Source organism: Planotetraspora sp. GP83 (assembly GCF_041262585.1).
GTDB lineage: Bacteria > Actinomycetota > Actinomycetes > Streptosporangiales > Streptosporangiaceae > JAOEGB01.
The window spans coordinates 173,015-229,086 of record NZ_JBGCBZ010000002.1; the positions used below are offsets into that span (position 1 = coordinate 173,015).

A 56,072-nucleotide genomic window follows, 5' to 3' on the forward strand; every position below is an offset into this window, starting at 1 on the left:
GCAGATCAAGGCCGGCATCGACTGGCACAGCTTCAGCGAGCTGGTGCTGTGGCCGTACGGCTACACCGGCGCCGACACCGCCACCGGGATGACCCAGGACGACCACGACGCCCTCGCCGCGCTGGGCCGCAACCTCGCCTCCACCAACGGATACACGCCACAGCAGATCAGCGATCTCTACATCGCGGACGGCGGGATCAACGACTGGCTGTGGGGCCAGTACAAGATCGCCAGCTACACGTTCGAGATGTACCCGGCGGGCGGCTCGCCCGGCTTCTACCCGCCCGACGAGCAGATCGGCCCGCAGACCGCGCGCAACCGGGAGGCCGTGCTCAGATTCCTGGAGTACTCCGACTGCATCTACCGCATCATCGGCAAGCAGGCGCAATACTGCGGCTCGGCCTCACCCACTCCGACGCCCACCCCCACGCCCACGCCCACGCCGACCGTCACCCCGACGCCAAACCCCACGCCGAGTCCCACGAACCCTCCCGGGGCCACCGCCTGGGCGCCCAACATCGCCTACGCGACCGGCACGGTGGTGACCTACGACGGGGTGACCTACCGCTGCCTGCAGGCGCACACGTCACTGACCGGCTGGGAGCCACCGAACGTGCCCGCCCTCTGGGCCCGCATCTGACGATCACGTCCTGATCCGGGCCCGCGCTGGACGTACGGCTGCCGCCTGCCGGGCGCGGCGGCAGCCGTACACACAGCCGTACAAGGGCGGCCTGAACCTTCGCTCGTGTAATGCCGACGCCGGGGATCGCGAGCCCGTGCCTTAATGCCCGATATGGCAAGGAATTGGGTCTTGACGGCCTTGTCGCGTGACCTTACCTTCACGATCGTTACAGCCGTCAAACATAAGCACTCATCGTTCAACAAATCAGAACAGTTTGAGTGTCAGAACACGACGGCAAGCGCACGTCGAAAGAAAGGCCCGTATGCGCCCCCCATCGCGCGCCCCTCGCCGCACACCTCCCCGCCGCAAAACCCTCCTCTTCTCGCTCTTCTCCCTCCTGGCCACGCTGTTCGTGTCCGGCGTGACCGCTGAGCCGAGCGTCGCCGCGCCGACCACCTTCGTTCATCCCGGCGTGCTCGTCAGCAGGTCGCAGCTCGACTTCATGCGTACCAAGGCCCTGGCCGGGACGCAGCCGTGGAAGGACGCCTACGACCAGATGCGTACGAGCAAGTACGCGTCCCTGACGTGGACCGCCAAGCCACGGCCGGTCGTGGAATGCGGTTCGTATTCCAACCCCAACTACGGCTGCACCGACGAGCGCGATGACGCGATCGCGGCCTACACGGACTCGCTGATGTGGTACATCACGCGCGACAGCCGGTACGCCCAGAAGGCGATCAGCATCATGAACGCCTGGTCGGCCACGATCACCGACCACACCAACAGCAACGCGCCGCTGCAGACCGCCTGGGCCGGCTCGGTGTGGCCAAGGGCCGCGGAGATCATCCGTTACACGTACACCGGCTGGTCCTCCACCGGGATCAGCAGCTTCGGGACCATGCTCCGCAACGTCTACCTGCCCGAGGTCGTCAACGGCTCCAAGACCACCAACGGTAACTGGGAGCTGACGATGATGGAGGCCACGCTTGGCATCGCGGTCTTCCTGCAGGACCGCACGACCTATGACAAGGCCGTGACCACGTGGCGGGGCCGGGTGCCGGCCTACGTCTACCTCTCGTCCGACGGCGCCTACCCCAAGCCCCCGCCCGGCAGCGGCATCGACACCCCCGCGGAGATCATCAACTACTGGCAGGGACAGGACACGTTCGTCGACGGGATCACGCAGGAGACCTGCCGCGACTTCACCCACACCGGATACGGCATCGACGCCATCGCGCACTTCGCCGAGACCACCCGCATCCAGGGCCAGGACCTCTACCCGGAGATCCAGGATCGGCTCCGGTTCGCGCTCGGGGTCCAGTCCAAGTATGAGCTCGGCGCGGCCGTGCCGTCCTGGCTGTGCAACGGGACCCTCGACCTGGGTCTCGGGCCGGTGACCGAGGTCGGCTTCAACGCCCTGCACAACCGCCTGGGCATCGGCATGACCAACACCCAGACGCTGACCCTGCAGCAGCGCCCGGCCGGCACGGACGGCCTCTTCATCGCCTGGGAGACGCTGACCCACGGCGACAACCCCGCCTGATCCTTCCTCCACCAGCCGCGCGTCCCTCAGCCCGTTACGGCGGGCTGAGGGACCGCCAGATCGGGCCGGGAAGCCGCCGGGCGGCCTCGTCGAGGTCGATGCCCGGGGCGCCGGCGATCCACCGGCGGGTCACCTCCGCCACCGGCCCGATCAGGAGCATCTCGATGAGCGGCATGGGAAGGTCGGCGACGGCTCCGGCGTCGATGTGCGGCCGGAGCCAGGCCACCAGCTTCTCGACCTGCGGGGCCTTCGCCGCCGCCACCGCCCCCGCGTCCAGATAGCCCATGTACGGCGAGCCATGGATGAACCGCGCTTTAGCGGGATTGGTCCGTACGAAATCGAGGTAGGCCCGGACGGTGGCCTCGACTCCGGCCCGCGCGGTCCTCTTCTTCTTTACAGCGGCGATGAGAGCGTCGAGCAGATAGGCCATGCATTCCGAATAGAGGGCGTCGGCCAGGCCGTCGAAGCTGCCGAAATGGTGATAGAGGCTGCCCACGCTCACCCCGCTCCGCGCGGTCACGGCGCGCATGGTGAACCCCTCCGGGCCGTCGTCGGTGTAGACGTCGAGGGCCGCGACCAGCAGTCGCCGGACCGTCTCCTCGCTCCGCTGCTGCCGGCCGGCCATCACGCCGTCTGGGCGAGCACGGCCGCCTGCTTCCATAGCTGCTGCGCCAGCACGGCGTCCCGCGCGACCGGTGCGAGCGGCGTCTCCTCGTCGATCTCGAAGTATCGGCCGGTGACGCCGCGTGATTGGGCAGAGGTGTCGACGGCCAGCCGCACCACCGGCCGGGCGCCGTTCTCCGGGGTGTCCCAGAACCGCTTGACGCCCTTCAGCGCGAGCCCGATGAGGCCGCCCCGATCGCCGAGGCCGGTGCGGATCACGCCCGGGTGAACTGCGTTGATCGTCACTCCGGCATCCTCCCACCGCTTCGCGAACAGCGGCGTCATCATGAGGTTGCACAGCTTGGTGTCCGCGTATGTCCGGATGGGATGGAAATCGAGCCCCACAGCCGTGCGGTCGATGTCGGCCCTGCCCTTGACGTACAGCCCGGCGCTCACCTGCACCACCCGGGTCCCCGATTCGAGCATCCGGGGTTCCAGCAGGTGGTTGAGGAGGAACGGCGCGAGGTGGTTGACGGCGAAGGCCAGCTCCACGCCGTCGGAGTTGACCTCGAACCGGCTCGGCCAGATGCCCGCGTTGTGCACCAGCACGTCGATGCGCGGGCAGGCGGCCAGCAGGGCCTCGGCCGCCGCGCGGACCGACCGCGTCCCCGACAGGTCGCCCGTCACGACCACGGCCTCGCCCGGGATCGACGCCCTCGCGGCCTCGCCGCGCGCGCGGTCCCGGGCCAGGAGGACCACCCGGTAACCCTGACCGGCGAGACTCGCCGCCACCGCGTATCCGATGCCGCGCGCGCCGCCGGTGACCACAGCCGTTGGTGTCATTCCGCGAGCATATTTAGAGCAACTCTCTAGAGCAAATCTCTATTTTCCTGAATGCTCACAGCCGGCGGAGCGCGGGCAGCAGCTCCTTCTCCGACCAGTCGAAGAACCTCCGCTGGTGCTCGCTCCCGATCTGCACCAGCGCGACATGGGTGAACCCGGCATCGGTGTACTGGCGGACCGCCTCGACGACGGCCTCCACGTCTGGGCCGCACGGCACCTTCTTCGCCACGTCCTCAGGGCGCACGGTCTGCGTCGCGGCGGCGAAGTTGACGGGGGCGGGCAGCTCCGCCATGACCTTCCAGCCGGGCAGCGACCAGCGCCACAGCCGGTGGGCCCGCTCCCCGGCCGCGTCACGGTCGGGGTCGTAGGAGATGGCGAGCTGGCCGTACACCGGCTTGCCCTGTCCCCCGGAGGCGGCGAACTTCTCGACCAGTTCCCGCTCCGGGTCCGTGGCCACCAGCGCGTCGCCGTACTCGGCGGCGATGTCCAGGGACTGGTCGCCGGATGCCGCGACCGCGAGGGGCACCGGCCGGTCCGGCAGGTCGAACAGCTTGGCCGAGTCGATGTCGAAGAACTCGCCGCGGTAGCTCCGGTAGCCGCCGTCGAACAGCTCCCTGATGATGTCGATGGCCTCGCGGAACATCTCGTGCCGCGTGTTGACCGGCGGCCAGCCGTGGCCGACCACGTGCTCGTTGAGGTTCTCCCCCGCCCCGAGCCCGAGCGTGAAGCGGCCCTCGGAGAGGACGCCCATCGTGGCCGCCTTCTGCGCCACCACCGCGGGGTGATACCGCATGATCGGGCAGGTCACGTAGGTCATCAGCGGCAGGCGCTCCGTCGCGTGCGCCGCCGCCCCGAGGACCGACCAGGCGTACGGCGAGTGCCCCATCTCCTCCAGCCACGGGAAGTAGTGGTCGGAGATGACCGCGTAGTCGAAACCGACGCGCTCCGCGGTGACGACGTCGTCGACGAGCTGTCTGGCGGGTGTCTGCTCGGACATCATGGTGAATCCGATTTCTGCCATGCCCCGGCCCCTACCCACCGCTCCCGGAATCTCGCCCTCGCCCGGGTCAGGAGTGCCACTCCCGATCGCATCGGAACTCGCCATCGGCTCGCCGGCGCACGCGCTGTCAGTCTCGCTGACGCTCGCGGAAGATGCCCACCAGACCCGCAGCGCCAGGATCGCGCTCACGACCAGCAGGTTGTAGCCGATGAGCTGGTAGAGCCCCACGGCGGCGGTGACGCGGGGGCCGTTCTGCGCGCCCAGCAGCAGCACGGCCATGATGCCGGCGGTCGCCGCGAGCACCGTGAGCAGCACCTGGTGGAGCAGGCCCGTCACATGCCTCCGGTCGCGGGCATCCGCGAACAGCCGCACGTTCACGCTCAACCGGCCGTTCTCGGCCGCTCCCACGATGCGCTCCACCCGGCGAGGCAGCCGCCGCAGCATGGGCAGCAGGCTGACGACCTCCTTCGTGACGGCGGCCCGGATGTGGTCCTGGTCGCCCTGCCACACGAAGTGGCGGCCCGCGAAGGCCCTGGCCTCCTCGACGATGTCGAAGCCGGGCGCCAGACGGGTGAGCGTGCCCTCGATCGTCGCGAGCGCCCGGAACACCGCGGCCACCTCGGGCGGCACCGAAAGGCCATGGGCGAAGACGACGCGGAACAGGTCGCCGAACATCTGCACGTCCGGGGTCGCCCCGGCGACGAGGTGTCTGGCCATGAAACGACCGATCGCCCTTTCGAGCTCCCGCTCGTCGATCTCGTCGGGCCGCGGCACGATCTCCAGAAGCGCGTCGCTCGCCCCGAGCGGGTCCGCCTGGTCCAGCGCCGCCAGCAGGCGCTGCAGCGAGGCTCGGACCGAGGCGTCCAGCCGTCCGACCGACCCGAAGTCCAGCAGCGCGAGGCCCCCGTCGGCCAGCAGCATGATGTTCCCCGGGTGGGGGTCGGCGTGGAAGACCCCGTGCAGCATGATCTGTTCGAGCAGCGTGTGCAGCAGCGTGCGGGCGAGTTCCTCACGGTCGAGGCCCTCCCCGCCGGCCTCCGCCAGCCGCGCCTCCACCATGCCGAACGGCGTGCCGTGGAGGCGCTCCATCACCAGCACCCTGCGGCTGCCGAGCTCGGGGTACGGCGTGGGCATGCGGACGCGGCCCTCGCTTCCACCCGGCCCGTTCCTTCCACCCCTCGCAGGGGAACTCGCCGCGACTGCCGCCATATTGGCGGTCTCGATCCGGAAGTCGAGCTCCTCCCGCAGCGCCTCGGCGAACCCCCTGGCCAGGTCGCCCACGCCGGCCCCGCGGGCCCACCGCGTGCGCCGCTCCGCCGTACGGGCGAGCCGGGCCACGATGTCGAGATCGCGTTCGACCACGGCGGCGACTCCGGGCCGCTGGACCTTGACCACGACCTCCTCGCCGGACACCAGCCGCGCGAGGTGCACCTGGGCGATCGAGGCCGCCGCGAGGGGCTCGCGCTCGAAGACCGCGAACGCCTGCTCCACCGGCATGCCGAGCTCGCCGGCCAGCACCTGCTCGATCTCGTCCCAGGGCGCCGGCGCGACCTTGTCCTGGAGCAGGCGCAACTCCTCGACGAACTCCGCGGGCAGCAGGTCGCTCCGGGTCGACAGGATCTGGCCCAGCTTGACGAACGTGACGCCGCCCTCGTCCAGGGCCTCCCGCAGCGACCGGGCCAGTCTCCGCCTGCTCGACGCGGCGCCCAGGTCGGGATCGCGCCCCCGCAGGTACGGACCGAGTCCGTGGCGGACGAGGATGCGGGTGATCTGAAAGTAGCGGCGCGACCGCAGGAGCCGGCTCCGGAGCCCCCTGACGATCTCGATGGGCCCCGGTATCGACCCTGTGGGCGCCAGCGCCTCGGCGATCACCAGGAAAACCATCGAGGCCAGCAGGGCGCAGGCCATCGCGAGGATGAGAAACCAGAGCGGCGTGATGCTCGGATCGTCGCGAGACACCGAGCCCGCGAGGGCTTGCGCGATCGGCCCGGCGATGAGGAGCGCGAAGCCGCCTCCGAGCAGCGTACGGACGATTCCGAAGCGCAGGCCGAGCAGCCGCCGGGCGGCCACGGCGAAGCCGGCCACCCATCCGGCGACCCAGATCAGGAAGATGATCCACACGAGTAAGTCCACTATCGCCCCCATCCCAAGGCCCTGGTTTGTCCTGTGACCGCGCCCGCCGCCACCGGAAGGATCGGTGTAACCGTTTAATTCGACTTGACCAGTTACAGGGTTCTCGGATACGTTTGTAACTGACAAAAGCATGAGCATCAGTTACCAAACGGACCTTCCTGGAGAACCCGCGATGTACTACGACTACTCGATGGCCACCGAGCGCGCATCCGAGCTGCTCCGCGAGGCGGACAGCGCCCGCGTGGCGCACCGGCTCGCGTCCGCCCGCCGCTGGAGGCGCCTCGCCTCCTGGGCACAGGAGCAGGCGCAGCGCGCGACTCACCAGCTCGGCTGACCCGATCGGCCGCGCCGCCGGTCTACGGTGGTGGGTGAGGCCCGTCGGCACCCCGGGCTGACCTGGGAGGAGAGCGCCACACCGATGACCAGTGGGACCGAGCGGCAGCGCATGTCCACGGCCCCTCGCACCGGCCGCGGGGTGGTCAAGCCGACCCCCGCCGAGCTGATGGAGGACACGGGCACCGGCCTCGACTACGGCACGCGGCCGGACCGGATCCCCGGCTACCTCACTCCCGCCGATCGCTTCTTCATCCGGAGCCACGCGCCGACTCCCCTCCTGGACGCGGCGACCTGGTCGCTTCGCGTCGAGGGAAACGGCGTTTGCCGGCCCGTCACCTACACCTACGACGACCTGTGGCACCGCTTCACCCACGTCTCCGTGGTCCGCACGCTGGAGTGCGCGGGAAACCGGCGTGCGCTGTTCGGCGCGGAGCACGGGCACCGGTTCGAGGGCACTCCCTGGGGGCGCGGCGCCATCGGGACCGCCGAATGGACGGGTGTGCGGCTGCGAGACCTGCTCGAACCGGCGGGAATCACACATGTGGCGCGCGACGTGATGCCGGAGTCGCTCGACGCGGTGTGCGCCCGCCGTCCGATGCCGCTGGCCAAGGCGCTGGCCGACGACACCGTGCTCGCCCTCACCATGAACGGCGACGTGCTGCCGCCGGACCATGGGTTCCCTGCCCGGGTCGTGGTCTCCGGCTGGCTCGGCGCGGCCAGCATCAAGTGGGTCGGCCGGATCGAGGTGTCCGAGGAGGCCCTGCGCGTCCCCTGGAACACCGAGGACTACGTGCTCACCGGACCGGAGTCGGCCGAGGGCGTGCCCATCACCAGCGTGCCGGTGGCGAGCCTGGTTGAGCTGCCGTGGCCCGCGCGGCTGAGGCCGGGCCCGCAGGTCATCCGGGGACGGGCGTTCGCGGGCGAGCACCGGGTGGTCACGGTTGACTACCGCCTCGACGACGGCCCCTGGCGGCCCGCGCTCCTGACTTCGCCGGAGACACCGGGCGCGTGGGCGCGCTGGCAGTTCCGCTGGGATGCCGAGCCCGGAAAGCACGTCCTCCAGGTGCGGGCCACCGACGACAAGGGCCACATCCAGCCCGGCGCCACCACGTGGAACGACCTGGGCTACTGCTACAACTCGATCCTGTCCCACCCCGTGGTCGTCGGCTGACTCGCACCGCCTTCTCACCGCCGGGTGTAGAGCGTGACGAAGATCCTTCCGAACCTCCGCTGCGTCGTCCGGCGGAAGCGGCTGTCCTTGATCAGCGCCTGGCAGCGTACGTCCGTGGGGCAGTATTTCTTGGGCACCGCCGACACCATCCACACCCGCTGGAATTCGCCGGCCACCATGCGGAACTGCGACCGGGACCGTGGCTTCGCGCGGCCCGGCGCGTACGTCAGGTCATCGAGCACGCGGTACGGCGAGCCGTACACACCGACGAAGAGCCGATAGCGGAACGGGACGAAGAGGACCGCGTCCCCGGGTCTGATCTCCGCCGACAGCGTGGAGGAGAGCGTGCGGAGGTCGTCGGGGCGGGCGTCGGGCTGTCGGAGGAGGATCTGCGCGGGCACGGTCAGGGCGGCCAGCAGCCCGACCACGACGACCGGCACCACCCAGGAGCGCCACCCGCGCAGCGCCGCCGGCAAGACCGCCGGTCGAGAAGACGGTGGAGAAGACGGCCGGAAAGACGGCAGAAAGGCCGGCAGGAAAGCCGCTCCCGCCAGCAACGCGACAGCTGGCACGCAGAACAGTAGGTAGCGGGGGTGGTAGATCGGCTCCACCTGAGAGATCGCGAACGATGCGAGCACGGGCAGGAAGGCCCACGGAAGCGCCACGAGCGCCAGCGGCCTCGCCTCGCGGAAAGCGCAGACCGTCCCCGCGACGACGAGCACCCCGAGCAGCCCCACCGCCCACCAGGTGCCACCGGCCTGATGGGCGAAGTCGAGGAGGTCGGCGGGACCGGGTCGTTGCAGCCAGAGGACCTGCTCACGCTCCCGCGACGCGACCAAGGCGAGGGGTGCGACCACGGCCATGGCCCCCGCCACGGCGGCTCCCCATCGAAGCAGCTCACGGCGGCGCCACGCCAGCACGGTGACCCCGTGGGCGAGGACGATCAGCAGCGCGAACAGATGCAGCCAGCCCAGCAGGGCCAGGCTCGCCGCGTAGAACGCGAACCGGGACCACCGGCGATCCTCCAGGGCGTTCAGCAGCGTCCACGTCGCCAGGACGGCCACGGCCGTGACGAGCGCGTAGCTCCGGGTCTCCTGGGCGTATCGGCTGACGATCGGCATCAGCGCGTAGACGACCCCCGCCACGACGCCGGCCCGTTCCGACGCGAGCCGCCTGCCGACGACGGCCACGCCGTACGCCGCGAGGGCGGTGGCGACCACCGACGGCAGGCGGAGCACCAGCTCGTTCGTCCCGATGGCGGCGAAGGGCCGCAGCAGCAGGTAATAGAGCGCGTGGACCGCGTCGATCGCACCCAGCAGCCGCCACAGGTCGCGGAGCGGCATGACCGCCGCCATCGCGCTGACCGACTCGTCCCGCCAGAACGACGGCACGGTCACACCCCAGAACCCCACTGCCACCGCGACGACCGGCGGCACCACATCCCCACGTAAACGCACGTTGCCCAATCATAGAAAACCCCGGATAACCGTCGCGTTAGGAGAACCGGCCAGGGGCGGCCATGCGATAGACCAGATATGCGCCGCTTCCTACCGATCCCGCGAACGCACTCGCCACCGCGACGACAACAGCCCGCGACCGTCGAGCACACGACCGTCGAGCACACGGACGTGGAGAACGCAGCCCCGCATGGCATCCCGCCGCCGCGTCGCGGTGACCACGAGCTGATCGCCGCCGTGGCCGCGCAGGACATCGAGGCGCTGCGCGTCCTGCACCGGCGGCACGCCCCCTGGCTGCGCGCCCGCCTGCTCCGCCGCTGCGCGGATCCCGACGTCGTCGACGCCGCCGTCCAGGACACGTTCGTCGCGGTCTGGCAGGGCGCCTCCCGCTACTCGGCCCAGGGGGACGACGCCGCGGCATGGATCTGGACGATCGCGATCCGGCGCATGGTGTCGGTGCTCCGAGGGCGCGGAAGCCAGTGGATCGGCGGCGGGCCGGTCCCGGACACCGACCCCGCCGCGTCCTCCGCGGAGGACGTCGTGCTGCTCCGCGTCGAACACGGCGATCTCGGTACGGCTGTCGCCCGGCTGTCGCCGGAGCTCCGGGCCGTCATCGAGGCGACCATCCTGGACGGCCTCACCGTCCGGGAGACCTCCCAGCTTCTCGGAGTTCCCGAGGGCACCGTCAAGACCAGGCTCATGCGGGCGAAGGCCCGGCTACGGGAGGAGCTGGCATGACCGGCACCTGGCACATCCCGGGCGATCTGCTGGAGCGCTACCTGCACGGTCATCTCGATGTGGCGCAGGTCATGTCCGTTGAGGCGCATCTGGCCCGCTGCGCGCGGTGCCGTACGGCGGTGCCGGGGGACGATGCCTGGCTCGCGGCGTCATGGGAGCGGATCGAGGACGTGGTGGGGAGCCCCCGCCCCAGGCCCGCCGAACGCGTCCTGCGGCACCTCGGTGTGCCCGGCCATGTGGCCAGGCTGCTCGTCGCGACGCCGACGCTGAGCCGCGCGTGGCTCGCCGCGGTGGCGGCTGTCCTCACGTTCGCGATCGTGGCCGCGCACGCCGCCCGCGACGGATTCCCGGCGTTCCTCACCGTGGCCCCCGTGCTGCCGCTGGCCGGCATCGCGCTCGCCTACGGCCGCTGGGTGGATCCCGCCCACGAGTCCCACGCGGCGACTCCCCTCGCGGGTCCCCGGCTGCTGCTCCTGCGAGCCCTCGCCGTCCTCGTCACCGCCATCGGGCTGACCGGCCTGGCCGCCCCGCTGCTTCCCGCGATGACCGCCGCCTGGCTTCTCCCCGCGCTGGCGCTGACGGGCGGCTGCCTGGCCCTCGCGACCCGCGTGCCGCTGCCGGCGGCCGCCGCCGCGCTGGGGGCGGGATGGGTCGGGGTGGTGACCGTCACGGGCGGGCTCACCGGCGACTGGTCGGTCCCCTTCGGCCCCACGGCTCAGGTCGTGTACGGCTGCGCCGCTCCGCTTCTCGCGCTCGTCCTGTACAGCCGGCGCCATCGTCTCGATCCTGGAGAGCCCCAGTGATAGACCGAGTGAACGACCCGCTGAACGACCCCCTGAACGACCCGCTGAACGACCCAGTGAACGGCAGGACCCCGACGGTGAGCGTGCGCGGCCTCGCCAAGAGCTACGGCCGCAACCGCGTGATCGACGACCTGGACCTCACGCTCGGCACCGGTGTCACCGGCCTGCTGGGGCCGAACGGCGCCGGTAAGACGACACTGCTGCGATGCCTGGCGACCACGCTGGCCCCCGACGTGGGACGGATGCGCGTCCTCGGCCTGGATCCGAGCGCACGCGGGCCGCGCACGGAGCTGCGCCGCCGCCTGGGCTACCTGCCGCAGGACTCCGGCTTCTATCCGCACTTCACCGCCTTCGAGATGGTCGACTACGTCGCGATCCTCAAGGAGATGACCGACCGGCCCGCGCGGCACAGGGAGGTGCGGCGGGTGCTCGCCGAAGTGGACCTCGGCGACCGCGCCCGGACCAAGGTCCGCAAGCTCTCCGGCGGCATGCGGCAGCGGCTCGCCCTCGCCCAGGCGCTGCTCGGCCAGCCGGACCTGCTCCTCCTCGACGAGCCGACGGTGGGTCTCGACCCGGAGCAGCGTCTCAGGCTGCGCGCGCTCGTCTCCCGGCTCGGCGAGAGCCGTACCGTCCTGCTCTCGACCCACCAGACCGAGGACGTCGCGGCGCTGTGCGAGCGGGTCGTCGTCATGGACGGAGGGAGGGTTCTCTTCGACGGCACGCCCCGGGGGCTCGCCGGGGTGGCGGACGGCCGGGTCAGCCTTTCCGGTGAGCGCCCGGCGGGTGACCGCCTGTTCTGGCGCACGGCCGACGGCCGCTATCGCACCCTCGGAGAGCCGCCCTCCGGGGCCGAACCCGCGGAGCCCACCGTGGAGGACGGTTACCTGATGCTGCTCGGCACGTCTCCGGAGCCCGTGGCATGAGCGCGCGCACCGAGTTCGTCGAGACGGACACCCTGGCGCCCCATGTGGGCACGCGGGAGCGGACGTTCAGCCTTGCCCTGTTCGAGGGGGCTCTCCTGCTGCGCAGCCCGCTCCTGTGGGGAGCGGCCGTGCTCACGCTTGGCCTGCGCGTCTACCAGACGTGGACCTGGGCGCCCGACTGGTCGGTCCTGACCATCGACGACACCTACGGCGCGCTGATCATCGCCGCCGCCGGGCTCATGGCCGCCGACCTGGCCACCACCCGCGAGCGCCGGCACTCGATGCCGGAGACGTTGCGGGCGCTGCCGGTTCGCGCTCCCGCGCGGACGAGTGCCCTGCTGATCGCCGTTCCGGTCGTCGCGACCACCGTGTCCGTCCTCGTGCTGGCCGTACACCTGATCAGCCTGATATCCGCGAACGCGGCAGGCCGGTTCGACGCCTGGGAAGCCCTGACAGGGCCGGTCGACGTGGCCGTGGCGGCGCTCCTCGGCGTCGCTCTGGGCCGCTGGCTCCCCGGGCTGGTCGCCGCGCCCGTGGCCGTCTTCGCGATAGGCGCGCTCACCGAGCTGTCCAGGACGGGCGGCTCGTGGGCGGCGCTGCTCCCAGTCATCGTGCACCATGAGCTTCCGGTCGATCTCATCCCACGGCCCTCCGCCACCCACGTGGTGTATCTGCTGGCCCTTGCGATCCTGTTCGCCGGCCTGGCGATGGCACGTCACGGTCTGCGGCCGTCGCGGATGGTCGCCGTGGCAACCGGCCTGGCCTTCGCGGCTTCCGCGGGGGCGGTCGCGATGACCTCTCTCAAGGACGAGGTGCCACGGCAGACGCTGAACCGCTACGCCGCACCCGCGGGGCAGCGATGCCGGGCCCTCGACGGCGTGACCTACTGCGCCTACCCCGGCTACACGCCGTGGATCCCGCTCTGGGGGCGAGCCGTGCGGCCGGTGGTGGCCGCCATCCCGCCGTTCGCGCGCGACCGGGTCCCCGAGATCCGGCAACGCATCGGCTTCGAGTCGTGGTCACACGGCACGGAGGTCATGGAGCGGCCGCAGTGGCGCCACGTCACCGGTCCTTCCATGCACTGGGGCGGGCACGGCGCGGCCGCCGCGTCGGACGCCTGGCTCGGGGGTCAGGTGGCGGCCGAGGTCACCGGCCTGCCGCTCGACTGGTTTCGGGTCGTCACCAACGACCCGCACCTAGACGGTCGGACGATGTACGTGGCGATCGGTTCCCCCGGATGCGCCGCGCTGGGGCAGGGCCGGACCCTGGTGGCCCTCTGGCTCGGCGGTCAGGCCGGTCCGGTACGGCAAGCCGCCACATCGTGGGTCGAACCCGAGAAGTCCGAAGAAGGGGCCGCCGAACGGCTGTACGACTACGCCGAACGGCTGGTCCGCCGGCCTGACGCCCGCGAGCGGATCTGGGCCCACTGGGACGCCCTCATGAACCCGTCCACCACGGTCGAACAGGCGCTCCCGCTGCTCGGCCTCACGCCCGACCCCGACGACGCCAAGCGGAAGGCCTGCTCGTGACACGCGTGACACTGCTCCTCATCCGCCCGCTGGTGAGGGCGATCGACTGGATTCCACTGGCGTGGGCCGCGGCCTTCACCACTGGTCTGGTCATCGTCATCGGCTCGATCGAGCGCCCGCTGCCGACCTGCGACGCCCTGCCGCTGCTGCGGATGTCCGCCGGCCTCCTGGGCGCGGCGGCCGGCTTCTCCCTGGTCGACCCCATGGCGTACGGCACAGCCCCGGTGCCCTCACCACGCTGGCTGCGCATGTGGCTCCGCACCGCGCTGACGGCCGGCACGGCGCTCGCGCTGTGGGGAGCCGATTTCGTCATCGCGACTCTCTACCTGCCGCACGGCTCCCGGTTGCTCGCCGGGGACGTGACGCTGGAGGCCGCCGTATGCGTGCTCACAGGGCTCTCCGGCGCGGCGGTGGCCGTCCGGGTCCGTCCCGGGCACGGGCGCTCGGCGGCCCTTCTCGGCGCGGCCGTTCAGTTCGCCCTGCTCGTCATCACGCTGTTTCTGACCGCCGACCTGTGGCTGTGGCCGCTCCAGAGCGACCTTCGCTGGCCTGGAGCGCACCAGGCGTGGCTCGGGCTGCTGCCCCTGCCGCTGGCCTGTCTGGCCGTTGCCCATCGGGATCTCGCCGGCGGGACTCGGCCCCGGCCCAGATATATTTCGACTCGCACTCTTATGGAGCGATTCATTTAAAATTGCGGCAATTGCACAATATGCTCGCGTTGGATCTGTGACTTCAGCAAAGGAGACGGTGCGTGGCCCAGGATGCAACGGCGCCCCCCGGCATAGACGTGCACATCCCGAACGCCGCGCGCATGTACAACTACTACCTGGGCGGCAAGGACAACTTCCCGGTGGACAGGGAGGCCGCGGAGCGCGTCCTCGCGGTCGCGCCCGAGGCTCGGGAGCTGGCTCGGCAGAATCGGGCCTTCATGCGCAGGGCCGTCCGTTACCTCGTGGCCGAGGCCGGGATCCGGCAGTTCCTGGACATCGGCACGGGGCTGCCGACCGAGGGCAACGTCCACGAGGTGGCCGCGGAGGTGGACCCCGGGACCCGCGTGGCCTACGTCGACAACGACCCCGTCGTGCTCGCACACGCCCGGGCTCTGCTGTCGAGCACCACGAACACCCTCGCCGTCCCCGGGGATCTCCGGCAGCCGCAGGACATCCTCGACGACCCAGAGCTCCGGTCATTGATCGACTTCACGGAGCCGGTCGGGATCCTGCTGGTGGCCGTCCTGCACTTCCTGACCGACAGCGACAAGCCTGCCGAGCTGATCGCCCGGCTACGCGACGCCGTACCGCCGGGAAGCTATTTGGTGCTGTCGCACGTGACCGCTGAGGACCACACGGCCGCCGCGCAGAAGGGCGCCGCCGTCTACCGGAGGGCGAACGCCAGCATCACGCTGCGTACCCGCACCCAGATCACGGAGATGTTCGAAGGGTTCGAGGTGCTCGGCCCGGGCGTGGTCCGGCTGGACGAGTGGCACCCGGACCACGAGGCGTCCCTGGCCGGCTACGGAGGACAGGACCTCCCCACGTGGTTCCTGTGCGGCGTGGGCCGCGCGCTCTGACATATCCGCACGGTCGTTCCGTACGGCCGGCCGCTCGCAGGAGGGCGCGACATGGACGAGTTGCGGTACGACCCCTTGGGCGGCGCGCGACCGGCGGGGGCCACGTTCGCCATGTTCGACGAGCTGCGGGCGCGGCATCCGATGTTCCGCAGCACGTTCGGCGAGGGGTTCTGGGTCCTGAGCCGCTACGACCTCATCCTTGAGGCGCTCCAGGACCCGGTGACGTTCTCCAATGCGGCCGTGTCCGTGCTCGATCCGAACCCGCGGTACCGGTGGATCCCCGAGATGCTCGACCAGCCGGAGCACACGGTGTGGCGCCGCCTGCTCCGGCCGCTGTTCTCCCCCGCTGCCGTGAACGCGATGTCCGGCAAGATCCGCGAGCGGTGCACCGCGATGGTGGACGACCTCGCCGCCCGTGGTTCCTGCGACTTCGTGACCGACTTCGCCCGCCGCTTCCCGACCACGGTCTTCCTGGAGTTGCTCGGCCTGCCCGTGGAGGAGCTCGGCACCTTTCTGGCCTGGGAGGACGCGATCCTCCACGGCGGGAGTTCTCCCGACCGCCTGCCGAAGCGGCTCGCCGCGATGCGGGAGGTCACGGGCTACTTCGCCGGCGTGGTGGCCGAGCGGCGGGAGAATCCGCGAGACGACCTGATCAGCACGGCGGTGACGTGGGAGATCGACGGGCGGCCCGTGCCCGATGAGGATCTGCTCGATCTGTGCCTGCTGCTGTTCATGGCCGGGCTCGACACCGTCACGGCGCAGCTCTCCTACGCCTTCTGGCATCTGGCCACGCATCCCGGGGACCGGTCGCGGATCGCCGCCGAGCCCGGCGCGATCCTCGACGCGATGGAGGAGCTGATGCGGGCCTACTCCATCGTCATGCCGGCCCGGAAGGTCACGAGGGACGTCGACTTCCACGGATGCCCGATGAAGGCCGGCGACATGCTGCTCATCCCGCTCAACCAGGCGAACCGCGACCCCGCCGTGTTCCCCGATGCCGACCAGGTCGTCCTCGGCCGTCAGCGGAACCGGCACATGGCCTTCGGCGTCGGCATCCACCGCTGCCTGGGCGGCCACCTCGCCCGCGCCGAGATGCGCATCGCGATGGAGGAGTGGCACCGGGTCATTCCGGACTATCGCGTCCCCGACGGCGCGCAGCCCATGGAGCACGCCGATCTGCTCCTCGGGCTCGACACCCTCCCGCTCACCTGGTCCTAACAGGCGGGACTGTGCGGGCCTGAGCCCGATCGCCCTTGCCCTGAGCCCGGTTGCCCTTGCCCTGAGCCCTATCGCCCTGGGCCGGAGCCCGGTTGCCCTGCGCCGCCGGACGCGAGGCAGTCGGTCAGGCCTGGTCCCGGTTCCGGGCCCTGATGCGCTTTGATCGCCAGGCTGAAGAGGGCCACGAGCAGGTCGGCGTCGTTCTCCGTCTCCAGCCGGACGCCGATCCAGTCGCGGTGCGGCTCCAGGGCCACCTGCTCGGAGGTCTCCAGCGTGTGGCGCATCCGCTCGATCACCGGGCGGGTGAGACACAGCTCCGCCTCACGGTCGGTGTGCAGGTGGAGGATCTGGCGGGCGCCCACAGTGACCCCCAGTCCGCTGCCGCACGCCGCGTGTCCGGCGTGGCACCCTGGCCACGCCTCGAGCTGGGTGAGCACTCGCGAGGCCACGGACTGCCTGGCGATGCCGGTCACGCTCATACGGCCATCGTGGCTGCTCCGGATAGCCATCGGAAGCAGGTAACGGCAATCGTTATTCATCTCGGCGCCATGGGGACGCATCCGTGCGTTCCGCTGCGCTTCCAATCCACCGCGCCCTCCGCCCGGCTCTTTCGTAAGTCGGGCCGGAGTCAGAGGCGGGCACGCTGACGGGTCTACCGCCCGAGCTGGGTCACACGTCCGGGGCTTGGTAGGGGTCACTAGGTAGATCTTTCCGCCATCGTCCTGACCTGCGGTTTTGTAGTTGATCAAGTCCTGGTTTTGTCGTAGGTGCTGGATAGCGTGAGGGCAGTTGTTGAGATTCGCTGGAGCGTGGGGGGAGGTGCCTTTGGATGGCCGGGTCACCGATCGATGTGTGGGGTTCCCTTGGTGCGGCGGGTGCTTCCAGGCGCGGGCTGCCCGAGGTCCTCAAGGGCACTGTGCTGGACCCCGACTACGTCCCGCCGCAGCGGCCCGCCGAGGAGGCGTACGGCAGCGCCTGGCAGCACGAGGCGTACCGGCAGTTCGTCAGCGAGTCCTCGCCCGGCTCCGGCACCTCCGCTGGCACCTCCGCCGGCACCTCCGCCGGCACCGCGGGTCGCTCCGCGAGCCCAGATGATGCCGCCCTCTCCGACGATGAGTCCTCCGACGGCGCCCCTTCTAACGCCGCTCCCTCCGACGGTGACCCTTTCGATAGCGGTCCTTCCGGCGGTGAACCGTCGGGCGGTCAGCCGGTGGGGTCGGGGGTGTTGGTGTCGGAGTTGCGGGAGATCGCGTCCCGGCTCGCGGTGGCCGGCCTTCCCGGCACCGCCGCGCTGTGTCTGGTTGAGGCGGAGGAGTTGCTGTACGCGCGGGACCGGTTGACCTCGGCGATCGCCGCCCGGGTGGGCCGGGTGCATGTGGCGGGGGAGGTCAAGGGTGTCGGGTACGCCTCGACCGGGACGTGGTTGCGTGGCGCGGCGGGGATGACCGGTGCGGGGGCGTCGCGGTTGCTCCGGCTGGCGACGGAGCTGGCCCGGCTGCCGGTGGTGCGGGGGCGGTTCGCGGCCGGGACTTTGGCTGAGGGGCCGGTCGATGTGATCACCCAGGTGACTTCCCGGCTGACCGATGAGCAGGCCGCGCTGGTGGAGCCGATTCTGGTGGACCTGGCCGATCATGCCACCCCGGCGGAGATCGCCAAGGCCGGGCGGTACCTGCGCCAGTTGCTGGATCCGGGGACGCTGGATGATGAGGCGGATGCTGATTACGCGACGCGGTTCCTGCTGGTCCGCCCGTCCAGCACGGGTGGGGTGGAGGGCGAGTTCCGGTTGCCGCGTGAGGCCGGCGCCCGGCTGCGCGAGTTTTTGACCGCTTACGCCCGCCCCAAGGGCAAGGACGACGACCGGCCGCTGCGAGTGCGGCAGGCCGACACGCTGGCCGCGCTGTTGAGCAAGAAGGTCAGCACCGAACTCCTGGTCCTGGTCCGGGCCGAATCCCTCCCCGACGACCTCACCCCCGACAACCCCACCGGCGACAACCCCACCGCCACCGCCACAGAGGCCGACCCCACCACCCAAGCGGCTGACCCCAGTGGTGCTCGGCCCGGCACGGCCCAGCCTGGTGACGGCTCCACCTGCTGTGCCGACGGAAGGTGCCACGACGCCGGTGCGGGTTCCCCTGGGGCAGATGCCGGACGTCGGGCTGCGGACGCGAGCGCGGAGGCGGGTGCCGGTAACGGCGCGGGTGCGGGCACGGGCGCGGGCACCAGCGCGGGGGCGGGCACGGGGGCGGGTGCCGGTAACGGCGCAGGTACCGGTGCGGAGGCTGGCGGCGCTGCGGGCCAGGGGGCGGGGGACGCGGCGTGCGGGAGGTGCGGGCACCACCCCGACCGGCTCGCACCCGGGCTGCTGATCGCCACCGGGCAACTGCTGCCCATCTGTGACGTGCAGCGGCTGGCCCGCACCTCCCGCCTGGTCCGCATGGTCGTGAACGCCCAAGGACAGGTCCTGAACATGGGCCGCGCCGTACGCCTGGCCACCCCCGCCCAACGCCACGCCCTCATCACCCGCTACGCCACCTGCTACTGCGACGGCTGCGCCATCCCCTCCGACATGACCGAAATCGACCACGTCAAAGGCTGGATCAACGGCAGCGACACCAACCTCGACGACCTCGCCCCCGCCTGCCCCTGGCACAACCGCGACAAAGCCGCCCACCCCGACCGCTACACCACCCACCGCAACCCCGACGGCACCTGGACCCTCACCCACCTCGGCAGAAAAGGCCGCTACGCCGGAAGATTCCGAACCTGACGAGAAACAACCCGAGCAACAACAAAGCGCTGAACCACACACCCGGCCCCGACCAAGCCGCAGGGGCCACACTCAACCACGCGCGGGCACCACCACGCGCGGACCCGGTCGAACCCACACCCAGAGGCCGAAAAGCGGAGGCCGCCAAGTCCTAAAACGAACGTGAATATTGTGTTACGCGTCGCGCGTCCCATTCCTCGTAGACCCTCCGACACGGAAAGCTATGGTCATCCCGGCTACAGGGGAGGATCTCCAATGCTCAGGCGCACGCGGCTTTTCGGACAGAAGACCCGAGTCACCTTCACGCTGCCCCTCGACGAGCCCTTGGGCGTCGTCAGCGTCGTCGGCGACTTCAACGACTGGCGGCCCGGCCGTCACGAGCTGCTGCGCCGCCGGAACGGCACCCGCACGGTCTCGATCATCCTCCCGCCAGGCGTCCACCGTTTCCGCTACCTCGCGACGGGCGGCCTCTGGTTCGACGACGAGACGGCCGACCACGTCGACCACCTCGGCAGCCTCGTTCACCTGTAGGGAAACGACCTAGCCGTCGAGAGACAGGATCCGGCGGACGTGGGCGACCTTGTCCGGATCGCCCTCCACGGTGAGCCGCCCGGTCGTCTTCGCCTCCGCCGTCGTCGCCGGGTCACGCGCGATCTCGGCCAGCGTCGCCGCGTCCGCGGTGATCACGACATCGGGATGGTCGACGGCTCCCGGCCGCGTCACCAGGATGCCGTCGTCGATGACGGCGCACAGCGCGCCGTCATCGGTGTGGAACTGCACGGTCAGCGCGACGCCTCGGGCCCGGTCCGCGCGGAAGCGGATCTGCAGCGGAAGCGCCAGCCAGTGCACGCGGAAGGCGTCTGAGGGATCCTGCGCGCCGAGAAGCCGCATGCCGAAGCGTGCCAGCTCGGTCATGGCGGGCGCGAGCTCCCGCCCCTCGGCCGTCAGCTCGTAGACCTTCGAGGCCGCGGGAGGCGGCAGCGTGCGCCGGCTGACGAGCCCGGCGTTCTCCAGGTCGCGGAGCCGCGTCGCCAGCATGTCGGTCGAGACTCCCGGCAACCCGCCGAGAAGGTCCGTGTAGCGGCGCGGGCCGTCGAGCAACTCCCGGACGATCAACAACGCCCAGCGCTCCCCCACCACGTCCAGCGCCTTCGCGATCGCGCAGTGCTGGCCGTATGTACGTGCCCTCATGAAGGCAGGTTACCTGGTCAGGCCCATTTCCCAAGCACACACTTGGAACTTCCAAGCATAATCGAGACGAAAGGTGTAGCATCCAAGTTGGCACTTGGAAATCCAAGCCGACTAGGAGTTGAGATGATCGACACCACAGTCCTTCACACCGCTATCACGCTGCTGCTCGCCTTCGCCGCCATGGTGGGCGTCGCGGGAGCCGCCGCGATCGCCGTCGTCCGGTCGAAGACGCACCTGGAGCCCGCCCCCATCCACACGCACACGCAGCGGCGGGACATCCGGACCTACGCCACCCTGGCAAGGCGGTAGCCATACCCAGATCTGGCTAGGCACGCGCCTCCTCGGGCAGGGCCCCTGACATGGCGGCCGTCCGCCTCGTCCGGTCGCGTACGGCGGAGCCGAGGAACGCCACACCGAAGACGACGCCCACCAGCAGGGCGATGGACGCTCCGGCCGCGACGTTCCACTGAGTCGAGATCCAAACCCCGGCCAGGGCGCAGCAGACGCCGATGGCGGCCGCGACGGGAAACAGCACGGCGAGCCGGTCACTGAGCAGCCGCGCGGTCGCGGCCGGGCCCACCAGCAGTGCCACCGTGAGGATCGCCCCCAGCGCGGGCACGGTCGCCACCACGGTCACCTCGATGATCGCCAGCAGAGCGAAGTCGAGAACGGCGGTGGGCAGGCCCAGGGCCGACGCCCCGGCGGGATCGAAGGCGGCGAGGAGCAGCTCCTTCCCGACCACGGCCAGGACCAGCGTCACCGCCACGGCGACGACGGCGGTGGTCACCAGATCGGCGGAGCTCACCGCCAGGACGTCGCCGACCGTGTAGGCCGTCAGATCCTTGCTGAAGCCGTCCTGCGCCGAGACGAGCACGACGCCGAGCGCGAACCCGCCGGACAGCGCGATCCCGGTCGCGGCGGTGAAGTCCTGCCCCCGCGCCCGGGAGAAGACGACCACGGCCAGGACGACGAGCAGGCCGAAGACGCCTCCCCCGAGGTAGAGGTCGACCCCGAGCATGGCGGCGATGACGATCCCGGGGAAGGTCGCGTGGGTGAGGGCCATCGTGAAGAACGGCAGCCGCCGCACGATCACGAACACCCCGACCACGCCGCCCAGGGCGCCGACCAGGGCCGCCTCGATCATGGCCCGGTGCACGGTGGAGTCGAGCCAGCTCATCGGGCGGCCTCCAGCTCGGGCTCGTCCAGCCGCGCGCGTTCCTCGGCGCGGCCGCCCTGAAGGAGACGCACCCGTCTCCGTACGGTCCCCGCGAGGGTCGCCAGGCCGTACATCACGACGAGCACGAGCACGATGGTGCCGCCCGAGGCGAGCCGCACGCCGTAGTGAACGGACGCGTCGAAGCTCACGGCGAGCCCGAGCCACCCTCCGGTGGCGGCGATGAGGCAGGCGAGCGGCACGATGACCATCAACCGGTCCGACAGGGCACGGGCGGCGGCGGCCGGGACGATCAGCAGCGCGATGACGAGGATCGTGCCGACGGCCCGCACGCCCGCCACGATCACCAAGGCGATCGCGACGTTGAGCACGAGGTCGAGCAGGCTCACCCGGACGCCCGCCGCCGCGGCTCCCTCGGGGTCGAAGGCGCGCAGCATGAGCGGCCGTCGCAGCACGGCGAGGAGCCCCACGACCAGGACGGTCACGACACCGGTCTGGACGAGCTGCTCCTGGGTCACCGTGAGCACCCGGCCGAACAGGAACGCCGTCAGGTCGGAGGTGTAGCCGGTCTGCCGGGAGACGAGCACCACCCCGACAGCGAACAGAGTGGTCAGCAGCATGGCCAGGGCGGCGTCCTCGCTCACGCGACGCCGGTGCGTGAACACCGTCAGCAGCACCGCCGTGACGATGCCGGCCGCGAGCGCGCCCCAGAAGATGCCGTCGTCCCCCCGGAGCAGATAGCCGATGACGACGCCGGGAAACACGGTGTGGGTGAGGGTGTCGCTGGCGAACGCGAGGCGGCGCAGGAGGACCAGCACGCCGACCGTGCCGGCCAGCAAGCCGAGGATGACCAGTTCGGCCAGCGCGCGGGCCATGAACGGCAGGTGGAAGGGGTCGAACAGGCTCATGTCTGCGTCACGATCACGCGGTCGCCGCGCAACTCCAGCGCGCGCCCGCCGTACGTCGCCCGAAGCCGCTCGGGCGTCAGGACCGTCCCGGTCGGCCCGAAGCCGAACTGCTGCCGGTTGAGCAGGCACACCTCCTCGCACGCCAGATGCGCGATGGCGAGGTCGTGGGTGCTGACCACCACGGCGGCGCCCCGCGCCTTGAGCACGGCTATCGCCTCCAGGAGGGAGTGCTGGCTGACCGCGTCGACCCCGTTGAACGGCTCGTCGAGCAGCAGCATCCGGGGCTGGGCCGCGATCGCCCGCGCGAGCAGCACGCGCTGCCGCTGGCCGCCGGACAGCGTGCCGAACCGGTCGCGGGCGCGGCCGCTCAGGCCCACCTGCTCCAGCGCCTCGGCGACCTGGGTCCGGTCGGCCGCGGAGGGACGGCGCAGCCAGCCGATCCTCCGGTAGCGGCCCATCATCACCACCTGCTCGACCGACACGGGGAAGTCCGGGTCGAGGGTGTCGGCCTGCGGGACGTAGGCGACGTCGCGGCGCGCGTGCGCCGGAGCGACGCCGAGCACCTCGATCCTGCCCCGCACGGTGGGGACCAGGCCCAGGATGGCCTTGATCAGCGTGGACTTGCCCGCCCCATTGGGGCCGATCAGCGCCACGGCCTCGCCCGCGTAGACGGTGCCGTGCAGCTCCTCCAGCACCGGCACGTCCCCGTAGGCGACGCTCGCCCGGTCGAGCACCAGCGCGGCCGTACGGCCCGCCTGCCCGGTCATGCCGCGACGCCCTTGAGAGCGCTCACGATGGTGTCGGTGTTGTGGGTCTCCATCTGGAGGTAGGTCGCGCCGACCGATCCCTCGGGGCCCAGCGTGTCGCCGTACAGCGAGTCCTCGCTCGCTTCGACCTTCACACCGGCCTCGCGGCCGATGGCCTCCGCCGTCTTCGGCGGCAGGGAGGACTCGGAGAAGATCGCGGTGACACCGGTCGTCTTGATCTTGGCCACGATGTCGGCGATCTGCTTGCCGGACAGCTCCGCCGAGGTGTCGAAGCTCGGGACGATGGAGCCGACGAACGTCAGCTTGTAGCGCTCGATGTAGTAGCCGAAGGCGTCATGGTTGGTCACCAGCTTCCGCCGATCGGCGGGGACGGAATCGATCTTCTTGGCGTTCTCCGCGTCGAGCGCGTCGAGCTTGGCGTCGTAGGCCGCCAGGTTGGCCTCGTACGCGGCGGCGTCCGCGGAGTCCTTGGCGGCGAAGGCCTTCTCGATGTTCACAGTCATGATCTTGACGTTCAGCGGGTTGTGCCAGATGTGCGGATCCCCGGCCGCTTCCTCCTCCGAGCCGTCTCCCTTGCGGAGGACGACCCCCTGGCTCGCGTCCACCACCGTGCCGCTGAACCCGGCCGAGGCGATGACCTGGTCGAGCCACTTCTCCAGGCCCACGCCGTTCTTGACGACGACGTCGGCCTCGGCGATCGCCTGGATGTCCGCGGGGGACGGCTCGTAGTCGTGGGGATCGACGTTCGGCTTGAGGATCTGGTGGATCACCGCCTTGTCGCCGCCGATGTTGCGGGCGAAGTCGGCGACCTGGGTCGTGGTGGCGACGACCTTGAGGGCCTTGGCGCCGGCACCGTCCGCCGGCGTGGACGACGAGGTGCCCGTCCCGCCGCAGGCTCCCGCGAAGACGACGACGAGTGCAGCGGCTAACAGCGATCGGGCAAGGGGCGAGAGCACGAGTGCTCCTCTTATGAGATGAGCGTAATGAGGGGACCTTCCCGAATCTGCCTTAAATGAAAATGATTGTCAAGTTCGTTATGGGGTTTCGCCGCGCTCGACCTGGTCTGTCCCACCAGATCGAGCGCGGCTCCGGTCAGGTCGTCAGTGACGCTCGCGGGCGGCGAGCACGGCGCGCGCCAGACCCGGGTCGTCGGAGAAGACGCCGTCGACGCCGAGGTCGTACAGCTTGGCCAGCCAGCCCGTCACATTGCCGGTCGCGCGGGGGTAGGCCGGGTTCGCCGGGTTGCCGAGCCGGAAGTCCACCGGGAGCTGCGAGTTCTCCGGCCGGATCGTCCAGGTGTGGACGTCGAGGTGGGCCCGGTGGGCGTCCTGGATCAGCGTCGTCGGCGGGAGCAGGCGGCCGTCGGCGCCGACCGGCACGATGCGCGAGGTCGCCACGCCGACCCCGTCGGCGTAGGTCGCCACATCCTTGAGCCCGGCCGGCGTGACCATCTGGTCGTACGTCAGCGGATCGCCCGCCGCCACCCGGTCGTACGGCGCGCCGGAGGCGTTGACGAGCTGGATCAGGTGCAGCCGGGTCTTGCCGCGCAGTTCCCGCAGGTTGGCGGTCTCGAAAGACTGGATGAACACCGGGTCGCGCCTGCTCTTCCAGCCATGCCGGGCCAGGGTGTCCAGCAGCGGCTCCTCAAGCGAGAGGCCGATGGAGTCGAAGTAGGTGGGGTGCTTCGTCTCGGGGTAGACGCCCACGCCGTACCGCTGGGCCAGCTCGATGACCTCGTCGAACGTGGGGATCTGCGCCAGCCCGTTGAAGGCCGTGTTCTCCGGGCGGAGATCCGGGATGCGCTCCTCGGCCCGCAGCGTGCGCAGCTCCGCCAGCGTGAAGTCCTCGGTGAACCAGCCCGTGATCTGCACGCCGTCGACGGTCTTGGTGGTGCGCCGCGAGGCGAACTCGGGATGGTTCTCCACGTCGGTGGTGCCGGAGATCTCGTTCTCGTGCCTGGCCACCAGGACGTGGTCCTTCGTGGAGACCAGGTCGGGCTCGATGTAGTCGGCGCCCAGCGCGATGGCCGTCTCGTACGACAGCAAGGTGTGCTCGGGCCGGTAGGCGCTCGCGCCCCGGTGGCCGATGACAATGGGCTCGCGGTCACGCCTGTCGGCGGTCGCCGGTCCGGGCTGAAGCAGCACAGCGGCCACCGTACCGCCCGCGACGACGGCCAGCGCACCGGCCACGAATTTACGGATCATGGTCATGGCCGGGACCATAGGGATCCCAGGCGTCTCCAACGTGACGACACCATGCATACCGGGCGAAACCTCGTCACACAAGCGTCGCCGGGCTGGTTCCTCCGCCGCCGCAGCCCCGACCGTCGCAGACAGTCATCCGATGTATCTCGCGGAACAGACCCCCACCGCCGAGATCAACCAGGACAGACCCTAAGGTACTGGTGGAATCAATCCGATGTATGAAGAGGCCTGCACCATGACCGACCCCCATCCCGTGTCCGACCGCCCAGTCCCCTCCTGGTTCACCGACGCCAAGTTCGGCATATTCATCCACTGGGGCGCGTACTCGGTGCCGGCCTGGGCCGAGCCCACCGGTGAGCTGGGGGCCGTCGACCCAGATGTGTGGTTCGCCCACAACCCGTACGCCGAGTGGTACTGGAACACCAGCCAGATCGAGGGCAGCCCCGCCCATGAGCACCACCGCACCGTCCACGGCGGCCGCCCCTACGACGACTTCCTGGACGAGTGGAAGGCCGAGCTCTTCGACCCCGCGGACTGGGTCGACCTGTTCGCCCGCGCCGGCGCCCGCTACGTCGTCCCGACCACCAAGCATCACGACGGGATCGCCCTGTGGGACGCTCCCGGCACCCGCACCCGCAACACCGTCCACCGCGGCCCGCGCCGCGATCTGATCGCCGATCTCGCCACCGCCGTCCGGGCCAGAGGGCTGCGTTTCGGCACGTACTACTCCGGCGGCATCGACTGGTGGGCCGGCCGCCGGGCCGTCATCCGCCACGAGGACCTGATCGACGACTACGGCCGCGCCAACGAGGCCGCCTACGCCGCCTACGCGCTGCGCCAGGTCCGCGACCTGATCGACCGGTACGGGCCGGACGTGCTGTGGAACGACATCGGCTGGCCCGACCTGGGCATGGCCGACCTGCCGGGCCTGTTCGCCCACTACTACGCCACCGTTCCGGAAGGCGTGGTCAACGACCGCTGGGACGGCGCCCACGCCGACTACATGACCAGCGAATACCAGGCGGGCCGCGAGAACGAGACGGCCGCCCACTGGGAGAACTGCCGGGGCGTCGGCCTCTCCTTCGGCTACAACGCCAACGAGGGCCCGGAGCACCTGCTGGACCCGGCGAGCGCCGTCCGCCTGCTGGTGGACGTCGTCTCACGGGGCGGCAACCTGCTGCTCAACGTCGGCCCGAAGGCGGACGGCACCCTGCCCGGCGAGCAGCGCGCCGTCCTGGAGGGCATCGCGTCGTGGATGACCCACCACGCCACCGCCGTACACGCGACCAGGCCGCTGGAGTCCGGCGCCGCCGTGCCGCACGACGGCGGCCCGTGGATCCGCTGGACCCGCGACGACCGCCACGCCTACGCGTTCCTGGCCGACGTCCCGGCATCGGCCGCCGGGCAGGTTCGGCTGAAGACCCGGCAGGGGTTGCTGGACCCCGCCACGGCGGTCCGCCTGGACGGCCGTGCCGTACAGGCCGAAGCCGTGCCGGACGGCGTGCTGGTCACCTCGGCCGAGCTCGGCACACCGCTGCCCGCCGTGGTCCGATTCGCCCTGGTGACAAGCCCGTCCGCCGACTGACGATCATCACCTACCGGCCGGAGCTCGCGGCTCACGAGCTCCGGCGCCGGCGGCCGCGGCACCGGCTGAAGAGGCGGACCGGGCGTGAAGTAGCGTCACCGTTCATGCGGGCCTGAGACGGCGGAGCCAGGCACCGGCCAGTGCGAGCGAGAGGTTCCCATGACCACCGATCACGGCCACCGGCGGGCGTTTCCCGCCGCGGTCCATCTCACCGGCCACGGCGTCGTGCTCCGAGAGTGGACCGATCGGGATCCGGCCGCGATGGTGGAGCTCTTCGACGACCCGGCCGTGGCTTACTGGACCCCGCTCGTCTCACCGTTCGATCTGGCCGCCGCCCGCGCCTACCTGCAAAGGGCGCGCCGCGCCCGCGCCGCCGACGAGCGCCTCCATCTGGCGATCACGACGGACGGCCACGAGCCCAAGGGCGAGGTGCTGCTCAGCAGGTGGGTGGGCGGCGAGGACGAGGCGAGCATCGGCTACAGCGTGGGGGCCGCCCACCGAGGGCAGGGTCTGGCGATCCGGGCGGTGAACGTGCTGACGGAGTTCGCCCTGACGACGCTGGGCCTCGCCCGCGTGCTGCTGGAGATCGAGCCGGGAAACGCCGCCAGCGTCGCCGTCGCCCGGGGCGCCGGTTTCCACCTCACCGACATGCCACCGGTCGAGGAAATCGAGAAGGGACGCCCGATCACTCTCCTCACCTGGGCCCGCGACCGCTGGGTGTAGTGCCCAGGCCGGCTGGCAGGTGGCCGGCCAAGGGACACGGCCGGCGTGAGATCGCCGCCTCCCCTCTATACGAACGGCCGCGTCCGACTGACGAGGATTCTCCGGCATGTCGGTACGCGTAAGCCCGCCGGCATACGTGTCCGACTGCGTGAGCAGCACCAGACTGATCAGGAGGATCGCGCTGGGCGTAAGACCGCGTCGGGCGAGGACCGTATGGATGAGCGCCCGGCCCACTCTTCCGTTGCCGTCGATGAACGGATGGATCGTCTCGCGCGCGTCGAGGGGGGCATGGCGGCAGATTTGCTAGATGTTTGCGCAGGTGAGAGCCTTTATGGGCGGCAATCTGCTAGCAAGGTGACATTCCCAGCAGTTCCTTGAGCCGATCTCTGGAGGTTGGGATGGAGTGGCTGAATGTCACCGTGGAAACCGCAAACCAGCACGCCATAGCTCGCCCGTGTGGCGAGATTGACATAGCGACCGCCGAGGACCTCAAGAAAGCGCTCGAACCCACGATTCAGCAGACCGCGATCTCCCAGCTCGAAGTGGACATGAGCCGGGTCTCCTTCATGGACTGCTCCGGGTTGCGCGTGCTTTTCATGTTCAAGCGCCGACTACAAGAGGCAGGCGGCGCGTTCACCCTGACCAACGTCACGCCCGCAGTCGATCGGCTGCTGTCCACCACTGGCCTCGATCATCAGCTTGAGGACGCCGTGTCTCCGGTTGGCAACCCGATACGGTGGGGCCGATCCGCCACCCCCCCGGTCGCCGGCGGATGGATGGGCGCGACCCGGTAGCGTCAACGAAGGTCGGCCACCACACCCGTCTCACAAGGGCAGCACGCCTGCCCGGGAGCCGCAGGCCGTCCACGACGATGAGGCGCCCGCCTTCAAGAAAGGCGGGCGCTTTCATTCGGCGACGATTCCTCTGGGGCAAACGTTCGAATCTGCGCCATGCCGCTTCGCCCGGACCTCTTGCCACGGTGCGCCGCACCCCGGCGAAGCAGTACGGCTCCCGCCGGGGAGGCGGGAGCCGTACGGGATGGCTGAGGAGACCCGGGTCAGACCTGGCCGGCCTTCTCCAGGGCCGAGCAGCAGGTGTTGACGATCAGGCGCGTGACGACGTAGGGGTCGATGTTCGCGTTCGGGCGGCGGTCCTCGATGTAGCCCTTCTTGTCGACCTCGACCTGCCACGGGATGCGGACCGACGCGCCGCGGTTGGACACGCCGTAGCTGAACTCGCTCCAGGGCGCGGTCTCGTGGTGGCCGGTGAGGCGCTGCTCGATGCCGAAGCCGTAGCCCTTGATGTGCTCCAGGGCCTTCTCGCCCAGAGCCTCGCAGGCGGTGATGATCGGCTCGTAGCCCTCGCGCATGGCCTTGGTCGAGAAGTTGGTGTGCGCGCCGGCGCCGTTCCAGTCGCCCTTGGCCGGCTTGGGGTCGAGGGTCGCGGAGACGCCGAAGTCCTCGGCGATGCGGTAGAGCAGGTAGCGGGCCATCCACAGGTGGTCGGCGGCCTCCACGGGGCTGGCCGGGCCGATCTGGAACTCCCACTGGCCGGGCATGACCTCGGCGTTGATGCCGGAGATCTTGAGGCCGGCCTCGATGCAGGCGTCGAGGTGGGCCTCGACGATGTCGCGGCCGACGACCTCGTCCGCGCCGATGCCGCAGTAGTACGGGCCCTGGGGGCCGGGGAAGCCGCCGACCGGGAAGCCGTAGGGGCGGCCGTCCTTGAAGAAGGTGTACTCCTGCTCGATGCCGAACCAGGAGTCCTGCTCGGCGAACTGCTCGGCGATCGGGGTGAGGAGCGCGCGGGTGTTCGTCGAGTGCGGCGTCATGTCCGTGAGCAGGACCTCGCACAGCACGAGCACGTTGTCACCGCCGCGGATCGGGTCGGGACAGGAGAAAGCCGGCTTGAGCACGCAGTCGGACGCGTGACCCTCGGCCTGGTTGGTGCTGGACCCGTCAAACCCCCAGATCGGCAGCTCGGCGCCGTCAGCAAGAATCTTGGTCTTCGACCGGAGCTTCGCGGTGGGCTCCGTGCCGTCGATCCAGATGTACTCGGCCTTGTAGGTCACGTCGATCCCTTCATAGAAGAGGCAGACTGGTGGTTATCCGCCACGCCGAGGTTGCCGTAGAGCCGTTTCAAACCCTTTGCCCATCTGTGAACACAGTGTTAACCGCGAAACTTTGCCTTTCGCCGGGTTTAGGGAGAGCCGTCCGCCGGACTCGTTCCGGTCCGCGCACATGATCTGCACATGATCCGCGATTTCCAGGGCAGTCGGACCTCGCCCACGAATCAGAACCGCAGCTTGGGGTGAGGTCAAATGGTCTTGCTGGGCCTTCTTCTCATAGTGGTCGCGGCGGCGGCCATGATCGAGGTGTCGGTCAACGACGCCGCGAACACCACGCCGATCACGATATGGGAGCGGACGTTCAACCTGAGCCCGTTCGAGCTGTTCATCGCCGGTGCGGTCACGGCCGCGGTGTTCCTGATCGGCCTCCTCCTGGTCAGTGGCGGCATGCGCCGCGCGGCTGTGAAGCGCAAGCGGCTCCGCGAGGCGCGGCTGGCCGAGCGCGACCGCGTCTCCCGGCTCGAGGCCGAGAAGCGCGACCTGGAGCGCCGTCTGGAGACGGAGAACACGACCACGACAGACGCGGAGGCCGGTGTCGTCGACCGCGACCGGGACGGCGTGGACGATCGCGAGGAGACCGCGACCGGCCGGAACCTCCGCCCGGCAGTCGATCGGGACGCGGACGGCGTCGACGACCGCGACGAGGCCACGACGCCTACCGGGCGGCACCACACGGTCCCGGCTCAGCAGGCGTCCGACCAGCTCGTGGCCGGAGGCCGCCGCTCGTCCGAGGACCCCGCCAACCGCGCCTGAACCGGCGGGCCGGCATGGGTCGATCTCACGGCGGTACGGCTCTCGCGGGAGCCGTACCGCCGTGAGCCGTGCCGTCCCCCGGAAACCCCCGGAAACCCCCGGAACCCCGTAATATCCGGGAATGACCCGGACGTCACCGGACGTCAGCCGGGTGTCGACGCGGTCATGAGCTCGTCGAGGGATCCGACCCGGCTCACGCGCCGACCGGCCTCGGCGGCCAGATCGGCGAACCTCATGGCGTTCCGTACGGCGGCGCCGCCCGGGTCGTTGTTGAAGTAGACGAAGGCGTCACCCACGTCGCCCAGCCGGTCGATCCACGTCTTCAGCGACTGATCACCATAAGAAGGCCACGGCTTGGCCCGGCCCTCATGGAAGCGCAGATAGGCCCACTGCGCCGTCCGCCAGAGAGGGCTCGACGGCCGCCCCTGGCGGTCGGCCCAGCAGAGCGCCGCGCCGCGCTCGGCGAGCAACTCCCGGATCTCGTCCGTCCACCACGATGCGTGCCTCGGCTCGACGGCGACCCTGACCTTCGGCGGGAAGCGGGCCAGGCAACGGCGGAGCCGGTCGGCGTCCACCTCCAGCGTGGGCGGCAGTTGCAGCAGGATCGGGCCGAGCTTCGGGCCGAGCCCCTCGGCGACGCCCATCAGGCGCTCGACCGGCTCCTCGGGGTCCTTCAACCGCTTGATGTGGGTGAGGAACCGGCTCGCCTTGACAGCCATGACGAAGTCGCCGGGCGTCCGCTCCCGCCACGCCTCGAACGTCTCCCGCTTGGGCAGCCGGTAGAAGGCGTTGTTGTTCTCCACCGTGGCGAACGCCTCGCCGTACCTCTCCAGCCACACCCGCTGGGGCAGGCCGGGATACAGCACGTCCCGCCAGTCGGCGTACTGCCAGCCAGAGGTTCCCACGAACATGGGCATGTCACCCCCCTACCCCGCCCATGGCATAGATCGCAGATAGCTGGGCAGGCGATTTTCGGACTGACCAAACTGACCAATCGCAACGGAAGGGGCGAATGATGATCCAGGGAAAGACGATCGCGTTCCTGGTCGCTCCAGAGGGAGTCGAGCAGGTCGAGCTGACCGAGCCGTGGAAGGCCGTCGAGCAGGCGGGCGGCACGCCGCGTCTGATCTCCACCAAGCCGGGCCGGATCCAGGCGTTCAACCACCTCGACAGGGCCGACACCTTCCCGGTCGACTCGACGGTCGACGACGTGTCCGCCGCGCGGTTCGACGGGCTGGTCCTCCCCGGTGGGGTGGCCAACCCAGACATACTCCGCATGCATCCGAAGGCGGTCGAGTTCGTCGGGGCGTTCTTCGACTCGGGCAAGCCGGTGGCGGCCATCTGCCACGGGCCGTGGACGTTGATCGAGGCGGACGCGGTGCGCGGCCGTACGCTCACGTCGTGGCCGAGCCTCAAGACCGACCTGCGCAACGCCGGGGCGAAGTGGGTCGACCAGGAGGTGATGGTGTGCACGGGCGGCGCCAGTGTCATCGTCACCAGCCGCAAGCCCGACGACCTCAAGGCGTTCTGCCAGGCGGCGATCGACGCGTTCGGGTCCTGATCGGCATACGCCTTTCCCGGGCGGAACGACCTCTGCCATGCTTGCCCGCGTCGCGGATCACCAAGGACGGCCGGAGGCTGATCGGCCGGCCACGAACGATCCCCGGAGAGTCGGTTCACTGAGAAACGGTCGCGGAGAAAACGGTTCGCAGGGAGACGGCTCGCGGAGAACAGAGCGCGGAGAAAGACTGGCATGACCGAGGTGTTCACGCTCGGAGAGGCGCTGGGCGTCGTCTCGGCCGACCGGATCAGGCACGACATGACCGCGCGTCTCGACGTCGAGGGCGCCGAGCTGACGGTCGCGGTGGGCCTGGCGAGGCTCGGTCACCCCGTCACCTGGCTCGGCCGGGTCAGCGTCGACGAGCTCGGCGTCCGTACGCTCACCGTGCTGCGGGGCGAGGGAGTCGACGTCTCGTACGTCCGGATCGACGAGACCGCGCCGACAGGCATCGTGATCCGGCAGCGCCGGATCGGCCGCCTGTCGCACGCGGTCCACTACCGGGAGGGCTCCGCGGGGTCGCGCCTGTCCACGGGCGACGTCCCCGCGGAGGCCATCCAGTCGGCGAGAATCCTGCACGTCACCGGCATCACCCCGGCGCTCAGCGGATACGCCTGGAGCGCCGTCCACCACGCGGTGAAGCTGGCGAGGGACGCCGGGGTGCTCGTCTCCGTCGACGTGAACCACCGCCCCCATCTGTGGGAGAGCGTGGAGGAGGCCCGGCAGGCGCTGAGCGAACTGGCCGTCTCGGCCGACATCCTCTTCGCCACCCAGGACGAGTTGCAGCTCGTGGACGCGGCGCTCGCGGGGATCCCCGAGCTGGTCGTCACGCGTGGCGCCAAGGGCGCGAGCGCGACCGTCGACGGGCTGCGTTACGACACCCAGGCCGCCCCCGTGACCGCGCTCGATCCCACCGGGGTCGGCGGCGCCTTCGTCGCGGGATATCTCAGCGCGCTCCTCGACGGTCTGCATCCCGCCGACCGGCTGAAGCGCGGCATCTCGCTCGCCGCCTTCGCCGTGGCCAGCCCCAGCTCGTGGCAGGGCCTTCCCACCCGTGCCGAGCTGCCGCCGTGATCAGGCGTTCCAGGGCTCGCTCCTGACGCGGGCGTTGCCGGGGTCGTAGAGAGGCTCGCGGACGACCTCCGCGCCGACCCGGCCACCGTTGATCCCGATCTCCACGCGCGTGCCCACCCGCGTGTCCACGGGAAGGTACGCGTAGGCGATCGAGCGGCGGACGCGACAGCCGTACCCGCCGCTGGTGACCCGGGAGACCGGCCGCCCGCCGAGCCGGACGGGCTCGCCGCCCAGGCAGACCTCGCGCTCGTCGTCCACGACAAGACAACGCAGCGTATGACGCGGCTCCGGCAGGGCGGCCCGCCGCCCGGGCCGTACGGCGAAGCCGAGCCCGGCCTCCAGCGGGGTGGTCTCGGGCGTGATGTCGAGGCCCCAGACCCGGTAGCCCTTCTCCAGCCGCATGGAATCGATGGCGCGATAGCCCGCCGGTCGCATGCCGTACGGCAGGCCGGCCTCGATGAGCGTGTCCCAGAGCGTCAGCCCGTATTCGGACGGGCAGTAGAGCTCCCAGCCGAACTCGCCCACGAACGTCACCCGCTGGGCCAGCACCGGGACGTTACCCACGCTGATCTCGCTCGCCCGCATGTGGCCGAAGGTCAGGTCGTCGCCGGTCAGCGTGCCGAGGATGTCGTACGCCCGGGGACCCCACAGGCAGTAGCAGGCGTAGGCCGAGGTGACGTCCCTGACCTCCAGGCCGTGGCGGCGCAGGAGTGCGGCGTCGCGCACGCCAAGGGCCGTGCCGGTGACCAGGCGGAACCTGTCCTTGGCCAGCCGGGTCACGGTCACGTCGGCCTCGATGCCGCCACAATCGTTGAGCACCTGCGTGTAGACGACCGAGCCGGCGGGTCTGTCGAGGCTGTTGCCGCAGAGTCGCTGCAACCCGGCCAGAGCGTCCCTTCCGGATATTTCGAGCTTCGCGAAGGACGTCTGGTCGAAGAGACCGGCCGCCCTCTCCGTCGCCAGGCACTCCTCGCGGATCGCCGGAGACCACACCTTCCCGGCCCACCCGCGCGGCCCGCTCCCAGCGGCATCAGGCTCGGCGTCGTGCTCGGGCACGGGGTCCGCGCTGGGGTCCGCGCTGGGGTCCGCGCTGGGGTCAGCGTTGGAGTCGAACCAGTTGACGCGTTCCCAGCCGGCCTTCTCGCCGAAGCTCGCCTTCAGGCCGGCATGCCGCACCCAGGCGGGCGACCGGCGGAGCGGCCGGGCGGCGACGCGCTCCTCGCCGGGATAGACGATGTCGTAGTACTTGCTGTAGGAGTCGAGCGCCTTGGCCCGAGCCCACCCGGCCGAACGCGCGTGGGCGCCGAAGCGGCGGATGTCCATGCCGAAGACGTCGTATTCGGGGCCGCCGTCGACGATCCACTCGGCCATCACCTTGCCGACCCCGCCCGCGGCGGCGAGCCCGTGGACGCAGAACCCGGCCGCCACCCAGAAGCCCGCCACCGCGGTCTCCCCCAGCAGGAACTCCCCGTCGGGGGTGAAGGCCTCCGGCCCGTGCACCACCTTCCGGAAGCCGGCCGCGTCCGCCCCACGCCCAGCCCCGGTGTCGGCCGCGTCCACCCCAGCCCCAGGCCCCGCGTCCACCCGAGGCCCAGGTCTCGGGCCGGCCGCGGCCGCCGTGCGCGCTCGGTCTCCGGCTGTGGCGAGGCGGGGGACACGGCGGACGGCCGACTCCCACGATTCACGAAATTTCGGCATATCCGGCTCGAAGAGCGTCCGCGGCTCGGCCAAAGGGTCCTTGACGTCCCAGGTCTGCGGCGACCGGATGTAGCCCCCGACCAGGATCCCGCCGCTTTCCTCCCGGAAGTACACGATGTTGTCCGGATCCCGCACTGTCGGCATCTCCGATGGGATGTCCATCGGGGCGGTGACGACGTACTGGTGCTTGATGGGCACGATCGGCACATCGACACCCGCAAGCCGTCCCACCACGCCCGCCGCCGCACCGGCCGCGTTGACGACCGTTCCCGTCCGCACGACCCACTCGGCCTGCTCGGCCCGCTCATCCCCGGAGTCCCGGCCCCCCGCCGGCCCGTCGCCGCGCCGTAAAGCCCCGCCGCGCCGTAGAGCTTCGCCAGGCCGTAAAGCGTCAGGCCGTGAAGCCGCGCCGCGCCGCGCGGTCTCGCGGAGCCGTACGGCACGCACCCGGCCGTCCGCGACGTCGATGCCGGTGACCTCGACCCCGGCGAAGATCTTGACGCCGAGCTTCCGGGCGCCCTCAGCGAGGGCCCGGCCCAGCCGCGCCGGGTCGAGCCAGCCGTCTCCGGGCAGCCACAGCGACCCCAGGACGTCGCCGACCTCCAGCAGCGGGAGCCGTTCCAGGGTCTGGGCGGGATCGAGCAACGCCATGTCGAGCCCGTACGTCTCGGCGGCCCCGGCCTGCCGTACGAGTTCCTCGACCCGCTCCGGGGTCGTCGCGAGCCGCAGGCCGCCGACGCCGTGCCAGCCAGGGTCCAGGCCGGTCAGCTCGCGCAGCTCGGGATAGAGACCGGCCGAGTACATGATCATGCGAGTCTGCGTGACCGTGGACCGGAGCTGTCCGACGAACCCGGCGGAGTGCCAGGTCGTCCCCTCGGTCAGGTCGTGCCTTTCGACGAGGATCACGTCCGTCCAGCCGAGCCGGGCGAGGTGGTAGGCCACACTGCATCCGGCCACACCCCCGCCGATCACTACTGCTTGGGCTTCCACGGGAAGTTGCGACATTGGTACCGTCCCAGCTACCTCAGAAGTCGGCATGAGGTTGCTTGTCTCAGCTACCTCAGAAGTCGGCATGAGGTTGCTTGTCTCAGCTACCTCAGAAGTCGGCATGAGGTTGCTTGTCTCTGTAACACCCGGCCCACACAATCGGATCAATGGTCTGAAGGTAGACCAAAAGGAGCCGGGCATGCCAGATGCCGTCAATGACGCGCTGGATCTCGTCGCGGGCTGGGCCGGACGGCCGGTCATCTCCACGATCATCAAGGGCGGCCTCAGCCACCACATCGCGCGGATCGAGACCGAGGACGGCGACCGCTGGCTCCTCCGGGTCCTCGACCCGCGGATCGCCGAGACCGGCCTCGGGATCCCGCTCGACCAGGAGATCGCCAACACGGTGAGCGCGGCCTCCACGGGAGTCGGCGCGCGGGTCCTCCACGTGATGCCGGGCGCGGTGGTCCTCGAATACCTCGACGGCGTCACCCTCGACGCCCCCGCGGTGCGGGGCCCTCGGACGATCGAGAAGGTCGCGGCGGCCTGCCGGCGGCTGCACACCGGGCCGCGCTTCGTGAACGACTTCTCCATCTTCCGCAAGCTCGACGAGCTGCTCTCGCGCTGCCGTACGCACGGATTGCCGGTCCCGTCCGGATATGAGGACGTCGTCCCGGTCGCGGCCGACATCGAGGCGGCGCTCGCGAGGCGCTCGCTGCCCACCGTTCCGTGCCATAACGACCTGCTCGCCGAGAACCTGATCGCCGCCGGGCCGGAGATCCGCATCGTCGACTACCAGCTCTCCGGCAACAACGACCCCCGCTTCGAGCTGGGCGACATCGCGGCGGAGTCCGACTTCACCCCGGACCAGGTCGTCAGGCTCACGCGGGCGTACTTCGGCGACGACGAGCACGTCCCCGGTGTACGGCTCAACCTGATCACGTCCAACCTGACGTGGACGCTGTGGTTCGTCGTCCACCAGGGGCTGGTCCGCGACCGGGCTCTTCCCGGCTTCGACTACAGCGCGGAGGCCGCGGACAAGTTCGCGCAGGCCGTACGCGACATCGAGGATCCGAGCTTCGGCCATCTCATCGACGGCCGGATACCCCCCACGAACTAGAGGAGGCCTGATGGCGCAAGCCCTCGACGACGACGCCCAACGACTTGCCGAGCTCGGTTACAAGCAGGAGCTCTCCCGGACCTGGAGCGGGTTCTCCAATTTCGCGATCTCTTTCTCCATCATCTCGATCCTGGCCGGCTGCTTCACCACCTTCGGCCAGGCGTGGAACAACGGAGGGCCGCTCGCCATCTCGGTGGGCTGGCCGCTGATCTCGGCTTTCATCCTGATCATCGGCTTCTGCATGTCGGAGCTCGTCTCGGCGTACCCGACCGCGGGCGGCATCTACTGGTGGGCGGCCAAACTGGGCAAGCCGATCCACGGCTGGTTCACCGGCTGGCTCAACCTCGTGGGGCTGATCGCGGTCACCGCGTCCGTGGACTACGGCTGCGCCACGTTCCTCAACATCACGATCGGCCGGTTCAGCGACAGCTGGGCCAAGGGCGACGCGCTGCGGCAGACCTTCCTGCTGTTCGCGGTCATCCTGGTGCTCCACGCGCTGATCAACATCTACAGCCACCGGTTGATCTCGGTGCTCCAGAACGTCTCCGTCTGGTGGCACGTGTTCGGAGCGGCGGCGGTCGTGCTCATCCTGATCTTCGGGCCGTCGAAGCACCAGAGCATCAGCTTCCTGTTCGAGCGGTTCAACAACTCGGGCTTCGGAGACGGCACCACCTCCGGGCCGACGTTCTGGCTGTACGTCCTGCCGCTGGGCTTCCTGCTCACGCAGTACACGATCACCGGCTTCGACGCGTGCGCGCACGTGTCCGAGGAGACGCACGGCGCCGCCAAGACAGCCGCCAAGGGGCTCTGGCAGTCGATCTTCTATTCGGCGATCGGCGGCTGGATCCTCCTGCTGGCGTTCCTCTTCGCGGCCACGGACGTCGACGCGGTCAACAAGGAGTTCGGCTTCGTCGGGGCCATCTTCACGTCGTCGCTGTCGTCGAGCCTCGCCACGGTGATCTTCGGGATCTCGACCATCGGGCAGTTCTTCTGCGGCATGAGCTGCGTGACGTCGATGTCGCGAATGACCTACGCGTTCTCCCGTGACGGCGCGGTCCCCGGCTGGCGGCTGTGGTCGCGCGTGGACAAGAACCGGACTCCGGTCAACGCCATCATCGGCGGCTGCGCGGTGGCCCTGCTGATCACCCTGCCCGCGCTGTACGCGCCTCCCGGAAGCGCCACCCCCGTGGCTTTCCTGGCGGTGGTGTCCATCGCGGTCATCGGGCTCTACCTGGCGTTCCTCATCCCGATCTGGCTCCGGCTCCGCGCGGGAGACTCGTTCCAGCCGGGGCCGTGGACGCTGGGCGGCAAGTACAAGGTCCTCGGGTGGATCTCCGTGGTGGAGATCGCCATCATCTCGATCTACTTCATCCTGCCCATCGCGCCGGCGGGCGTTCCGGGGAACAAGGACTTCACCTGGACGTCCGTCAACTACGCGCCCATCGCCGTGGGCGCCGTGCTCATCGGCATCGCCCTGTGGTGGGCGCTGTCCGCCAGGCACTGGTTCACCGGCCCGCGCCGCACCGTCGACGACGCCGAGGCCGCCGAACCCGTCGCCTGACCCTCTCCGACCCCGTCCCCGCCCATCCCGTCTATCTCGTCTATCCGGCTCAGCCGTACGGCTGAGCCGGGAGGGATCAGGAGGCGAAGGGGTCAGGAGGCGAAGGGGTCAGGAGGCTTCGAACGCGCGGGCGACGGTGGCGCGGGTCTCGTCCATGGAGGCCTGGCCCAGCTCACGCGCCACGGAGGTCATGTCCACGTCGGGCATCCCGCAGGGGATGGCGAGATTCCACGGCGTGAGGTCGCCGTCGACGTTGAGGGCGAAGCCGTGGCTGGTGACCGACCGGCTGGCCCGCATGCCGATCGACACGATCTTGCGGCCGGTGTCGCGGGTCCAGACGCCGGTGAGCAGCTCCGACCCCGGCGGGGTGTCACGCCTCTCGGCCGGGACGCCCAGCTCGCCGAGCGCCTCGGCCAGCCGCAGCTCCACCTCGCGGATGTAGTCGACGACGCCTTCGCCGGCGCGGAGCTTCACGATGAGGTAGCCCACGAGCTGGCCGGGGCCGTGGTAGGTGAGCTGGCCGCCCCGGCCCGTGGTCACGACCGGGATGCCGTGCGAGGGGTCGGGCAGGTGCGTCGCCAGCGTGCGTTTGCCGACGGTGAAGACCGAGGGATGGCTGAGCAGCCAGAGCGTGTCCGGCCGCTCGTCGTCCTGCCGTTCCTGGACCAGCGCCTCCATGCGCTCCATGGCCTTGTCGTAGTCGACCAGCTCGTCCTGGACGAGTGCCAGCGGCCTTGCCTGCATAGTCATGTCACCTCTCCCTTTTGCGAGCATAGAGCGCCGCTCCGGGACCCGCGCGCCTGGCTCCGCCCAGGCCCCGCTCCGAGGCTCGGCTGGAAGGGCGCCGGACGGCCTCAGCGGTAGCCCGCTCCGACCGGGGCCTTGGGGACCGCGATCCACATGATGAGGTAGATGACGAACTGCGGGCCGGGCAGCAGGCAGGAGAGCAGGAACAGCAGCCTCACGGCGGTCGGCGTCATGCCGTAGCGCTCCGCGATCCCTCCGCACACACCGGCAATGATCTTGTGCTGTCTCGATCGGTACATCGGTGAACCCCCTTCGTCATGCGGTTCGACTGTCATACGGTTCAACGAACCGCTCAGGAGACCCCGTTCCGCAGGAGACCCTGAGAAAACCCTGACTCGGGATCCAGGCGGTTCAGCGCCAGAGGTCGCAGGAGCTGTACGCGGCGGCGCAGGGGTTCATGGCCGTGTTCCCGCGGATGAAGGCAATCCACAGCCGGTGCCCGGCGAGGGCCAGGCGGGCGCGGAAGCCGTCGAGGAGCAGCAGCCAGGCCAGCCAGCCCGCCAGCAGGACCGCCCAGTAGGAGATCAGCCGATAGAGGAGCACCACGGCCGCCGCCGCGCCGCCCGTGACTCCCGCCGCGATCAACGTGCCGGCCAGGCCGAGCTCGGCGACGCCGAGTCCTCCGGGGATCAGGGCCGGCACCGCGGCGACCTTGGCGGCGACGTAGGCGAGCAGCACCGTGTGCGGCCCGATCGTCACCCCGGCCGCCGCGCACACCGCCGCCAGGCACGCCACGTCGAGCAGCCAGTTGGCGAGCGCGAGGCCGATCAGCACCAGCCGGTCGCGGCCGGCGAGCCTGATCGCGTCCCGGGCGGCCCGTATCTGGTCGAACGTCCCCGGGCTGCGCCGTCGCAGCCAGTCACGCAGCCCCCGGGGGCGCAGCAGGACGACGGCCGAGACGGCCGCGATCAGCACGGCGAGGGCGATCCCGGTGGGCACCCTGGTGGAGGGCTCGCCCAGCAGGGCTATCAGACAGAGCACACAGAACGTGGCCGTCGAGTAGACGCCGCTCAGCACGAGCGTGGCCGCGGTCAGCGGCTTCGCCGCCCCGAGCCGGGCGAACTGGCGCGTGGCGTAGGCGATCGACAGCACCGGCCCCGCCGGAAGCGAGTTGGACACGGCGTTGCGCGCGTAGGTGAGCGCCACGGCCCGATGGGCCGTCAGGTGTGCTCCGCCCAGCGTGAGGAGGCGGCGGGTCAGCCGGGCGAAGGTCGCCATGGACATGGCCTCCGCCACCACGGCGACGCCGAGCCAGCCGGGACTCAGGCCCGTCATGGAACGCGAGAGCTCGTCGCCGTCGGGGATCTTGTCCTTGAGGACGAACAGCGCCAGCCCGGCCGTGCCGAGCACCAGTGCCCATCTCAACCGGCGAGGCATAGGGACTCCTTGTCTTCTGTGCGGTCCCGCCGGTGGTGACCGGCCGGACCGCGTGCCGCGGGAATGGTGACTCCCGAGGCGGGGGCGGGGCGATGCCGGATCCGCGGCGATTGCCCCACCCGAGATTGCCAGGTGCCGGAAATCGACCGGCGAGCGCCCCCCACCCGGAACCTGATCTCCACACGTATCCGCGTATAGGGTGTAATCACACCCCCTATGGAGATTCACATGGATATCTCGAACCTTCAGGCGCAGACTCGGCTGATCCTGCGCCAGAAGATCACCATGATGGTGAACCGGTACGTCGTCCATGTGGTCCAGCCCGACGACTCGGAAGGGCCGATCGTCGCGTTCGCGGAGCAGAAGCGGCTGGCCTTCAAGGAGCAGGTGACGCTCTACACGGACGAGTCACGGCAGCAGGCACTCGCCGGCTTCAAGGCCCGCAAGGTCATCGACCTCGGCAGCGGGTACGACGTGGTGGACCACACCGGCGCGCCCATCGGCATGTTCCGCAAGGACTTCGGCCAGTCGCTGCTGCGCTCGACGTGGCACCTCCAGCAGCCCGGCCTGCCGACCCTGACCGGCCAGGAGCGCAACTTCGCCGTCGCGCTGCTGCGCCGCTTCGCCGACTCGCTGTCGTGGCTGCCCTACCACTTCGACTTCAGCGTGGGCGCCTCGATCGCCTTCTCCGTGGACCGCCGGTGGGGCCTGCGGGACCGGTACGTCATCGACGTCCACGACCCTCGCCTCGACCGCCGGCTTGTCATCGCCATGGCCGTGGCCCTCGACGCCCTCCAATCCCGCTGACCTCGGCCGCCACCCGTCTCCGTACGGCATGCCGTACGTGGGGGGAATCACGAAGGGACGCCCGCTGTTACAGTTGACGGAGATCGCCGATGCGAAGCGATGGCCCATAGAGCCTATGGAGCGGCCGCGCATCGTCTGTTACATTGGCGATAGATCGCATGGTTCTGGCCCCGTCTGCGGCCCGTGCGCTCCGGTCCTCCGCTTCACCCCCTTGACACACGACCCAGCCTGTCGCGATCACGTAGATCCGTTCGCGCGAGGCGTCTTCCACGGCCTGTAGAAGACCGCGCCGGACGACTCTCCACGCGACCTCCGCGCGGCCTCAGGGGATCCGTCTCGCTTGCCCACCGCGGTCGCACACCGCGCACCCCTGCCGGACAGGCGATACCGAGGCGCGACCGCGTCCTCCGCGGCACGTGACCGGCATCTGGAGCCGACATCTGGAGCCGGCGTCTCCCACCTCTCTCAAAGGAACCGATCATGACTACCACTCTCGCTCCGCGGTCCCGCGTGGACGGCGGCAAAACCGGGTCCGGCCGTACGACCGAGCGGCCCGCGAACCCCGTGTCCAGCACGGGCATCCTCGACGTCACGGCGAATAACGCCGTCCTCCGCGCCCACGGATACCTGCCGGGGCCGAAGGACGTCGTCGTCCCGCTCGCCCTGGTGCGCGACCACGGCCTGCGCTCAGGCGATGTCGTCTACGGCACGTCCCAGGGAGGCAGGCTGATCACCGTCGACACGGTGAACGGCCTGCTTCCGGGGCGGCCCCGGCCCGACTTCGCCGACCTCGTCCCCATCCATCCCGATGAACGGCTCCGCCTCGAAACCGCCCCCGGAGTGCTCTCCACCCGGGTGATCGACCTGCTCACACCGATCGGGAAGGGCCAGCGCGGCCTGATCGTGGCGCCGCCCAAGGCGGGCAAAACCCTGCTCCTCAAGGCGATCGCCAACGCGATCACCACCAACCACCCCGAATGCCATCTCATGGTGGTGCTCGTCGACGAGCGGCCCGAAGAGGTCACCGACATGCGGGAATCCGTCAAGGCCGAGGTCATCGCCTCAACCTTCGACCGGCCCGCCCAGGAGCACATCGCCGCCACGGAGCTCGCCGTCGAGCGGGCCAAGCGCCTCGTCGAGCTCGGCTACGACGTGGTCATGCTCATCGACTCGATCACCCGGCTCGCCCGCGCGTACAACATGGCCGCCCCCAACGGCGGGCGCATCCTGACCGGCGGCCTCGACGCGCGAGCCGTACACCCGCCGAAGCGCGTGCTGGGCGCGGCTCGTAACGTGCTGGACGGCGGCTCGCTCACGATCCTCGCGACCGCGCTCATCGACACCGGCTCGAAGATGGACGATTACCTCTTCGAGGAGTTCAAGAGCACCGGCAACATGGAGCTGCGGCTCAGCCGGAGTCTCGCCGAGAAGCGGGTCTTCCCCGCCGTCGACGTCACCGGATCGGGAACCCGGCGGGAGGAGCTGATGCTCGACGCCGCCGAGCTGCCCCTCGTCTGGAAGCTCCGCAAGGCCCTGCACAACCAGGAGTCCTTCGAGCCGTTCCTGGCCACGATGAAGAGCACCGGCTCGAACGCCGAGCTGCTCCTCACCCTCCGGAACGCCTGAGCTCCCTGGCATGATCGCCCCTATGAGCCAGTGGCGCGTCCTCATCGAGGAGAACATCGGCACCGGGGACCGCAAGGAGTGGCGGATCTCCGACATCTACGAGGTCAAGGGCGAGCGCGAAGAGGCGCGCTCCATCGCGAGGGAGCTGGCCGTGCGGCACACCCCGAAGCACCCGGCCCTCCCGCAGGAGCGGGCGGTGTACCGGATCAACGACGACATGTGGCTGACGATGATCATCGGTCTCACGGCCCGCTCCCACTACCGCGTCACAGTCGCCGAACTCCTCTTCCGCGACTGATCCCCCCTCTCCCGCGCGATCATGCACAAAGTCCCGATCACAGCCGACGGCCAGGGCGTACCCATTCCGTGATCATGCACAACTTCCCCAGCATGGCGGCGGCCTGTGGCAACGTCACTGGTGATCATGCAGTTCCTCCACCTTTGCATGATCACGAGCAGCATAAGCGCAGGTCGCTAGTCCCGCGCCGGAACCTGCGCATGATCACGACGCGAGTTTGCGCAGGGCAGGCAGGCCCCACGGGAACCTGTGCATGATCACGGCGGCTAGGTGCCGATGGGGTGCCAGACGGTTTTGGTTTCGAGGAAGGCCGTCATGCGGCCGGTTCCCGGGTCCGCCAGCCAGTCGACCTTGGCAGCGGGCGGCCGGAGGACGCGCTTGAGGTTCTCGGCGGCGAGTTCCTCACACGTGATTGCCAGCTCCGCGTCGGCGCCCGTGAGGTCGATCGCGTTGACGTCCATGTGGCCCGCCAGCCACGGGGCGATCTCCGCCGCCGAGCCCGTGAGGATGTTCACCACGCCGCCCGGCAGGTCGGACGTGGCGAGCACCTCGGCCAGCGTGATCGACGGTAGCGGCGCCCGCTCCGACGCGACCACCACGCACGTGTTGCCCGTGACGATCACCGGGGCGATCACGCTGACGAGCCCGAGCAGCGGGCCCATGGGCGGAGCGACGACGGCGACCACGCCGGTCGGCTCGGGGCTGGACAGGTTGAAGTACGGCCCGGCCACGGGGTTGGCCGAGCCCTGGATCGCACCGATCTTGTCCGACCAGCCCGCGTACCACACGAGCCGGTCGACGGCCGCGTCCACCAGCTCGGCCGCCTTCTTCGCGGAAACGCCGTCGGCGTCCACGATCTCGCCGGCGAACTGGGCCCGGCGGCCCTCCAGCATCTCGGCGACGCGGTAGAGGATCTGGCCCCTGTTGTACGCGGTGGCGCCGGACCAGCCCGGGAACGCCTTCCGGGCGGCGGCCACGGCGTCCCTGGCGTCCTTGCGGGACGCCTTGGACGCGTTCGCCAGGAACTCACCCTTTGAGGAGGTCACGGCATAGGACCTTCCGCTCTCCGATCGCGGGAACGCGCCGCCGATGAACAGCTTGTACGTCTTCCGCACGGCCAGACGCTCCAAGGCCTGGGCGGCCACACGCTCACTCATCGAAGGATCCAATCTGGAGTGGACGGGCCGGCTGGTAGGTCTGGCCGCACCGGCAGACCCCGCCCCGGTGGGCGAACCAGCCGTGCCGTACGGCGAAGCGCTTCGAGCGTCGGGCGCGCGTGTAGCCGTCGCCCGCACCGGCCCTGGACCGGCGGACGAGGCGACGACGGCGGCGGTCGTCACACTGCAAGGTAGGCCTCCAGACCGTGACGCCCGCCCTCGCGGCCGTAGCCGGACTCCTTGTAGCCGCCGAAAGGCGACGTGGGGTCGAACCGGTTGAACGTGTTGGACCAGATGACACCGGCCCGGAGCCGGGACGCCATCCACAGCATGCGCGACCCCTTCTCCGTCCAGACGCCGGCCGACAGGCCGTACGGCGTGTTGTTGGCCTTCTCAACGGCCTCGGCCGGAGTACGGAACGTCAGCACGGACAGGACAGGGCCGAAGATCTCCTCCCTGGCGATGCGGTGCGACTGGGCGACGCCGGTGAAGATCGTGGGCGGGAACCAGAAGCCCTTGTCGGGGATCGGGCACGCCGGAGACCACCGCTCGGCCCCTTCCGACACGCCGGCCTCGGACAGCTCGCGGATCTTGGCAAGCTGGGCGGCCGAGTTGATCGCGCCGATGTCGGTGTTCTTGTCCAGCGGGTCGCCCAGCCGGAGCGTGGAGAGCCGCCGCTTGAGCGCGTCCAGCAGCTCCTCGGCGACGGACTCCTGGACCAGCAGCCGGGAGCCCGCGCAGCAGACGTGGCCCTGGTTGAAGAAGATGCCGTTGACGATGCCCTCGACCGCCTGGTCCAGGGCCGCGTCGTCGAAGACGATGTTCGCCGCCTTGCCGCCGAGCTCCAGGGTGACCTTCTTCCTGGATCCGGCCACGCTCCGGGCTATCTGGCGGCCGACCTCGGTGGAGCCGGTGAACGCCACCTTGTCGACGTCGGGGTGGCGGACAAGCGCCGCGCCCGTTTCGCCCGCCCCAGTCACGATATTGACGACGCCGGGCGGCAAATCGGCCTGCTGGCAGATCTCCGCGAACGCCAGCGCCGTCAGCGGCGTGGTCTCGGCGGGCTTGAGCACGACCGTGTTGCCGCAGGCCAGCGCGGGAGCGATCTTCCAGGCCAGCATCAGCAGCGGGAAGTTCCACGGGATGACCTGCCCGGCCACGCCCAGCGGCCTCGGATCAGCACCGAACCCCGCATAGGAGAGCTTGTCCGCCCACCCCGCGTAATAGAAGAAGTGCGCCGCGACCAGCGGCAGGTCCACGTCGCGCGACTCGCGGATCGGCTTGCCGTTGTCGAGCGACTCCAGGACCGCCAGCTCACGGGCCCGCTCCTGGATGATCCGGGCGATCCGGAAGATGTACTTGGCCCGCTCGGACCCCGGCATGGCCGACCAGACGGCGAACGCCTTCCTGGCGGCCTGCACGGCCCGGTCCACGTCGGCCTCGCCCGCCCAGGCGACCTCGGCCAGAGCCTCCTCGCTCGCCGGGTTGACGGTCTTGTGGCGCTCCCCGGCGAGCGGCTCGACCCACTCGCCGTTGATGAACAGGCCGTACGACGGTTTGATGTCGACGATGTCCCGCGACTCCGGCGCGGGTGCGTACTCGAACATGGGTCGCCGCCTCAGTCCAGGGTGAAGTAGTCGGGACCGGCGTACCGGCCGGTGGCCATCTTCTGGCGCTGCATGAGCAGGTCGTTGAGCAGCGACGACGCGCCGAGCCTGAACCAGTCCGGGTCGAGCCAGCCAGGGCCGGCCGTCTCGTTGACCAGCACCAGATACTTGATCGCGTCCTTCGTCGTCCGGATGCCGCCGGCCGGCTTCACCCCGACCTTCCGGCCCGTGGCCGACAGGAAGTCGCGGACCGCCTCCAGCATGACCAGCGTCACGGGCAGCGTCGCCGCCGGCGACACCTTGCCGGTCGAGGTCTTGATGAAGTCGGCTCCCGCGATCATCGCCAGCCAGGACGCCCGGCGCACGTTGTCGTACGTCGCCAGCTCGCCCGTCTCCAGGATCACCTTCAGATGCGACGGTCCACAGGCGGCCTTGACCGCCGCGATCTCCTCGAAGACCTTGACGAAGTCACCGGCGAGAAACGCGCCGCGGTCGATCACCATGTCGATCTCGGCCGCCCCGGCGGCCACCGCGAGCGCGGTCTCGGTGACCTTCACCTCCAGCGACGAGCGGCCGCTCGGGAAGGCCGTCGCCACCGACGCCACCTTCACCCCGGAGCCCTTAAGGGCCTGTACGGCGGTCGCGACCAGGTCGGGGTACACGCAGACCGCCGCTACGGCGGGGACGGAGGGGTCTGCAGGGTCTGGCTGCATGGCCTTGGCGCACATCGCCCGGACCTTGCCAGGGGTGTCCGCGCCTTCGAGCGTCGTGAGGTCCACCATGCTGATGGCCAGGTCGATGGCCTGTTTCTTGGCCGTGGTCTTGATGGATCGCGTCGCCAGCATCGCGGCTCTGGCGTCCGCGCCGACCCGGTCCACACCGGGAAGGCCATGCAGGAACGCCCGTAGCGTCGAGGCGGAAGAGGCGACCTCCGCGAGCGGAGTAGTCATAGTTGACACCGGTCCAGCATCGCTGACCGGTCCGATTGATTCCAAACTGACCGCAGCCGAGGTGCTGCCGCTTTCTTTGGCAGATCTGGCCCGAAGCGATGGCCGCCGCCCATCTAAGGCGGCCGTACGCACGTCTTAGGCGACCTACGCCCAAGGTTCCACCGGAGATAAGGCATCCGCCCGATGTGTCGGCAGGGGCCTTAGACCGAACCTTGAGTGTGTAAGGGAAGAGACGAACGAGGAGACACCGAATGGGTCCCGAACTGCACTACCAGATCGTCATCAACCGCGCCGCCGAGCTTCAGGAGGAGGCCGCCAGCCACCGCCGGGCCCGCGAGGCCGTAGCCGGCCGGAAGGCGCACCGCACCGGGCAGCGGCGGCTGCGCGCGGTGTTCGGCAAGCCCCGCACCTCATGAGGCGCGTTCGAAGGCCCGGCCGGAGCCTCCTTCCCGGCCGGGCTTTCCAGCCGCCCTGACCCGCCGTCCGCATGATCCGGGGCCTGGCCGCGGCTCCGCAGGCCGTACCAAGTGCAGGTTGATCCCGCGGGGGCGAGCTCGTCCTCGGGGAACACGAGCAGCCGCCCATGCCGGGACACGCGATCTCGGGCCGGGCACGCCGCGACGTCCATACGGGGGCACGTCGCGCGCCGTGTTCACGGCAATCCGGGCGCGATCCGGGCGCGATCCGGGCGCGCGATCCCGGCAGAATCCCGGCACACCGTTCACCGACCGATAAATCACGCGAAGCCGGACAGAGGGCATGACATGCTTTACGACATGACGCGCCGGGCTGTGAGCCCCGTCTTCGTCGGGCGGGATGCGGAACTGGAGACTTTGGACGAGGCGTTCGACCAGGCCCGCAAGCAGGCCGCGGCGGCGGTGCTGGTCGGCGGCGAGGCCGGGGTCGGCAAAACACGGCTGACGAGCCGGTTCGCCGAGCGGGCGAACCAGGACGGCGCTCACGTGCTCATCGGAGGCTGCGTCGAGCTTTCCACCGAGGGCCTGGCCTACGCCCCTTTTACCGCGGCGCTGCGCCAGCTCGTCAGGGAGACGAGCGCCGTGCAGGTGGCCGCCCTCCTCCCCGAGGGCGCCGCCCGCGAGCTCGCCCGGCTGCTTCCCGAGTTCGGCGAGCCCAGCGGCGACGGCGAGACCGACTCTGCCCGCGCCCGGCTGTTCGAGCTGATCCTCGCCCTGCTGGAACGGCTCGCCGAACGGCGGCCCGTGGTGCTCGTCATCGAGGACATCCACTGGGCCGACCGGTCGAGCCGCGACCTCATCGCCTTCCTGAGCCGCAACCTCAGGACCGCTCCCGTGCTCATGGTCATGACCTACCGGTCCGACGAGCTGCACCGCACCCATCCCCTCCGGCCGGTGCTGGCCGAGCTGAGCCGGGTGGACGGCGTCATCCGGCTCGACCTGCCCCGGTTCACCCAGGAGGAGGTCGCCGCGCAGATGGCCGGCATCCTGGGCGTCACGCCGGAGTTCGCCCGGGTCGACAAGGTCTTCGAGCGCAGCGGCGGCATCCCGCTCTTCGTCGAGGCGCTGCTCGACTGCGGGAGCGACGGCTCATTTCCCGACTCCCTCCACGACCTCATCATCGGCTCGGTCGAGCGGCTGCCCGAGGAGACCCAGCGCGTGCTGCGCACCGCCGCCGCGGGAGGGGTCAGGGTCGGGCACGACCTGCTCGCGGCGGTCAGTGGCCTGTCGGACGTCGATCTCGAAGACGCGTTGCGGCCCGCCATCGCGACGAACGTCCTCCAGGTGGCCGACGGCCGGGCCTACGCGTTCCGGCACGCTCTGATCCGCGAGGCCGTACACGACGAGCTGTTGCCGGGCGAGCACGCGCGGATGCACGCGCGCTACGCGGAGGAGATCGACCTGGACCGGACGCTCGTCCCGCCCGGCCGGGCGGCCATAGAGATAGCGCACCACTGGCACTCGGCGCGCAACGACCTGTGGGCGCTCATCTCGGCCTGGGAGGCGGCGGAGAAGGCGATCCGCGCGTACGCCTACACCGAGCAGATCCAGCTCCTCGAACGCGTGCTGACCCTGTGGAACAAGGTCCCCGACGCGGCCGAGCGCATCGGCGTGGACCACGTCACGGTTTTGGAGCGGGCCTCCGAGGCGGCCTACGTCATCGGCGAGATGGACCGCAGCATGAAGTTCGTGAAAGGGGCACTGGCCGAGCTCGACGAGCGCACCTCCCCCGAGCGCGTGGCCGCGCTCATGGTGCGGATGGCCAACATCAAGGCCGAGAAGGCCAAGCCGGGCGCCCTCGACGACCTCCGGCACGCCGAGCGCCTCGTTCCGACGCCCAGCGACACGCGGGCCCTCGTTCTCGGGCGCCTCGGCACGCTCCTGATGAAGGCCGACGCGGTGGTCGAGGGCACCGCGGTCACGCAGGAGGCGCTGCGCATCGCCCGCGAGATGGGCGACGAGTGCCAGGAGGCAGACCTGCTGATCAACCTGGCGCTCGGGCACTCCATATCGGGAGACCTGGAGCGGACGTTCTCCACCAACGAGCACGCCATGGTGATCGGCACGCGCCTGAAATCCGCCCGGGTCGTGCTGCGCGCGCTGGCCAACAACGTCGACACGCTCGACAACCTGGGCCGCTCCGAGGAGGCGGTGGCGCTCGCGGTCGAAGGCGAGAAGCTCGCCCGGCAGTACGGCAGATATCGCCATCAAGGGGTCTTCATCGCCAACAACCGGGTCGAGGCGCTGGAGTCCCTGGGCCGCTGGGACGAGGCGATCGAGGTCATCGAGCGCGCCATGAGCATGGGCCCGTCCATGCGGAACCGGTGGTATCTCCTGCGGGTCAGGGCCGACATCGCGATCGCGCGGGGCGAGGAGGACGTCGCCCAGAAGATCCTCGCCGAGGTGGGCGCCTTCTCCCCCCAGCCCGAGGAGTGGGCCCAGGAGTTGATCAGCAACACCCGCCTGCGCCTCGCCTGGCACCTGCTCCAGGGTGAGCCGATGAAGTCGCTTGAGGTGGCCGAAGTGGCGCTGACCAACCCGCCACTGTCCAGGAAGGCGATGCTCGGCTGGCGGCTGCTCGCCGCGATCCGGATGGCCTGCGACGCGGCGGCGCCCATCGACGGCGCCAAGGTGACCGCCCTGCGGGCCAGGAGCGACGCGCTGGCGGCCGACATGCACGGCGACGGACCGGTGAGCGAGGCCTTCCGCCTCGTTTACGAGGGCGACTTCGACGCGGCGGCCGAGCGGTGGAAGGCGCTCGGGCGTCCCTACGTCCATAGCAAGGCGCTGCTGCACGCGGCCACCTCCGCCGCCGCGTCCGGCGACCGCGACGGCGTGGCCGTACGGCTCCGCGAGGCGTACCCGCTCGCCGTCGAGCTCCGGGCGACACCCTTGGCCACCCAGATCGAGACCCTGGCTCGCCGCGTCGGCATCGCCCTCTCCGGTTCCGTACGGCATGGCACCCCGGAGGAGCATGCCGTGCTGACCCCGCGTGAGCTTGAGGTGCTGCGGCTGGTGGCGGCCGGGCTGAGCAACCGGGACATCGCGGCCGAGCTGTTCATCTCGGCCAAGACCGTGAGCGTCCACGTGTCGAACATCCTGCCCAAGCTGGACGTCTCCACCCGGGGCGAAGCGGCGGCCGCCGCACACCGCCTCGCGCTCCTCGGCTAGCTCATCTGAGCAACGGCTCGGCCAGCAGGAGGACGCCGAAGACGGCGAACGCGGCGGCCGCGCCGTACCTGATCCACTTCTCGGGCAGGTGCCTGCCGAGCAGGCGGCCGACGAGGATGGCGAGGGCGTCGGCGGCGACCATGCCCACCGTCGAGCCGATCCACGTGCCGAACCAGCCGTGCTGGGTGGCCAGCGTGATCGTCGCGAGCATGGTCTTGTCGCCGAGCTCGCTGAGGAAGAACGCGACCGTGACGGCGACGAACGCGTTCCGCGTCGTCCTGGCCGCCTTGCCCGACTCCTCGTCGCTCAGCTCGTCGCCGCGGAGCGTCCACGCGGCGAAGCCGAGGAACGCGATTCCCGCGGCGATCGAGATGGCGGTGGTGGGGAGGGCGTCGCCGATGAGGCCGCCGAGCCCCACGCTCACGAGGTGGACGAGCGCCGTCGCGAGAGTGATCCCGGTGAGCACGGGTAAGGGCTTGAACCGGGTCGCGAAGGTCATGGCCATGAGCTGGCTCTTGTCGCCGAGCTCGGCCACGAAGATCACGGCAAGGGATATCCAGAACGCCTGCACGGGGTCGCCTTTCCTGACGCGCGCGACCGGGCCGCCGTTCCGCACCCGGGGAGCTCGGGCACGACCTCGGCCCGGCGGCATCAATGACATGCCTGTCGGGCCGAAGGTCTCGTCCGCCACTAGGGCCCCACGACCGGGCCTTGAGGAGCCGCGAAAGGCTCAGGCCAGTATGTCGATCAGTGGATTTCGGACTACTCCCCTTCGGGTGTTTCCGTCACAGTCTAACGGCCCCCACCCCGCCCCCATTCCGCGTGATCATGTATGAATTCCTGGAATGGCCTCCTGACGTGCCCGAAAACCCGCCGTGATCATGCACGAGTTCCCTGAGCAGTGGTCCAGCCCGCGGAAACGCCGGCGATGATCATGCAATTCGCGTCGGACACCTTCCGCCGCGCATGATCAGGACAAGGGTCCGGCCGGGTCGGCATGGATTTCGGGGAAGGCGTGCATGATCACGACCGGCGGTTGCGCTGGCAGCTCAGGAGCCAGGGAAGATGTGCATGATCACGCCTAGTGGGTGCGCTGGCAGCTCAGGAGTCGGTGAAGGTGTGCATGATCACGCGGGGTTTGGCTGTCAGAGGGAGATGCCGACCATGATCGGCTCGTTCACGAGCAGCACGCCGAACTTCTCCTCGACCCCGTCGCGGACCTCCCGCGCCAGGGCCAGCAGCTCGGTGGTGCTCGCCTCGCCCGAGGGGTTGGTCAGGGCGAGCGTGTGCTTGGTGGAGATCCGCACCGCGCCCCGCTCGTAGCCCTTCGGGAACCCGGCGTTCTCGATCAGCCAGGCCGCCGGCACCTTGACCGAGCCGCCGGGCATGTCCCACCGGGGGTACGCCGGCGCCCTCAGCTCCAGGCCGGCGGCCTCCTCGGCGCTCAGGATCGGGTTCGTGAAGAACGACCCCGCACTCCGGGTGTCCGGATCGTCCGGGTCGAGGACCATGCCCTTGCCCCGCCGCAGCTCCAGCACGGCCTCCCGCACGTCGGCCAGCGGCGCCCGCTCCCCGATCTCCACGCCCAGCGCGGCGGCCAGCTCCTTGTACGCGACGGGCCCCGACAGCTCCGACCGCTCAAGCTCGTAGGACACCGCCAGCACCACGTGGCGGCCCGGGTCCTCCTTGAACGCGCTGTTCCGGTAGGCGAAGCCGCACTCGGCGGCCGTGAGGTCGCTGGTCTCCCCGGTCATGCGGTCGTAGACGCGGACCCCCGTGATCGTCTGGGAGACGTCCTGCCCGTACGCGCCGACGTTCTGGATGGGCGTGGAGCCCACGAGCCCGGGGACGCCCGACAGGCACTCCACCCCCGACCAGCCCTCGGCCACGCAACGGGCGACCAGGGCGTCCCAGTCCTCCCCCGCCTGCGCGGTCACCACCACACGGCCGTCCTCGACGGAAACCTCGACTCCCGGGCTGGAGACGTGGACCACCAGGCCGTCGAAGCCGTCGTCGGACACCACGAGGTTGCTGCCGCCGCCGAGGACCAGCACCGGCTCCCCGTCGCGATCCGCCTCCGCGACGATCTCGACGAGCTCACCCTGCGAACGGGCCTCCGTGAGGGCCCGAGCCGGGCCGCCCAGCCGCAACGTCGTGAACGGCCCGAGCCGTACCCCTGACAACCGGTCAGCCATGCGTTTCCTCAGCGACTTCCTCAGCGAGACGGGAACCCACCGGGCCGCGGCCGGCGCGGCAACCAGGACGGGACGCCGAGGCGGATCCCACGGCGGATGCCAGCTTACGATCTCAAGGAGCGCGACCGGCCAGCCCGATCCATGGCAGACGTCCCGCGCTCAGGATACGCATCCCTGGCTGCGCGGAAACCGCTCAAGCGGAACCGCTCAAGCGGAACCGGCGGACCCCGCGGAGCGGAGGCGATCGAGGACGCGGGCGTACGTCCGGCGGGACTCGGCTTCGCGATAGTCCGCGTCCACATCGTGGTAGCCCCGGTGCCGCTCCTGGTGGACCGGAAGTTCCTTGTCGGGCACCACGAGAGTCCCCGGCAGGGCGAGGGAGAACTCCAGGTCGGCGTTCCGGTAGAAGCGCGCCTTCTCGGGGAAGCCCCCCACACCCAGCGCGGCGGACCTCTTCACCGCGAACAGGTAGCCGAGCAGGGCCGTGACCTTTCCGGGCCCCGCGTCCTCCCAGTCGTGCCCGCCCGGCGCCGGTTCGGCTCCGCGCCATCCCGCCGCGACCGCGCCGCCGTCGATCGCCTCGACCAGCGGCGTGATCGCGTCGCCGTCGAGGATCGTCGAGGTCTCCATCACCACATGCACGTCGCCGTCGTCCAGCCGCAGCAGTTTGGTACGGCTCGCGCCCCACCCGGCCGAGCCTCCGGCCCAGTGGGGCCTCTCCGCGACATGCCATTCCTTGATCCGGTCCGGATGGCGCTCGGCCAGCTCGTGGAGGACGCGCCCGGCCCCGTCCACATCGCCCAAGTCCAGCGCGAGGATCTTGGCGTCCGTGTGCTCGATCAGAGCCTCCACGCATCGCCGTACGTCATCGGGCCAGCCATCGACCAGCAGCCCCACGGTCACCGCCGTCGTCGTCCCCGTGCCTGCCAAACCCCTCCGGCGTTCCGCATCCGTCACCGGATCGGCGGCGACCCTGGCTTCGGGGTCGGCCTGGGCGATCGACTGGTCGATCCGGGACGTGGCCGAGCTGCCGTCCCACAGGAGCTGCGACGCGACCATCGACGCGGTGCCCGACGGCGTCAGCGCGGTCTCGATGGTGCCGCCGGGCGCGATGTCCTGCTTGACCTCGTGACGGACGGCGTCGTCGGTCGCCTCGGTGGCCGCACGGGCGTTCTCCGCCAGAGGCGGCGGCATGGCCGAGCCGGTCGCGTCACCGGCGTGCTCGGGCGCCTGGGTCTGCCTCGCCGTCCCGGTGCGGGGATCGTCGTCGCTCCCTCTCTGCGTGGTCGCCGGGTCGGAGATCCTGGGCCGCTCGGAGCCACGACCGTCCGTCTGCTCGGAGACGGCGCGGCCCCGCTCGCGCCCAGACGGCGTGACGCCGGTCACAGCCTCAGTCCCAGACGGCCTGACGCCGGTCGCGGTCCCGTGCGGGGACGGCCCGGCATCGCCTGCCGTACCCGGGGAGAGATCGGTCACGGCGGAGACGGGCAGGGACCGCACGGTCGGCCACACGTCGAACGGGGGCCGCGGGGTCAGCTCGAAGCCGCCCTCGGTGTCCCGGACGTCCCAGCCGTGACCTGCGATCTCGTCGCGCAAGGCGTCGGCGCCGCCGAAATCCCGGCCGGCCCGGGCCTGGGCCCGCCGCTGCGCCAGCTCGATCACGTGATGCGGCGGCTCACTGGTCTGGGGGGTCTGGCAGGTCTGGGTCGCCGGTCCGTTCGATTCACTGATTCGCTCGCTCACGAACCGGACGCTACCCAGAGCCGATCCAGCCAATCACCGACCAATCAGCCGTCAGGAGAGCTGGACGACGGCCCGCGCCTTCGACAGGACCCTGGAGTCGCCGGACCTCGCGTTCACCACGACAACGACCCGCTTGTCCTCCAACTTCTCCTCGATGAGGCCGCTGATCGTGATCGTCGCGCCGTTGTCGTCGTCCGGCACGACCACCATGGACGAGAAGCGGACGCCGTAGTCGATGACCGCGGCCGGGTCCCCCGCCCAGTCCGTGACGAACCGGCCGCCCTGGGCCATCGTGTACATGCCGTGCGCGATTACGTCCGGCAGGCCGACGGACTTGGCGAAGCGCTCGTTCCAGTGGATGGGGTTGAAGTCGCCGGAGGCTCCCGCGTACTTGACCAGGTTGACCCGTCGGACCTGGTAGTCGACGGCCGGGATCTCCTGGCCCACCTCGACCTCGTCGTACTTGACCGTCGCAGCCATGGTTACGCCGCCCCTCCGCGCTCGACGATGGTGTTGTAGGTGCGGCAGACCAGCTCGCCCGTGGTGCTGGTGACGTCGCTGCGCAGGGTCAGGAACTCGTTGCGGCCGGCATCGCGGATCTCGGTGATGGTCGAGGTGCAGAGCAGCTCGTCACCGGGGTAGACGGGACGCTGGTACTCGAACCGCTGCTCACCGTGGACGACCATGGCGTAGTTGAGCCCCAGATCGGGATCAGACAGCGCCTCGCTCGCGCCCGACAGGCTGAAGACGATGGGGAAGGTCGGCGGGGCGACCACGTCCGGATGTCCGGCCGCGACTGCGGCCTCCTTGTCGTGATAGATCGGGTTGTCGTCGCCGATCGCGTCGGCGAACTCCTTGATCTTCACACGACAGACCTCGTAGATGGCGGACGCCTCGTAGGTCCGCCCGACGAAATCACGGTTCAAAGCCATCAGGCCCGTGCTCCTTCGTGGCTGCAGAGCTGTTGAGCCGACGGTAACAGAACAAGGTTCGGCTGTCGTGGATCGGCTTATGCCCTCCGCCGGCGGAACAACCGTAGCGACCCCGGCGAGCGGACCTTCTGTCGTCCGACGCCAACGAATACCCGTGTCGTCCTGTGCGGACACGACAAACCGGCGTCCCACGGATGGAACGCCGGTCGTACGTTATGAAGTGTCGCTGAAGAGCCCAC

At 70.1% G+C, this 56,072-nt stretch carries 52 protein-coding genes and 1 pseudogene (1 of these 53 cut by a window edge); 27 read left to right on the forward strand and 26 right to left on the reverse strand.

The window, feature by feature from the left end:
• Window positions 1-640, forward strand: the 3' end of a protein-coding gene (locus ABH927_RS03505; protein WP_370017975.1) for a M14 family zinc carboxypeptidase. Its footprint begins 896 nt before the window's first position; only the last 640 of its 1,536 coding nucleotides appear in the window; the start codon falls outside the window, past its left edge; its stop codon occupies window positions 638-640.
• 304 nt (window positions 641-944) lie between these two features.
• Window positions 945-2,165: an alginate lyase family protein gene (locus ABH927_RS03510; RefSeq protein WP_370017977.1), complete on the forward strand. Its 1,221-nt coding sequence runs from the start codon at window positions 945-947 to the stop codon at window positions 2,163-2,165.
• A 34-nt stretch (window positions 2,166-2,199) separates the two neighbouring features.
• On the opposite strand, the gene ABH927_RS03515 is transcribed toward ABH927_RS03510, so the two are convergent.
• From ABH927_RS03515 to ABH927_RS03525, 3 genes are read right to left on the reverse strand one after another with little or no spacing between them, the layout of a single operon-like run.
• On the reverse strand, window positions 2,200-2,790 hold the full coding sequence (locus ABH927_RS03515) for a TetR/AcrR family transcriptional regulator (RefSeq protein ID WP_370017979.1): 591 nt from the start codon (window positions 2,788-2,790) through the stop codon (window positions 2,200-2,202).
• Window positions 2,790-3,611 (reverse strand): SDR family NAD(P)-dependent oxidoreductase, encoded by an 822-nt coding sequence (locus ABH927_RS03520; RefSeq protein WP_370017981.1) that lies wholly within the window; start codon window positions 3,609-3,611, stop codon window positions 2,790-2,792. Before ABH927_RS03520 ends, ABH927_RS03515 begins: the two co-directional genes overlap by 1 nt.
• A gap of 55 nt (window positions 3,612-3,666) precedes the next feature.
• On the reverse strand, window positions 3,667-6,744 hold the full coding sequence (locus ABH927_RS03525) for a TIGR03557 family F420-dependent LLM class oxidoreductase (RefSeq protein ID WP_370017983.1): 3,078 nt from the start codon (window positions 6,742-6,744) through the stop codon (window positions 3,667-3,669).
• 130 nt (window positions 6,745-6,874) lie between these two features.
• On the opposite strand from ABH927_RS03525, the gene ABH927_RS03530 reads away from it, so the two are divergent.
• Together ABH927_RS03530 and ABH927_RS03535 are read left to right on the forward strand one after the other, a co-directional pair.
• Window positions 6,875-7,078 (forward strand): hypothetical protein, encoded by a 204-nt coding sequence (locus tag ABH927_RS03530; protein ID WP_370017985.1) that lies wholly within the window; start codon window positions 6,875-6,877, stop codon window positions 7,076-7,078.
• 84 nt (window positions 7,079-7,162) lie between these two features.
• Window positions 7,163-8,251, forward strand: a complete 1,089-nt coding sequence (locus ABH927_RS03535) for a sulfite oxidase (protein ID WP_370017987.1) — start codon at window positions 7,163-7,165, stop codon at window positions 8,249-8,251.
• Window positions 8,252-8,265: 14 nt separating this feature from the next.
• Here the strand turns inward: ABH927_RS03535 and ABH927_RS03540 are convergent, their stop codons facing one another.
• A complete protein-coding gene (locus tag ABH927_RS03540; protein WP_370017989.1) occupies window positions 8,266-9,708 on the reverse strand; it encodes a glycosyltransferase family 39 protein in 1,443 nt (480 codons plus the stop codon).
• Window positions 9,709-9,879: 171 nt separating this feature from the next.
• On the opposite strand from ABH927_RS03540, the gene ABH927_RS03545 reads away from it, so the two are divergent.
• The 7 genes from ABH927_RS03545 (at window position 9,880) to ABH927_RS03575 (ending at window position 16,489) form a co-directional block, all read left to right on the forward strand.
• On the forward strand, window positions 9,880-10,446 hold the full coding sequence (locus tag ABH927_RS03545) for an RNA polymerase sigma factor (protein ID WP_370017991.1): 567 nt from the start codon (window positions 9,880-9,882) through the stop codon (window positions 10,444-10,446).
• Window positions 10,443-11,249 (forward strand): zf-HC2 domain-containing protein, encoded by an 807-nt coding sequence (locus tag ABH927_RS03550; protein WP_370017993.1) that lies wholly within the window; start codon window positions 10,443-10,445, stop codon window positions 11,247-11,249. Before ABH927_RS03545 ends, ABH927_RS03550 begins: the two co-directional genes overlap by 4 nt.
• 56 nt (window positions 11,250-11,305) lie before the next feature.
• The gene (locus ABH927_RS03555; protein WP_370018393.1) at window positions 11,306-12,172 is read left to right on the forward strand and encodes an ATP-binding cassette domain-containing protein; all 867 of its coding nucleotides are present in this window, start codon (window positions 11,306-11,308) and stop codon (window positions 12,170-12,172) included.
• Window positions 12,169-13,701 (forward strand): hypothetical protein, encoded by a 1,533-nt coding sequence (locus tag ABH927_RS03560; RefSeq protein ID WP_370017995.1) that lies wholly within the window; start codon window positions 12,169-12,171, stop codon window positions 13,699-13,701. The genes ABH927_RS03555 and ABH927_RS03560 overlap by 4 nt, the downstream gene beginning before the upstream one ends.
• Window positions 13,698-14,390, forward strand: a complete 693-nt coding sequence (locus tag ABH927_RS03565) for a hypothetical protein (protein WP_370017997.1) — start codon at window positions 13,698-13,700, stop codon at window positions 14,388-14,390. The genes ABH927_RS03560 and ABH927_RS03565 overlap by 4 nt, the downstream gene beginning before the upstream one ends.
• A gap of 62 nt (window positions 14,391-14,452) precedes the next feature.
• Window positions 14,453-15,271 carry an SAM-dependent methyltransferase gene (locus ABH927_RS03570; protein WP_370017999.1) on the forward strand — a complete coding sequence of 273 codons (819 nt, stop codon included), beginning with the start codon at window positions 14,453-14,455 and terminating at the stop codon, window positions 15,269-15,271.
• A 51-nt stretch (window positions 15,272-15,322) separates the two neighbouring features.
• Entirely contained in the window at window positions 15,323-16,489 is a 1,167-nt protein-coding gene (locus tag ABH927_RS03575; protein WP_370018001.1) for a cytochrome P450, read from the forward strand.
• Between the two features lie 68 nt (window positions 16,490-16,557).
• On the opposite strand, the gene ABH927_RS03580 is transcribed toward ABH927_RS03575, so the two are convergent.
• Complete coding sequence (locus ABH927_RS03580; protein ID WP_370018003.1) at window positions 16,558-16,968, reverse strand: luciferase family protein; 411 nt, start codon at window positions 16,966-16,968, stop codon at window positions 16,558-16,560.
• Between the two features lie 350 nt (window positions 16,969-17,318).
• On the opposite strand from ABH927_RS03580, the gene ABH927_RS03585 reads away from it, so the two are divergent.
• A complete protein-coding gene (locus ABH927_RS03585; protein ID WP_370018005.1) occupies window positions 17,319-19,256 on the forward strand; it encodes a hypothetical protein in 1,938 nt (645 codons plus the stop codon).
• 255 nt (window positions 19,257-19,511) lie between these two features.
• A complete protein-coding gene (locus ABH927_RS03590) occupies window positions 19,512-19,787 on the forward strand; it encodes an isoamylase early set domain-containing protein (protein WP_370018006.1) in 276 nt (91 codons plus the stop codon).
• Window positions 19,788-19,796: 9 nt separating this feature from the next.
• Here ABH927_RS03590 and ABH927_RS03595 read toward each other — a convergent pair whose 3' ends face one another.
• Window positions 19,797-20,447 carry a winged helix-turn-helix transcriptional regulator gene (locus tag ABH927_RS03595; protein WP_370018008.1) on the reverse strand — a complete coding sequence of 217 codons (651 nt, stop codon included), beginning with the start codon at window positions 20,445-20,447 and terminating at the stop codon, window positions 19,797-19,799.
• Window positions 20,448-20,570: 123 nt separating this feature from the next.
• Here ABH927_RS03595 and ABH927_RS03600 point away from each other — a divergent pair, with 123 nt between their 5' ends.
• A complete protein-coding gene (locus ABH927_RS03600; RefSeq protein WP_370018010.1) occupies window positions 20,571-20,756 on the forward strand; it encodes a hypothetical protein in 186 nt (61 codons plus the stop codon).
• Window positions 20,757-20,772: 16 nt separating this feature from the next.
• On the opposite strand, the gene ABH927_RS03605 is transcribed toward ABH927_RS03600, so the two are convergent.
• The 5 genes from ABH927_RS03605 to ABH927_RS03625 form a co-directional block, all read right to left on the reverse strand.
• Window positions 20,773-21,624 carry a metal ABC transporter permease gene (locus tag ABH927_RS03605; RefSeq protein WP_370018012.1) on the reverse strand — a complete coding sequence of 284 codons (852 nt, stop codon included), beginning with the start codon at window positions 21,622-21,624 and terminating at the stop codon, window positions 20,773-20,775.
• Window positions 21,621-22,529 (reverse strand): metal ABC transporter permease, encoded by a 909-nt coding sequence (locus ABH927_RS03610; RefSeq protein WP_370018014.1) that lies wholly within the window; start codon window positions 22,527-22,529, stop codon window positions 21,621-21,623. The genes ABH927_RS03605 and ABH927_RS03610 overlap by 4 nt, the downstream gene beginning before the upstream one ends.
• Window positions 22,526-23,296: a metal ABC transporter ATP-binding protein gene (locus ABH927_RS03615; RefSeq protein WP_370018016.1), complete on the reverse strand. Its 771-nt coding sequence runs from the start codon at window positions 23,294-23,296 to the stop codon at window positions 22,526-22,528. The genes ABH927_RS03610 and ABH927_RS03615 overlap by 4 nt, the downstream gene beginning before the upstream one ends.
• Window positions 23,293-24,252: a metal ABC transporter substrate-binding protein gene (locus ABH927_RS03620; protein WP_370018018.1), complete on the reverse strand. Its 960-nt coding sequence runs from the start codon at window positions 24,250-24,252 to the stop codon at window positions 23,293-23,295. Before ABH927_RS03620 ends, ABH927_RS03615 begins: the two co-directional genes overlap by 4 nt.
• Before the next feature lie 144 nt (window positions 24,253-24,396).
• Window positions 24,397-25,506, reverse strand: coding sequence for a glycerophosphodiester phosphodiesterase (locus ABH927_RS03625; RefSeq protein ID WP_370018020.1), 1,110 nt, complete (start codon window positions 25,504-25,506; stop codon window positions 24,397-24,399).
• A 229-nt stretch (window positions 25,507-25,735) separates the two neighbouring features.
• Here ABH927_RS03625 and ABH927_RS03630 point away from each other — a divergent pair, with 229 nt between their 5' ends.
• Entirely contained in the window at window positions 25,736-27,085 is a 1,350-nt protein-coding gene (locus ABH927_RS03630; protein WP_370018022.1) for an alpha-L-fucosidase, read from the forward strand.
• A 159-nt stretch (window positions 27,086-27,244) separates the two neighbouring features.
• Window positions 27,245-27,808, forward strand: coding sequence for a GNAT family N-acetyltransferase (locus ABH927_RS03635; protein WP_370018024.1), 564 nt, complete (start codon window positions 27,245-27,247; stop codon window positions 27,806-27,808).
• 234 nt (window positions 27,809-28,042) lie between these two features.
• Here the strand turns inward: ABH927_RS03635 and ABH927_RS03640 are convergent.
• Window positions 28,043-28,108: pseudogene (locus tag ABH927_RS03640) on the reverse strand (hypothetical protein); the annotation flags it as partial.
• A 98-nt stretch (window positions 28,109-28,206) separates the two neighbouring features.
• Between ABH927_RS03640 and ABH927_RS03645 the strand changes: the two are divergent.
• The gene (locus ABH927_RS03645; RefSeq protein ID WP_370018026.1) at window positions 28,207-28,602 is read left to right on the forward strand and encodes an STAS domain-containing protein; all 396 of its coding nucleotides are present in this window, start codon (window positions 28,207-28,209) and stop codon (window positions 28,600-28,602) included.
• A 263-nt stretch (window positions 28,603-28,865) separates the two neighbouring features.
• Here ABH927_RS03645 and glnII read toward each other — a convergent pair whose 3' ends face one another.
• On the reverse strand, window positions 28,866-29,879 hold the full coding sequence (glnII, locus tag ABH927_RS03650) for a glutamine synthetase (RefSeq protein WP_370018028.1): 1,014 nt from the start codon (window positions 29,877-29,879) through the stop codon (window positions 28,866-28,868).
• Window positions 29,880-30,128: 249 nt separating this feature from the next.
• On the opposite strand from glnII, the gene ABH927_RS03655 reads away from it, so the two are divergent.
• On the forward strand, window positions 30,129-30,689 hold the full coding sequence (locus ABH927_RS03655) for a hypothetical protein (RefSeq protein ID WP_370018030.1): 561 nt from the start codon (window positions 30,129-30,131) through the stop codon (window positions 30,687-30,689).
• 143 nt (window positions 30,690-30,832) lie between these two features.
• Here the strand turns inward: ABH927_RS03655 and ABH927_RS03660 are convergent, their stop codons facing one another.
• Window positions 30,833-31,606 (reverse strand): DUF72 domain-containing protein, encoded by a 774-nt coding sequence (locus tag ABH927_RS03660; protein ID WP_370018032.1) that lies wholly within the window; start codon window positions 31,604-31,606, stop codon window positions 30,833-30,835.
• Between the two features lie 98 nt (window positions 31,607-31,704).
• Here ABH927_RS03660 and ABH927_RS03665 point away from each other — a divergent pair, with 98 nt between their 5' ends.
• Complete coding sequence (locus ABH927_RS03665) at window positions 31,705-32,250, forward strand: type 1 glutamine amidotransferase domain-containing protein (protein ID WP_370018395.1); 546 nt, start codon at window positions 31,705-31,707, stop codon at window positions 32,248-32,250.
• A 192-nt stretch (window positions 32,251-32,442) separates the two neighbouring features.
• Entirely contained in the window at window positions 32,443-33,321 is an 879-nt protein-coding gene (locus ABH927_RS03670; protein WP_370018034.1) for a sugar kinase, read from the forward strand.
• On the opposite strand, the gene ABH927_RS03675 is transcribed toward ABH927_RS03670, so the two are convergent.
• Complete coding sequence (locus ABH927_RS03675) at window positions 33,322-36,024, reverse strand: FAD-dependent oxidoreductase (RefSeq protein ID WP_370018036.1); 2,703 nt, start codon at window positions 36,022-36,024, stop codon at window positions 33,322-33,324. It abuts the gene before it with no gap.
• Window positions 36,025-36,205: 181 nt separating this feature from the next.
• On the opposite strand from ABH927_RS03675, the gene ABH927_RS03680 reads away from it, so the two are divergent.
• Together ABH927_RS03680 and ABH927_RS03685 are read left to right on the forward strand one after the other, a co-directional pair.
• Window positions 36,206-37,126, forward strand: a complete 921-nt coding sequence (locus tag ABH927_RS03680; protein ID WP_370018038.1) for a phosphotransferase — start codon at window positions 36,206-36,208, stop codon at window positions 37,124-37,126.
• Between the two features lie 10 nt (window positions 37,127-37,136).
• A complete protein-coding gene (locus ABH927_RS03685) occupies window positions 37,137-38,687 on the forward strand; it encodes an amino acid permease (RefSeq protein WP_370018040.1) in 1,551 nt (516 codons plus the stop codon).
• 108 nt (window positions 38,688-38,795) lie between these two features.
• Here ABH927_RS03685 and lipB read toward each other — a convergent pair whose 3' ends face one another.
• The 3 genes from lipB to ABH927_RS03700 form a co-directional block, all read right to left on the reverse strand.
• Entirely contained in the window at window positions 38,796-39,437 is a 642-nt protein-coding gene (gene lipB, locus ABH927_RS03690; protein WP_370018042.1) for a lipoyl(octanoyl) transferase LipB, read from the reverse strand.
• Between the two features lie 104 nt (window positions 39,438-39,541).
• Window positions 39,542-39,733 carry a PspC domain-containing protein gene (locus tag ABH927_RS03695; protein ID WP_261584817.1) on the reverse strand — a complete coding sequence of 64 codons (192 nt, stop codon included), beginning with the start codon at window positions 39,731-39,733 and terminating at the stop codon, window positions 39,542-39,544.
• A 112-nt stretch (window positions 39,734-39,845) separates the two neighbouring features.
• The gene (locus tag ABH927_RS03700; RefSeq protein ID WP_370018045.1) at window positions 39,846-40,871 is read right to left on the reverse strand and encodes a YbhN family protein; all 1,026 of its coding nucleotides are present in this window, start codon (window positions 40,869-40,871) and stop codon (window positions 39,846-39,848) included.
• A gap of 228 nt (window positions 40,872-41,099) precedes the next feature.
• Between ABH927_RS03700 and ABH927_RS03705 the strand changes: the two genes are divergently transcribed.
• The 3 genes from ABH927_RS03705 to ABH927_RS03715 all read left to right on the forward strand — a co-directional run bounded on the left by ABH927_RS03705 (window position 41,100) and on the right by ABH927_RS03715 (window position 43,602).
• Window positions 41,100-41,678 carry a hypothetical protein gene (locus tag ABH927_RS03705; RefSeq protein ID WP_370018047.1) on the forward strand — a complete coding sequence of 193 codons (579 nt, stop codon included), beginning with the start codon at window positions 41,100-41,102 and terminating at the stop codon, window positions 41,676-41,678.
• Between the two features lie 480 nt (window positions 41,679-42,158).
• On the forward strand, window positions 42,159-43,304 hold the full coding sequence (gene rho, locus ABH927_RS03710; protein WP_370018049.1) for a transcription termination factor Rho: 1,146 nt from the start codon (window positions 42,159-42,161) through the stop codon (window positions 43,302-43,304).
• Window positions 43,305-43,326: 22 nt separating this feature from the next.
• Window positions 43,327-43,602, forward strand: coding sequence for a hypothetical protein (locus ABH927_RS03715; protein WP_370018050.1), 276 nt, complete (start codon window positions 43,327-43,329; stop codon window positions 43,600-43,602).
• 266 nt (window positions 43,603-43,868) lie between these two features.
• Here the strand turns inward: ABH927_RS03715 and ABH927_RS03720 are convergent, their stop codons facing one another.
• From ABH927_RS03720 to deoC, 3 genes are all read right to left on the reverse strand, one after another.
• Window positions 43,869-44,759: an aldehyde dehydrogenase family protein gene (locus ABH927_RS03720; RefSeq protein WP_370018052.1), complete on the reverse strand. Its 891-nt coding sequence runs from the start codon at window positions 44,757-44,759 to the stop codon at window positions 43,869-43,871.
• A gap of 179 nt (window positions 44,760-44,938) precedes the next feature.
• Entirely contained in the window at window positions 44,939-46,366 is a 1,428-nt protein-coding gene (locus ABH927_RS03725) for an aldehyde dehydrogenase family protein (RefSeq protein ID WP_370018053.1), read from the reverse strand.
• 11 nt (window positions 46,367-46,377) lie between these two features.
• Complete coding sequence (gene deoC / locus ABH927_RS03730) at window positions 46,378-47,316, reverse strand: deoxyribose-phosphate aldolase (protein WP_370018055.1); 939 nt, start codon at window positions 47,314-47,316, stop codon at window positions 46,378-46,380.
• A gap of 251 nt (window positions 47,317-47,567) precedes the next feature.
• On the opposite strand from deoC, the gene ABH927_RS03735 reads away from it, so the two are divergent.
• Both ABH927_RS03735 and ABH927_RS03740 read left to right on the forward strand, forming a co-directional pair.
• The gene (locus tag ABH927_RS03735; RefSeq protein ID WP_261584824.1) at window positions 47,568-47,732 is read left to right on the forward strand and encodes a hypothetical protein; all 165 of its coding nucleotides are present in this window, start codon (window positions 47,568-47,570) and stop codon (window positions 47,730-47,732) included.
• 360 nt (window positions 47,733-48,092) lie between these two features.
• The gene (locus ABH927_RS03740; RefSeq protein ID WP_370018057.1) at window positions 48,093-50,963 is read left to right on the forward strand and encodes an AAA family ATPase; all 2,871 of its coding nucleotides are present in this window, start codon (window positions 48,093-48,095) and stop codon (window positions 50,961-50,963) included.
• A gap of 1 nt (window position 50,964) precedes the next feature.
• On the opposite strand, the gene ABH927_RS03745 is transcribed toward ABH927_RS03740, so the two are convergent.
• From ABH927_RS03745 to ABH927_RS03765, 5 genes are all read right to left on the reverse strand, one after another.
• Entirely contained in the window at window positions 50,965-51,534 is a 570-nt protein-coding gene (locus ABH927_RS03745; RefSeq protein WP_370018059.1) for a TMEM165/GDT1 family protein, read from the reverse strand.
• Window positions 51,535-52,108: 574 nt separating this feature from the next.
• On the reverse strand, window positions 52,109-53,158 hold the full coding sequence (locus ABH927_RS03750) for a UDP-N-acetylmuramate dehydrogenase (RefSeq protein WP_370018061.1): 1,050 nt from the start codon (window positions 53,156-53,158) through the stop codon (window positions 52,109-52,111).
• A 207-nt stretch (window positions 53,159-53,365) separates the two neighbouring features.
• Window positions 53,366-54,901 carry a hypothetical protein gene (locus tag ABH927_RS03755; protein WP_370018062.1) on the reverse strand — a complete coding sequence of 512 codons (1,536 nt, stop codon included), beginning with the start codon at window positions 54,899-54,901 and terminating at the stop codon, window positions 53,366-53,368.
• A gap of 51 nt (window positions 54,902-54,952) precedes the next feature.
• Window positions 54,953-55,381, reverse strand: coding sequence for a MaoC family dehydratase (locus tag ABH927_RS03760; RefSeq protein WP_370018064.1), 429 nt, complete (start codon window positions 55,379-55,381; stop codon window positions 54,953-54,955).
• Between the two features lie 2 nt (window positions 55,382-55,383).
• Complete coding sequence (locus ABH927_RS03765; RefSeq protein WP_370018066.1) at window positions 55,384-55,833, reverse strand: MaoC family dehydratase N-terminal domain-containing protein; 450 nt, start codon at window positions 55,831-55,833, stop codon at window positions 55,384-55,386.
• Window positions 55,834-56,072 lie beyond the last annotated feature (239 nt).

Coding starts and splice junctions, on each gene's coding strand:
- ABH927_RS03530 (WP_370017985.1), top strand. CDS start 6,875: ATGAGCATCAGTTACCAAACGGACCTTCCTGGAGAACCCGCGATGTAC.
- ABH927_RS03615 (WP_370018016.1), bottom strand. CDS start 23,296: ATGACCGGGCAGGCGGGCCGTACGGCCGCGCTGGTGCTCGACCGGGCG.
- ABH927_RS03635 (WP_370018024.1), top strand. CDS start 27,245: ATGACCACCGATCACGGCCACCGGCGGGCGTTTCCCGCCGCGGTCCAT.
- ABH927_RS03660 (WP_370018032.1), bottom strand. CDS start 31,606: ATGCCCATGTTCGTGGGAACCTCTGGCTGGCAGTACGCCGACTGGCGG.
- ABH927_RS03665 (WP_370018395.1), top strand. CDS start 31,705: ATGATCCAGGGAAAGACGATCGCGTTCCTGGTCGCTCCAGAGGGAGTC.
- ABH927_RS03515 (WP_370017979.1), bottom strand. CDS start 2,790: ATGGCCGGCCGGCAGCAGCGGAGCGAGGAGACGGTCCGGCGACTGCTG.
- ABH927_RS03750 (WP_370018061.1), bottom strand. CDS start 53,158: ATGGCTGACCGGTTGTCAGGGGTACGGCTCGGGCCGTTCACGACGTTG.
- ABH927_RS03575 (WP_370018001.1), top strand. CDS start 15,323: ATGGACGAGTTGCGGTACGACCCCTTGGGCGGCGCGCGACCGGCGGGG.
- ABH927_RS03670 (WP_370018034.1), top strand. CDS start 32,443: ATGACCGAGGTGTTCACGCTCGGAGAGGCGCTGGGCGTCGTCTCGGCC.
- ABH927_RS03715 (WP_370018050.1), top strand. CDS start 43,327: ATGAGCCAGTGGCGCGTCCTCATCGAGGAGAACATCGGCACCGGGGAC.
- ABH927_RS03550 (WP_370017993.1), top strand. CDS start 10,443: ATGACCGGCACCTGGCACATCCCGGGCGATCTGCTGGAGCGCTACCTG.
- ABH927_RS03675 (WP_370018036.1), bottom strand. CDS start 36,024: ATGTCGCAACTTCCCGTGGAAGCCCAAGCAGTAGTGATCGGCGGGGGT.
- ABH927_RS03720 (WP_370018052.1), bottom strand. CDS start 44,759: ATGAGTGAGCGTGTGGCCGCCCAGGCCTTGGAGCGTCTGGCCGTGCGG.
- ABH927_RS03725 (WP_370018053.1), bottom strand. CDS start 46,366: ATGTTCGAGTACGCACCCGCGCCGGAGTCGCGGGACATCGTCGACATC.
- ABH927_RS03610 (WP_370018014.1), bottom strand. CDS start 22,529: ATGAGCCTGTTCGACCCCTTCCACCTGCCGTTCATGGCCCGCGCGCTG.
- ABH927_RS03605 (WP_370018012.1), bottom strand. CDS start 21,624: ATGAGCTGGCTCGACTCCACCGTGCACCGGGCCATGATCGAGGCGGCC.
- lipB (WP_370018042.1), bottom strand. CDS start 39,437: ATGACTATGCAGGCAAGGCCGCTGGCACTCGTCCAGGACGAGCTGGTC.
- rho (WP_370018049.1), top strand. CDS start 42,159: ATGACTACCACTCTCGCTCCGCGGTCCCGCGTGGACGGCGGCAAAACC.
- ABH927_RS03585 (WP_370018005.1), top strand. CDS start 17,319: ATGGCCGGGTCACCGATCGATGTGTGGGGTTCCCTTGGTGCGGCGGGT.
- ABH927_RS03625 (WP_370018020.1), bottom strand. CDS start 25,506: ATGACCATGATCCGTAAATTCGTGGCCGGTGCGCTGGCCGTCGTCGCG.
- ABH927_RS03600 (WP_370018010.1), top strand. CDS start 20,571: ATGATCGACACCACAGTCCTTCACACCGCTATCACGCTGCTGCTCGCC.
- ABH927_RS03655 (WP_370018030.1), top strand. CDS start 30,129: ATGGTCTTGCTGGGCCTTCTTCTCATAGTGGTCGCGGCGGCGGCCATG.
- ABH927_RS03595 (WP_370018008.1), bottom strand. CDS start 20,447: ATGAGGGCACGTACATACGGCCAGCACTGCGCGATCGCGAAGGCGCTG.
- ABH927_RS03765 (WP_370018066.1), bottom strand. CDS start 55,833: ATGGCTTTGAACCGTGATTTCGTCGGGCGGACCTACGAGGCGTCCGCC.
- ABH927_RS03740 (WP_370018057.1), top strand. CDS start 48,093: ATGACGCGCCGGGCTGTGAGCCCCGTCTTCGTCGGGCGGGATGCGGAA.
- ABH927_RS03645 (WP_370018026.1), top strand. CDS start 28,207: ATGGAGTGGCTGAATGTCACCGTGGAAACCGCAAACCAGCACGCCATA.
- ABH927_RS03705 (WP_370018047.1), top strand. CDS start 41,100: ATGGATATCTCGAACCTTCAGGCGCAGACTCGGCTGATCCTGCGCCAG.
- ABH927_RS03735 (WP_261584824.1), top strand. CDS start 47,568: ATGGGTCCCGAACTGCACTACCAGATCGTCATCAACCGCGCCGCCGAG.
- ABH927_RS03510 (WP_370017977.1), top strand. CDS start 945: ATGCGCCCCCCATCGCGCGCCCCTCGCCGCACACCTCCCCGCCGCAAA.
- ABH927_RS03760 (WP_370018064.1), bottom strand. CDS start 55,381: ATGGCTGCGACGGTCAAGTACGACGAGGTCGAGGTGGGCCAGGAGATC.
- ABH927_RS03630 (WP_370018022.1), top strand. CDS start 25,736: ATGACCGACCCCCATCCCGTGTCCGACCGCCCAGTCCCCTCCTGGTTC.
- ABH927_RS03535 (WP_370017987.1), top strand. CDS start 7,163: ATGACCAGTGGGACCGAGCGGCAGCGCATGTCCACGGCCCCTCGCACC.
- ABH927_RS03590 (WP_370018006.1), top strand. CDS start 19,512: ATGCTCAGGCGCACGCGGCTTTTCGGACAGAAGACCCGAGTCACCTTC.
- ABH927_RS03680 (WP_370018038.1), top strand. CDS start 36,206: ATGCCAGATGCCGTCAATGACGCGCTGGATCTCGTCGCGGGCTGGGCC.
- deoC (WP_370018055.1), bottom strand. CDS start 47,316: ATGACTACTCCGCTCGCGGAGGTCGCCTCTTCCGCCTCGACGCTACGG.
- ABH927_RS03560 (WP_370017995.1), top strand. CDS start 12,169: ATGAGCGCGCGCACCGAGTTCGTCGAGACGGACACCCTGGCGCCCCAT.
- ABH927_RS03580 (WP_370018003.1), bottom strand. CDS start 16,968: ATGAGCGTGACCGGCATCGCCAGGCAGTCCGTGGCCTCGCGAGTGCTC.
- ABH927_RS03685 (WP_370018040.1), top strand. CDS start 37,137: ATGGCGCAAGCCCTCGACGACGACGCCCAACGACTTGCCGAGCTCGGT.
- ABH927_RS03520 (WP_370017981.1), bottom strand. CDS start 3,611: ATGACACCAACGGCTGTGGTCACCGGCGGCGCGCGCGGCATCGGATAC.
- ABH927_RS03695 (WP_261584817.1), bottom strand. CDS start 39,733: ATGTACCGATCGAGACAGCACAAGATCATTGCCGGTGTGTGCGGAGGG.
- ABH927_RS03700 (WP_370018045.1), bottom strand. CDS start 40,871: ATGCCTCGCCGGTTGAGATGGGCACTGGTGCTCGGCACGGCCGGGCTG.